51 protein-coding genes and 1 pseudogene (1 of these 52 only partly in view) are annotated in these 56387 nt (G+C 71.0%); 18 read left to right on the top strand and 34 right to left on the bottom strand.

The features are described from left to right. Positions 1-350 precede the first annotated feature (350 nt). A pseudogene (locus AB4039_RS07265) lies at positions 351-437 on the top strand (NAD-dependent epimerase/dehydratase family protein); the annotation flags it as partial. 259 nt (positions 438-696) lie between these two features. Here the strand turns inward: AB4039_RS07265 and AB4039_RS07260 are convergent. The 3 genes from AB4039_RS07260 to AB4039_RS07250 form a co-directional block, all read right to left on the bottom strand. After that, the gene (locus AB4039_RS07260; RefSeq protein ID WP_442270307.1) at positions 697-2400 is read right to left on the bottom strand and encodes a SulP family inorganic anion transporter; all 1704 of its coding nucleotides are present in this window, start codon (positions 2398-2400) and stop codon (positions 697-699) included. A gap of 90 nt (positions 2401-2490) precedes the next feature. Then, positions 2491-2961, bottom strand: coding sequence for a pyridoxamine 5'-phosphate oxidase family protein (locus AB4039_RS07255; RefSeq protein WP_266836931.1), 471 nt, complete (start codon positions 2959-2961; stop codon positions 2491-2493). A gap of 59 nt (positions 2962-3020) precedes the next feature. Next, entirely contained in the window at positions 3021-3260 is a 240-nt protein-coding gene (locus AB4039_RS07250) for an SHOCT domain-containing protein (RefSeq protein WP_442270306.1), read from the bottom strand. Between the two features lie 220 nt (positions 3261-3480). Between AB4039_RS07250 and AB4039_RS07245 the strand changes: the two genes are divergently transcribed. The 3 genes from AB4039_RS07245 (at position 3481) to AB4039_RS07235 (ending at position 5396) form a co-directional block, all read left to right on the top strand. Beyond that, positions 3481-3945, top strand: coding sequence for a cyclic nucleotide-binding domain-containing protein (locus AB4039_RS07245; protein WP_266836935.1), 465 nt, complete (start codon positions 3481-3483; stop codon positions 3943-3945). A 26-nt stretch (positions 3946-3971) separates the two neighbouring features. Continuing rightward, the gene (locus AB4039_RS07240) at positions 3972-4610 is read left to right on the top strand and encodes a CBS domain-containing protein (RefSeq protein ID WP_266836937.1); all 639 of its coding nucleotides are present in this window, start codon (positions 3972-3974) and stop codon (positions 4608-4610) included. 90 nt (positions 4611-4700) lie between these two features. After that, positions 4701-5396, top strand: coding sequence for a response regulator transcription factor (locus tag AB4039_RS07235; RefSeq protein ID WP_266836939.1), 696 nt, complete (start codon positions 4701-4703; stop codon positions 5394-5396). Between the two features lie 18 nt (positions 5397-5414). On the opposite strand, the gene AB4039_RS07230 is transcribed toward AB4039_RS07235, so the two are convergent. The 4 genes from AB4039_RS07230 to AB4039_RS07215 form a co-directional block, all read right to left on the bottom strand. Next, positions 5415-7145: a GAF domain-containing protein gene (locus AB4039_RS07230; protein WP_442270305.1), complete on the bottom strand. Its 1731-nt coding sequence runs from the start codon at positions 7143-7145 to the stop codon at positions 5415-5417. Between the two features lie 79 nt (positions 7146-7224). After that, complete coding sequence (locus tag AB4039_RS07225; protein WP_442270304.1) at positions 7225-10068, bottom strand: HAD-IC family P-type ATPase; 2844 nt, start codon at positions 10066-10068, stop codon at positions 7225-7227. Between the two features lie 8 nt (positions 10069-10076). Next, the gene (locus AB4039_RS07220) at positions 10077-10940 is read right to left on the bottom strand and encodes a universal stress protein (RefSeq protein WP_442270303.1); all 864 of its coding nucleotides are present in this window, start codon (positions 10938-10940) and stop codon (positions 10077-10079) included. Continuing rightward, entirely contained in the window at positions 10937-11845 is a 909-nt protein-coding gene (locus AB4039_RS07215) for a universal stress protein (protein WP_442270302.1), read from the bottom strand. The genes AB4039_RS07220 and AB4039_RS07215 overlap by 4 nt, the downstream gene beginning before the upstream one ends. A 253-nt stretch (positions 11846-12098) precedes the next feature. On the opposite strand from AB4039_RS07215, the gene AB4039_RS07210 reads away from it, so the two are divergent. The 6 genes from AB4039_RS07210 to AB4039_RS07185 all read left to right on the top strand — a co-directional run bounded on the left by AB4039_RS07210 (position 12099) and on the right by AB4039_RS07185 (position 16974). Further along, on the top strand, positions 12099-12764 hold the full coding sequence (locus AB4039_RS07210) for a CBS domain-containing protein (protein ID WP_442270301.1): 666 nt from the start codon (positions 12099-12101) through the stop codon (positions 12762-12764). A 33-nt stretch (positions 12765-12797) separates the two neighbouring features. Next, entirely contained in the window at positions 12798-13667 is an 870-nt protein-coding gene (locus AB4039_RS07205; RefSeq protein WP_266836950.1) for a universal stress protein, read from the top strand. Between the two features lie 95 nt (positions 13668-13762). Next, positions 13763-14365 (top strand): CBS domain-containing protein, encoded by a 603-nt coding sequence (locus AB4039_RS07200; RefSeq protein ID WP_442270300.1) that lies wholly within the window; start codon positions 13763-13765, stop codon positions 14363-14365. A gap of 13 nt (positions 14366-14378) precedes the next feature. Next, complete coding sequence (locus AB4039_RS07195) at positions 14379-14975, top strand: CBS domain-containing protein (protein WP_266836954.1); 597 nt, start codon at positions 14379-14381, stop codon at positions 14973-14975. A 101-nt stretch (positions 14976-15076) separates the two neighbouring features. After that, positions 15077-15955, top strand: a complete 879-nt coding sequence (locus tag AB4039_RS07190) for a universal stress protein (protein ID WP_266836956.1) — start codon at positions 15077-15079, stop codon at positions 15953-15955. 26 nt (positions 15956-15981) lie between these two features. Continuing rightward, on the top strand, positions 15982-16974 hold the full coding sequence (locus AB4039_RS07185) for an Acg family FMN-binding oxidoreductase (protein ID WP_442270299.1): 993 nt from the start codon (positions 15982-15984) through the stop codon (positions 16972-16974). Positions 16975-16997: 23 nt separating this feature from the next. Here the strand turns inward: AB4039_RS07185 and ppk2 are convergent, their stop codons facing one another. Beyond that, positions 16998-17792, bottom strand: a complete 795-nt coding sequence (gene ppk2 / locus AB4039_RS07180; RefSeq protein WP_442270298.1) for a polyphosphate kinase 2 — start codon at positions 17790-17792, stop codon at positions 16998-17000. Positions 17793-18067: 275 nt separating this feature from the next. On the opposite strand from ppk2, the gene AB4039_RS07175 reads away from it, so the two are divergent. Beyond that, complete coding sequence (locus AB4039_RS07175; protein WP_442270315.1) at positions 18068-19750, top strand: GAF domain-containing protein; 1683 nt, start codon at positions 18068-18070, stop codon at positions 19748-19750. A 14-nt stretch (positions 19751-19764) separates the two neighbouring features. Here AB4039_RS07175 and AB4039_RS07170 read toward each other — a convergent pair whose 3' ends face one another. Beyond that, on the bottom strand, positions 19765-20262 hold the full coding sequence (locus AB4039_RS07170) for a pyridoxamine 5'-phosphate oxidase family protein (RefSeq protein ID WP_266836960.1): 498 nt from the start codon (positions 20260-20262) through the stop codon (positions 19765-19767). A 411-nt stretch (positions 20263-20673) separates the two neighbouring features. Here AB4039_RS07170 and AB4039_RS07165 point away from each other — a divergent pair, with 411 nt between their 5' ends. Then, positions 20674-21381: a response regulator transcription factor gene (locus AB4039_RS07165; protein ID WP_266836962.1), complete on the top strand. Its 708-nt coding sequence runs from the start codon at positions 20674-20676 to the stop codon at positions 21379-21381. Positions 21382-21439: 58 nt separating this feature from the next. Here the strand turns inward: AB4039_RS07165 and AB4039_RS07160 are convergent, their stop codons facing one another. Then, the gene (locus tag AB4039_RS07160) at positions 21440-22315 is read right to left on the bottom strand and encodes a universal stress protein (RefSeq protein WP_266836964.1); all 876 of its coding nucleotides are present in this window, start codon (positions 22313-22315) and stop codon (positions 21440-21442) included. Between the two features lie 235 nt (positions 22316-22550). On the opposite strand from AB4039_RS07160, the gene AB4039_RS07155 reads away from it, so the two are divergent. After that, positions 22551-24911, top strand: a complete 2361-nt coding sequence (locus AB4039_RS07155; protein WP_266836966.1) for a phosphoketolase family protein — start codon at positions 22551-22553, stop codon at positions 24909-24911. 690 nt (positions 24912-25601) lie between these two features. Here AB4039_RS07155 and AB4039_RS07150 read toward each other — a convergent pair. The 14 genes from AB4039_RS07150 to AB4039_RS07085 all read right to left on the bottom strand — a co-directional run bounded on the left by AB4039_RS07150 (position 25602) and on the right by AB4039_RS07085 (position 38123). Beyond that, positions 25602-25913 carry a hypothetical protein gene (locus tag AB4039_RS07150; RefSeq protein ID WP_442270297.1) on the bottom strand — a complete coding sequence of 104 codons (312 nt, stop codon included), beginning with the start codon at positions 25911-25913 and terminating at the stop codon, positions 25602-25604. Beyond that, complete coding sequence (locus tag AB4039_RS07145; protein WP_442270296.1) at positions 25886-26434, bottom strand: hypothetical protein; 549 nt, start codon at positions 26432-26434, stop codon at positions 25886-25888. Before AB4039_RS07145 ends, AB4039_RS07150 begins: the two co-directional genes overlap by 28 nt. Further along, a complete protein-coding gene (locus AB4039_RS07140) occupies positions 26431-27348 on the bottom strand; it encodes an ABC transporter ATP-binding protein (protein WP_442270295.1) in 918 nt (305 codons plus the stop codon). Before AB4039_RS07140 ends, AB4039_RS07145 begins: the two co-directional genes overlap by 4 nt. A 37-nt stretch (positions 27349-27385) precedes the next feature. Beyond that, positions 27386-27670, bottom strand: a complete 285-nt coding sequence (locus tag AB4039_RS07135; RefSeq protein WP_442270294.1) for a dsRBD fold-containing protein — start codon at positions 27668-27670, stop codon at positions 27386-27388. 18 nt (positions 27671-27688) lie between these two features. Further along, a complete protein-coding gene (locus tag AB4039_RS07130) occupies positions 27689-30361 on the bottom strand; it encodes a cation-translocating P-type ATPase (RefSeq protein ID WP_442270293.1) in 2673 nt (890 codons plus the stop codon). Further along, positions 30354-30950, bottom strand: coding sequence for an Rv1733c family protein (locus AB4039_RS07125; RefSeq protein ID WP_442270292.1), 597 nt, complete (start codon positions 30948-30950; stop codon positions 30354-30356). The genes AB4039_RS07130 and AB4039_RS07125 overlap by 8 nt, the downstream gene beginning before the upstream one ends. A gap of 38 nt (positions 30951-30988) precedes the next feature. Next, on the bottom strand, positions 30989-31486 hold the full coding sequence (locus AB4039_RS07120) for a flavodoxin domain-containing protein (protein ID WP_030963120.1): 498 nt from the start codon (positions 31484-31486) through the stop codon (positions 30989-30991). A 43-nt stretch (positions 31487-31529) separates the two neighbouring features. Then, on the bottom strand, positions 31530-32051 hold the full coding sequence (locus AB4039_RS07115; protein ID WP_442270291.1) for a putative PEP-binding protein: 522 nt from the start codon (positions 32049-32051) through the stop codon (positions 31530-31532). A 14-nt stretch (positions 32052-32065) separates the two neighbouring features. After that, positions 32066-32401, bottom strand: coding sequence for a hypothetical protein (locus AB4039_RS07110; protein WP_442270290.1), 336 nt, complete (start codon positions 32399-32401; stop codon positions 32066-32068). A 268-nt stretch (positions 32402-32669) separates the two neighbouring features. Next, a complete protein-coding gene (locus AB4039_RS07105; protein ID WP_266635177.1) occupies positions 32670-33119 on the bottom strand; it encodes a universal stress protein in 450 nt (149 codons plus the stop codon). A gap of 84 nt (positions 33120-33203) precedes the next feature. Then, complete coding sequence (locus tag AB4039_RS07100) at positions 33204-35603, bottom strand: glycoside hydrolase family 65 protein (protein ID WP_442270289.1); 2400 nt, start codon at positions 35601-35603, stop codon at positions 33204-33206. Beyond that, positions 35600-36358, bottom strand: coding sequence for an HAD-IA family hydrolase (locus AB4039_RS07095; protein ID WP_266836985.1), 759 nt, complete (start codon positions 36356-36358; stop codon positions 35600-35602). Before AB4039_RS07095 ends, AB4039_RS07100 begins: the two co-directional genes overlap by 4 nt. Next, complete coding sequence (locus AB4039_RS07090; RefSeq protein WP_266836987.1) at positions 36355-37041, bottom strand: pyridoxamine 5'-phosphate oxidase family protein; 687 nt, start codon at positions 37039-37041, stop codon at positions 36355-36357. The genes AB4039_RS07095 and AB4039_RS07090 overlap by 4 nt, the downstream gene beginning before the upstream one ends. A gap of 5 nt (positions 37042-37046) precedes the next feature. Further along, on the bottom strand, positions 37047-38123 hold the full coding sequence (locus AB4039_RS07085; protein WP_266836989.1) for a zinc-dependent alcohol dehydrogenase family protein: 1077 nt from the start codon (positions 38121-38123) through the stop codon (positions 37047-37049). Positions 38124-38394: 271 nt separating this feature from the next. On the opposite strand from AB4039_RS07085, the gene AB4039_RS07080 reads away from it, so the two are divergent. Genes AB4039_RS07080 through AB4039_RS07070 form a run of 3 tightly spaced genes read left to right on the top strand, consistent with a single transcriptional unit; the run spans position 38395 to position 40725 of the window. Continuing rightward, a complete protein-coding gene (locus AB4039_RS07080) occupies positions 38395-39594 on the top strand; it encodes an MBL fold metallo-hydrolase RNA specificity domain-containing protein (protein WP_442270288.1) in 1200 nt (399 codons plus the stop codon). After that, positions 39591-40061, top strand: a complete 471-nt coding sequence (locus AB4039_RS07075) for a cyclic nucleotide-binding domain-containing protein (protein WP_442270287.1) — start codon at positions 39591-39593, stop codon at positions 40059-40061. Before AB4039_RS07080 ends, AB4039_RS07075 begins: the two co-directional genes overlap by 4 nt. Before the next feature lie 10 nt (positions 40062-40071). After that, entirely contained in the window at positions 40072-40725 is a 654-nt protein-coding gene (locus tag AB4039_RS07070) for a CBS domain-containing protein (protein ID WP_266836997.1), read from the top strand. Between the two features lie 86 nt (positions 40726-40811). Here AB4039_RS07070 and AB4039_RS07065 read toward each other — a convergent pair whose 3' ends face one another. From AB4039_RS07065 to AB4039_RS07035, 7 genes are all read right to left on the bottom strand, one after another. Next, entirely contained in the window at positions 40812-42440 is a 1629-nt protein-coding gene (locus tag AB4039_RS07065; RefSeq protein ID WP_442270286.1) for a DUF6119 family protein, read from the bottom strand. Between the two features lie 391 nt (positions 42441-42831). Then, positions 42832-44022 (bottom strand): acyl-CoA dehydrogenase family protein, encoded by a 1191-nt coding sequence (locus AB4039_RS07060; protein ID WP_266837001.1) that lies wholly within the window; start codon positions 44020-44022, stop codon positions 42832-42834. Positions 44023-44174: 152 nt separating this feature from the next. Further along, positions 44175-45872, bottom strand: coding sequence for a serine/threonine protein kinase (locus tag AB4039_RS07055; RefSeq protein WP_266837003.1), 1698 nt, complete (start codon positions 45870-45872; stop codon positions 44175-44177). A gap of 115 nt (positions 45873-45987) precedes the next feature. Next, positions 45988-47790 (bottom strand): Ig-like domain-containing protein, encoded by a 1803-nt coding sequence (locus AB4039_RS07050; RefSeq protein WP_442270314.1) that lies wholly within the window; start codon positions 47788-47790, stop codon positions 45988-45990. Positions 47791-47893: 103 nt separating this feature from the next. After that, the gene (locus AB4039_RS07045; protein WP_442270285.1) at positions 47894-48973 is read right to left on the bottom strand and encodes a hypothetical protein; all 1080 of its coding nucleotides are present in this window, start codon (positions 48971-48973) and stop codon (positions 47894-47896) included. A gap of 946 nt (positions 48974-49919) precedes the next feature. Further along, entirely contained in the window at positions 49920-50765 is an 846-nt protein-coding gene (locus AB4039_RS07040) for a class II fructose-bisphosphate aldolase (RefSeq protein WP_442270284.1), read from the bottom strand. Next, a complete protein-coding gene (locus AB4039_RS07035; RefSeq protein WP_442270283.1) occupies positions 50762-51667 on the bottom strand; it encodes an SIS domain-containing protein in 906 nt (301 codons plus the stop codon). Before AB4039_RS07035 ends, AB4039_RS07040 begins: the two co-directional genes overlap by 4 nt. A 143-nt stretch (positions 51668-51810) precedes the next feature. Here AB4039_RS07035 and AB4039_RS07030 point away from each other — a divergent pair, with 143 nt between their 5' ends. After that, a complete protein-coding gene (locus AB4039_RS07030; protein WP_266837011.1) occupies positions 51811-52590 on the top strand; it encodes a DeoR/GlpR family DNA-binding transcription regulator in 780 nt (259 codons plus the stop codon). Between the two features lie 36 nt (positions 52591-52626). Here AB4039_RS07030 and AB4039_RS07025 read toward each other — a convergent pair whose 3' ends face one another. The 3 genes from AB4039_RS07025 to tdh all read right to left on the bottom strand — a co-directional run bounded on the left by AB4039_RS07025 (position 52627) and on the right by tdh (position 56072). Further along, positions 52627-53541: a LysR family transcriptional regulator gene (locus tag AB4039_RS07025; RefSeq protein ID WP_266837013.1), complete on the bottom strand. Its 915-nt coding sequence runs from the start codon at positions 53539-53541 to the stop codon at positions 52627-52629. A gap of 12 nt (positions 53542-53553) precedes the next feature. Further along, entirely contained in the window at positions 53554-54756 is a 1203-nt protein-coding gene (locus AB4039_RS07020; protein WP_266837015.1) for a glycine C-acetyltransferase, read from the bottom strand. A gap of 287 nt (positions 54757-55043) precedes the next feature. Continuing rightward, a complete protein-coding gene (gene tdh / locus AB4039_RS07015; protein WP_266837017.1) occupies positions 55044-56072 on the bottom strand; it encodes an L-threonine 3-dehydrogenase in 1029 nt (342 codons plus the stop codon). A 230-nt stretch (positions 56073-56302) separates the two neighbouring features. Between tdh and AB4039_RS07010 the strand changes: the two genes are divergently transcribed. After that, positions 56303-56387: the start of an alpha/beta hydrolase fold domain-containing protein gene (locus AB4039_RS07010; protein ID WP_442270282.1), read on the top strand. Its footprint extends 830 nt past the window's final position; 85 of the gene's 915 nt are visible here — the first part of the coding sequence; the start codon lies at positions 56303-56305; its stop codon lies off the right edge, out of view.

Raw genomic sequence — 56387 nt, 5'->3', positions numbered from 1 at the left:
CAGGGCCGGTCGGGTCACCGACAGCGATCAGGGGCGCGTCGCTGCACGGGGACCCGGACTCGATGTCCCTGCATCGGACCCGGTCGGGCCATTGGAGCCGGCCAGCGAGCTCGCCGACATGGGAGTGACCACCCGCGCGCAAGACCACCCTGCCGAACGCCGGGTCGTGACCGCTGTCTTCGCTGCCTGAGGTGGGCGGCATCCACCGGGTGATCAGCTCGAAGGGCCAGATCGGCCGATCAGAAAACTCAGTGACCAGCGGACTCGGTCGATCAGCGAGCCGTTTCATGCACGGCCCACATAGCGTCGCATATACCATATTGCGTAGCGATCTCGATGAAAGGCACGTCATGAAGATCGCAGTCATCGGCGGCACCGGACTGATCGGTTCGCAGGTCGTCAAGAACCTGAACGCCGCCGGACATGAGGCCGTACCCCTTACGGCAGCGGCGCGCGAGGCCCGCGAGGAGCTCGGCCGTCGGCACCCCGATGTTTACAAACTCATCCGCAACCTTCTCGAACCACGTCTGACGCGGTATGGGCGGCTGCGGCTACGGAGCGCTCAAGACAGACAGCAGGTGCGCGTCGAAGTCATGCTGGCCCTCCTGGAACTGGACAGGACCGCAGCTCCACCGAGGCAGCTCCGACACTGATCCTCCCGTCTTCGGCGCCCGGCTCCTCGGTCATGAGACCTGCTCAGAGGGCTGGATCATGGCCCATGACGCGTTGCCAGTCCCGATAGGCGGCAACGGCTGTGGGGAGCGTGGGGAAGATGCGCTCCGGGCCGATCTTCGCTGTCATGCCGTAGGCGTCGAGGGGGCGACGCAGGTCCTGCTTGACGCGGGCGAGGGCGAAGACGATGCCCCGTTGGGTGAGTTCGGAGCGCAGGGCCTCGACGGCGTCGAGGGCGGTGATGTCGACCTCGACGTTGGCTTCGGTGTTCAGGACGAACCAGTGCACAGGTTCGTCCTGGACCGCCACCGAGGCCAGTGCCCGGCGGCGGAAGTCCTCGGCGTTGGCGAAGAACAGCGGTGAGTCGTAGCGGTAGATGAGGAGGCCGGGAATGGTGCGCGCGCTCGGATAATCGTCGATGTCGTGCATGCCGGCCAGGCCCGGGACGATTCCCTCGACGGCGTCGTGGGGTCGGGCGACCCGTGTGAGGAGTTCGGCGACGGACAGCGCCACGGCGAGGAGCACGCCGTACAGGATGCCGAGGACGAGGACGCCGAGTCCGCAGCCGAGGGCGAGTAGGAACTCGCGGCTTCGGAAGGCTGCCAGCCTGCGGAATTCGCTCACCTCGACGAGGCGCAGGGCGGCATAGACGACGATGGCGCCGAGGGCGGCGGAGGGGGTGTGGGCGAGCACCGGGCCGAGGAAGAGGAGGACGCCGGCCACGCAGGCGGCGCCGGCGAGGGAGTACACCTGGGTACGGGCTGCCGAGGAGTCTGCGAGGGCGGTGCGGCTGGCGCTGCTGCTGACCGGGAAGCCGTGCAGGACTCCGGCGCCGAGGTTCGCCGCGCCAAGGGCCAGCAGCTCGCGGTTGGCGTCCAGGCGGTGCGGGTCGTCGTGCCGGGCGAAGGCGCGTGCGGTCAGGACGACGTCGGTGTAGCCGACCAGCAGAACGCCGAGAGCCGGGAGCACCAGGTCGGCGAGGTCGGTCAGCCGGGGCAGGGCGAAACCCGGCAAGCCGGACGGCACCGCGCCGATGACGTCGACCCCCTGGTCCTCGTCCAGTGCGAAGACCGTCACTACCGCCGTGGCGAGAAGGAGGACAACGAGCGGTTCGGGCAGAGCGCGCCACAGCAGCGGCAGGGTGAACAGCAGGAACAGGCAGCCCGCGGCCATGACGGTCGTGGGCCGGTGCAGGTCGCCGATGTGGCGGAGGAACGAGAAGAGCTGGGGGAAGAACCCCGATCCGCTGCCGCTGGTCCCGGTGAGGCGGGGCAGCTGATCCACGATCATGATGAAGGCGACACCGGCCAGGTAGCCGACGAGCACGGGCCTGGAGAGAAGGTCGGCCAGGAAGCCGAGCTGGATGGCCCACGCGACCAAACAGAGCAGGCCGACGACGAGGGCCAGGGCTGCCGCAAGCGCCGCGTAGCGCGTGGGGTCGCCGGCCGCGAGTGGCCCGACGGCCACGGCGGTCATGAGTGCGGTGGTCGACTCCGGTCCAACGGACAGCAGGCGTGAGGTGCCGCTCAGGGCGTAGAGGACCATGGCCGGCAGGACGGCCCACAGGCCGACGACCGGAGGCAGACCTGCCACGCCCGCGTAGGCCATGACCTGAGGCACCAGGTAGGCGGCGACCGTGATGCCGGCCAGGACGTCGCCACGTAGCCAGGTTTTCCGGTACCCACGGAAGGCGGGCGGGATCGCAGTGCTCCGTCCGTGCTTCGGCATGGCACCTCCGGGACTCCATGCGGGCCTGTGCCTCACCATGGTGCCGGGCGGAGGGCTGCAAGGAGGTGAAGCGCGCGAGTGGGCCGACCTCTACGGGCTGCCCTCACGCAGGCGGAAGCCGGTGATCAGGTCGGGCCTGATCCGGATGGCGCCCGATGTGGTGCCCTCGACCCACGGCTGCAGGAGGTGCGCGTAGCGCTCGATCTCGCTGGGGGCGGTGACTGCGGTGGCGTAGCCGGTGGCGACCACGCTCCACCCCAGGTGCGCGCCTTGATCGATGACGTCGGCTTCGTACGCGACGACTACACCCGCATCTGCCTGAGCCGCGAGCAAGGCTCCCAGCGTCGAGCCGTCCTGGACCCGGACGATGATGTCGCCTGCGTCGAGAAGGTGGTTGACGGGGCGCACCGCGGGCAGCGCATGACGGGTGAACACGATCCGGCCCAGTTCGACCGTGCCCAGCAGCCGCAGCGCCTCGTCAGCTCTGAGCTCTTCCATCTGCCGTCTCGGCATGCTGACGGAAGGCGAGCTGGTGGCCGTACCGGCCGGGTCGCTCTTCATCGTGGGCATCCTCGGTCAAGCGGGGCGGGACGCCGGTGCCCTTGCCCGCTGTTGGCTTCTCAAAGGGGCGTGGACCCAGGGGCGTGGCTTCGCAGCACCGCAAGCCGCCGGCTGTATTCCTCGTCGTCGATCTCGCCTCTGGCGAATCGTTCCGCGAGAAGCCTCTCGGCCCCCCTGTCGGAGGCTGCGTACGGCGCGGGTGTTGTGCGCCCGTCCGCACCATCTCGCCTGAGAGCGCGGATCACGAGGACGGTCGCTGCGACGATCAGGGTCCAGACGATCAGCGTGGTGAGGGACATGGCGAACCATCCCCAAGCCCCCATGCCATGGCCATTCCAGTACATCGCGCACCTGCCAGGTGGACGGGCCGACGGCCGCGAGCCGGCCATCTGCTGCCAGGATCTCCGGCTGCGCCGTCCTCGGCATGGGCCGGTCGGCCCATAGACGGGACCGGAGGGCCCATGCCCGGGACCGGCGGGAACGCCAAGACTGAAGACGGACTCGAACAGGAGGCCGTTCATGAGCACCCCTTCACCCGCCCGTATCTCCGAGGCGTTGCCCGCCGACTGCCGCTCCCGTCTGATGGAACTGGCCCGAGAGGTCAATTTCGACGAGGGGGCCCATCTCTTTCGCGAGGGTGGCCACGCCGATCGGTTCTGGATCGTCCGGTCCGGAACCGTGACCTTGGACGTCCATGTGCCTGGGCGGCGCGCCGCCGTCATCGAGAGCCTCGGCGCCGGCCAGTTGGTCGGCTGCTCGTGGCTCTTCAAGCCGTACTCCTGGCGTCTGAGCGCCGAGGCGATGACACCTGTCCGCGCGTATGAGTTCGACGCGGAGCGCGTGCGGGCGCTGATGGACTCCGACGCCGCCTTCGGCTCTGCCCTGGGCCACTGGGTCGGTCAGGTCCTCGCCAACCGGCTGCAGGCCGCCCGAGTGCGCCTTCTCGACCTGTACGCGCCCTATGGCAGCGGCAGCTTCCTCTGATCGTCCGTACGCCGAAGGAGCCGGTCATGCCCGCATCCCGCTACACGGTCAGCGACGTCATGACGCACACCGCCGTCGCCATCGGCCGCGAGGCGTCCTACAAGGAGATCGTCGAGCTAATGCACCAGTGGAAGGTCAGCGCGGTCCCGGTCCTGGAAGGCGAGGGCCGGGTCGTCGGCGTGGTCTCCGAGGCGGACCTGCTGCCGAAGGAGGAGTTCCGGCGGACGGACCCCGCGCTGCCCGAGCAGCTGGAGGAAGCGTCCAAGGCCGGCGCGGTGCTGGCCGAGGAGCTCATGTCGAGCCCGGCGATCACCGTGCACCCCGACGCGCCCGTCGCAGAAGCCGCCCGGATCATGGCCCGCAAGCACGTCAAGCGCCTGCCCGTGGTGAACGCGCTCGACATGCTGGAGGGTGTGGTGAGCCGCAGCGACCTCCTCAAGGTGTTCCTGCGGCCCGACGAGGAGCTCGAGGAGGAGATCCGCCAGACCGTGCTCACCGAGCTGGCACCCGGCGTGACCTTGGACTTCGCCGTGCAGGACGGCGTCGTCACTCTACGCGGCCCGCTGCGGGACCGGGCCCTGGTCCCCCTGCTCGCACGGGCGATCCGCGCGGTCGAGGGCGTCGTGGACGTCCGGATGGAGCTGGAAGGCAGCAGCGCTGCCTAGCGAGCCTTCTCGTCAGCCACGGGTGCATCGTGCGTCTTCCTGACACAATGCGGATGGAAGCGCACCTCACGGACCTAGCCAGGGGCGATCATGTCCGAGGATCCGAACACGTCCGCCGGGGCGCCGATCAAGGTGTTCCTCCTCGATGACCACGAGGTGGTCCGGCGCGGGCTGCGAGACCTCTTGGACGCAGAGCCGGACATCACCGTCGTGGGCGAAGCCGGCACGGCCGACCAGGCGCTCGCCCGCGGGCCGGCGCTCCGTCCGGACGTCGCCGTACTCGACGTACGGCTACCCGACAGCGACGGCATCACAGTCTGCCGCGAGCTGCGCTCGCGCATGCCGAGCCTGGCCTGTCTTATGCTGACCTCGTTCGACGACGAGGACGCCCTCCTGGACGCGATCATGGCAGGGGCTTCCGGATACGTCCTGAAGCAGATCAAGGGTTCCGATCTGGTCTCGGCCGTACGCACCGTCGCCACCGGCCAGTCCATGCTGGACCCTGCGACCACCGCCCGCCTGATGCACTCCCTGCGCGACCCGGAGTCGGCGAAGGCACCGGATGACGCCCGTCTGGCGGCTCTGTCCGAACGGGAGCGGGCCGTCCTGGAGCTCATCGGCGAGGGCCTCACCAACCGGCAGATCGCCAAACAGCTCTACCTGTCGGAGAAGACTGTCAAGAACCACATCTCACGGCTCCTGGGGAAGCTCGGAGTGGAGCGGCGGGTCCAAGCGGCCGTGATCGCCGCCCAAGTCCACGAGCACGACGCCGGGACGGCGAAGTAGCAGGAACACCGGCGACGGTCAGCGCGGTGGCGGGACCAGAGGTACCTGCCACTCCAGGCGAGTGCCCCGCTCCCCATCGCGCAGCGCTGCGGCCTCCATCTGGCCGCTGAGCCTTTCGGCGCGCTCTGCCAGGTTCCGCAGTCCGCTGCGCCGACCGCCTGCGGGCAGGCCGACGCCGTTATCGGTCACGATGACCGTCAGGTTCCCGTCGGCCGCGACGATCGAGACCTCCGCCCGCGTCGCCTCGGCATGGCGGGCCACGTTGGCGAGAGCTTCCCCGACCACGGCTAGGGCCTCGTCCGCGACGGCCGACGGTACGTCGGTGTCGATCAGCCCCTCCACCCGCAGGGCCGGGGCGAATCCGAGGGCCTCCGAGGCCTCGTCCAGGGCTCGGGCCAGGCGGGAGCGCATCTTGGACGACTCGCCGGGGGCCTCGTGGTCGCGGAGTCCAAAGATGGTCGATCGGATGATCTTGATGGTGGCGTCGAGATCGTCCACGGCACGCGCGAGGCGTTCGGACGCCTGGGGATGGTCGACGAAGCGCTGGGCACTCTGGAGGGTCATGCCAGTGGCGAAGAGGCGCTGGATGGCCAGGTCGTGCAGGTCGCGGGCGATTCGGTCGTGGTCCTCCAGCAGGCTCATCTGCTCGGCGTCGTGGCGGCGGTCGGCAAGCTCTAGTGCAAGGGCGGCCTGGCCCGCGAAACCCGGAAGTGCAGCGACCTCCGTGGTGGCGAATACGGGGCGGCCGTGCCGACGGGCGAGCATCAGGACGCCTCTGAGCGTTTCCTTCGTGCCAACGGTGACGGCCACGGCCGGGCCGAAGCCAGTCCACCGCTCGGGTTGCACGGTGACGCGCTCGTCGGTCGCCATGTCGGGGACCATGATGAGCCCGTTGCGGGCAAGTACGGCCTCGGCGAGAGTCCCCTGGGTGCTGGGCAGGACGATCCCGCGGTGCGCCTCGGCTCCCTCCCCCAGGGCGAGGGAGCCTCGCAGTTCACCGCCGGACCCGAGCAGGTAGAAGACGCCCATGTCCGCGCCGGTGATGTCCTTGGCCCGCTCCAGCATGCCCTCGAGGACCTCGTCCTCTGGCGCTCCGGAAAGCAGGGCGCTGGTGATGTCGGAGCTGGCCTCCAGCCAGCGCTCCCGCAGCCGGACCTCCTCGAAGAGCCGGGCATTTTCGATGGCGATGCCGGCCGCGACAGCGAGGGTGGACAGGACCGCCTCGTCCTCGGCGTCGAACTCGGCGCCGCCGCGCTTCTCGGTCAGATAGAGGTTTCCGAAGACCTCCTCACGAATGCGGATCGGGACACCGAGGAAGGAGTGCATCGGCGGGTGGTGGTCCGGGAACCCGTACGAGGCCGGGTGCTCGGACAGCTCCGACAGCCGTAGCGGCTCGGGGTGGCGGATCAGCTCACCGAGGATGCCGTGGCCGGAGGGCAGGTCTCCGATCTGTGCGTGGAGGTCGTCGCTGAGGCCGACGGGAAGGAACTCGGCCAGCCTCTTGTCGTCTCCGATGACGCCGAGCGCCCCGTATTCGGCATCCACGAGTACCACGGCAGCCTCGACGATCCCGCGCAGCACCTGTGGCAGGTCGAGTTCCCGGCCCACGGACATGACGGCCTCGAGCAGACCATTCAGCCGGTCCCGCGTGCCTCTGACCTCGTCGATCCGTACCTGCAGCTCATCCAGCAGTTCGTCGAGCCGCAGTCGAGGAACACCGCTCCGGGTGGGCTGTTCCCCTGCACCCATGCCCACCTCCGGCCGGAAGTGATGGCTATATGGCCATCACTTCCACGGTATCTCCGGCCGGAGGACCCGGCCCTCCCACTCAGCGGGAGGCTATTGCCCCGTTCGGCCTTTCCCCGTGCCGCGGCGTACCGGTTTCGTCGTGCAGATGCCGGACGTGGGCGTCCGGGCCGGGGAAGAACACGCTGGTACGCCCTGTGTCCGACCAGCGCACGTCGTACGGCGGGGTGCCGTCCTCGTGATGCAGGGCGATGACTTCTCCGTCCCGGCCCGGCGTTCCGACGGTGGGGCCGCCCACGACGATCTGGTCGCCGACCTCGGCGTGGATCCCGTGCCTGTGGGCAAGCGGATTCGCGTTCATGTTCATGCCTTTCTGTGAAATGCGCCTCTCAGGAGCCGGGCGGCGACGAATGCCGCGAGCGCTGCCGCGGTGGCGATCCCGGTGCCGGCCCAACCCACCGGCTGGGTGTCCAGCAGCGACCGCAGAGCGGGAACGTGCAAGGCGGCCATCGCAAAGAGGGCGGAAGCCGCCACGGAGGCGGGGAGGAAGAGGTTCTGGGTGGTGAGCAACCGGGCCCGCAGCCCCAGGGCCACGCCCAGCTGGGCCCCAAGCAGAGACAGGAAGAGCACGCTCTGCCAGGGCAGGCCCATGGAACGCGCGCCGATGCCGGCGATCAAGCTGAACGCTGTCACGGCTGCGACGTTGCCACACGCCTGCGGCCAGGATGTGCTGTCCGGGCGGCCTGGGCGGGCGCCGCATGGCCTCCGGCGCGGCCGGTTCGGCGCCCATGGCCACGCCGGTCAGGCCGTGGGTGAGGAGGTTGATCCACAGGATCTGCCCCGCCCGAAGAGGGAGGGCGAGGCCGAGCAGGGGACCGGCCAGCATCACGAGGATCTCGGCGGTTCCGCCGGCCATGGCGTAGACGAGGAAGCGCCGGATGTTGTCGTAGACGCGGCGGCCTTCCTCGACGGCCGTGACCACGGTGGAGAGCTCGTCGTCCGTGAGGACGAGGTCGGCGGCCTGGCGGGCCACCTCGGTGCCGCGCGCGCCCATGGCGACGCCGATGTCGGCCTGGCGGAGGGCGGGGCCGTCGTTGACGCCGTCCCCGGTCATGGCGGTCACGGCGCCGCGGGCACGCCAGGCGTGGACGATGTCCAGCTTCTGCTGTGGGTCGGTACGGGCGAAGACCCGGACCGCGGTCAGGTCGGTGTCCGGTGCGGCGGCCAGCTCGGGTCCGGTAAGGACCGCGTCGGCCGGACCGTCCTCAACGAGGCCGATGCGTACGGCTATGGCGTGGGCCGTCGCGGGGTGGTCGCCGGTGATCAAGACCGGGGTGATGCCGGCGGCGCGGCAGGCGGCCAAGGTGGCTGCGGCGGTCGCTTTCGGCGGATCGCTGATGGCGATCAGCCCAAGAAGGCTCAGTCCGTGTTCCGCTTCGGCGGCGGGCAGGCTCCACTGGAGCCGTTCGGCGCCTGCCACCGCCAGGACCCTGAATCCGTGCGCAGCCAGCTCGGCGGCCTGCCGGCGGGCTTGGTGCAGGACGTCGGGCGGCTCGGCGAGCACCGTGGAAGCCAGGACGGTCTCCGGCGCGCCCTTGAGACAGACCAGGACGTTGCCGTCGGGCAGGTGGTGGAGGGTGGTCATCCGTTTACGCATGCTGTCGAAGGGGGCTTCTCCGATCCGAGGACAGGCGCGGTGCAGCTCGGCGGGGTCGGGGCAGCCGGCCTTGGCAGCGGCTGCCAGCAGTGCGGCCTCCATGGGATCGCCCACGGCCGTCCACGCGTCGGAGCCGCTCTGGGGCGGTTTCAGACTCGCGTCGTTGCACAGGGCTGCCGTGGTGAGCAGTTCCTGCAGCGGGCGGAGCTGCTCGGGGGTCAGGGAGCGTCCGGAACGGGTCAGGGCTCCGCGGGGTTCGTATCCGCTGCCGGACACGTCTGCGGCTCCGGACGGCGTCCACACGTGCTGGACGACCATGCGGCCCTCGGTGAGGGTGCCGGTCTTGTCCGTGGCCAGCACGCTCACCGAGCCCAGCGTCTCGACCGCCGGCAAACGTCGGATCAGGGCGCCCCGGGCCGCCATGCGGCGGGCCCCGAGGGCGAGGGCGAGGGTGACCACGGCGGGCAGGGACTCGGGCACCGCGGCGACGGCCAGGCTGATGGCCGTGACCGCCATCGTGCTCACGCCGAGGCCGCGTACGAGGCCCAAGGCGAAGAACAGCACGCACAGGGCGAGGGTGGCGGCGGCCAGGACGCGGCCGAGAGAGGCGAGGCGGCGCTGGAGCGGGGTCGGCTCGTGGTCCCCGTCGAGGAGCGCCGCGATCCGGCCGAGGGCACTGGCGGATCCTGTGGCCGTGGCGGTCGCGACACCCCGCCCGCGCACCACGACGGTGCCGGCGCTGACCGTGCCACCCGTGCTCTTGGCGACGGGTTCCGATTCGCCGGTGAGCATCGACTCGTCCAGCAGGAGAGCGGATGCCTCGGTGATATCGGCGTCTGCGGCGACGATGTCTCCCTCGCCCAACTGCAGGCTGTCCCCCGGCACCACGAGCGCTGCCGACAGGTCGTGGGCGCCGCCGTCCCGCAGTACCCGGGCGTGCGGGGCCGAGAGAGCGGAGAGCGCGGCAACCGCGCGGTCCGCCCGGACCTCCTGGGTGACGCCCACGGTCGTGTTGAAAACGACCACCAAGCCGATGACGACAGCATCCGGATGATCCCCGATCGCGATGGTCAGCAGTGCGGCACCGAGCAGCACCATGATCAGCGGATCACGCAGCTGCGCCAGCACCCGGCGGCGGAGGGGCGTGGGTCGCGGAGGAGCCACCTCATCGCGTCCGTAGCGGGCCAGTCGGCGTTCGGCCTCGGCCTGTGTCAGCCCCGCCGGGGCTGAGGAGCCGACGGACGGCATTTCGAGCGCGCTGCTGGTCATGGCCCGGTTCATCCCGTGGGGGCGGTGATCACCGGGCAGTGCGCACGGTGCAGGAGGCCGTGGACGACGGACCCGATCCGCATRCCGGTGTATCCGCCGCGGCCGCGGCGGCCCACGACGACGGCCAGGGCGTGCTCGGCGGCCCGGGCAAGTTCCTCGACGGGGTGGCCAGTGAGGACCTCGTGCGTCACATGCACGTCCGGATACTTCTCGGACAGGCCGGCGGTGGCCTCGGAAAGCAGAGTGCGCTGGGCGTGCAGCGCCACCTCCTCGTCGTCCAGCATGACGAGCGGCGGCTGCCACACGCAGACGACCCGCAGCGCTGCCCCTCGAAGGTCGGCCTCGTCGAAGGCGAAGGTCAGCGCGGCCGTGGCGGACGCACTGCCGTCGATCCCCGCGACGACGTAGGGCGGCTGCTGGCTGATGTGCTCGGCGTCGCCCACCACGACGACCGGGCAATGGGCCTGGGCGGTGATGGGGACAACGAGCGAGCCGGCGCTGAAGAACTCGGCGGTTCGGCTCAGGTGCCGGGACCCGAGGACGATCATGCGGGCTTCTCGCGCTGCGCCGCCCAGGACGGGAGCAGGGAAGCCGCCGAGCAGATCGCCGGTGACGCTCACCTCTGGGTGGCGGTCACGTACCCAATTGCACGCTTGTTCGAGTCTGTCGGATCCGGCCTGCCTCAGGGCCGTCTGGCCGGGGGTGTCATCGACGTGATGGGTGTCGTGCTGGGGCGGTACCGCGAGCACGAGGCGCAGCGAGAGCCGGCGACGTTGCGCCTCGTCGGCGGCCCAGGCCAGGGCAAGGTGCCAGTCCCTGACGGGGTCGATGCCCACGACGATGTCATGGCTTCCTGCGGGGTGGACGGTCATGACTGGCTCCCGAAGTCGCTGCCGGTCCGGGGGATGAGGAGGACGGGGCAGTGAGCGTGATGCAGCAGGCTGTGCGTGGCCTTGCCCAGGTTGGGGGCGAGTCCGAGGGGCCCTGGGGCCCGCCGGCCGCCCATGACGAGCAGTTCGGCGTGACGGGACGCCTCGACCAGGACACCGGCCACGGAGATGCTCTTCTCCGCATCGGCCTGCACCTCCAGGTCGGGGAACTCGCCACGGACCACGTCCGTGACGGCCCGCAAGCTCTCTGCGTGGCCGCTGGCGATCTCGTCGACGCCGTCGAGCATGCTGACCACCTCACCGACGGACTGGAGCACGTTCCACGCATGCAACAGCCGAAGGGAGGCCTTGTGCAGTTCGGCTTCCTCGGCGGCGTACCGGGCGACCAGAAGGTCGTGCTCATCGCGGATCGCCGCGAGAACCGTGCCGCTCTCCTCGGCCCCGTCAACGCCGCGGACGACGATGAGGGGGGTCATGGCGATGGCCGCGGTACCCAGCCCGACCGAGCCGAGCATGAGGGAGTTGAATCCGCCCAGACCTCGGTTGCCCACCACGACCGTGCCGTGCAGTCCGCCGGCCCGGTGGAGGCTGTCGACGGCGCTCGCGCGGCTGAACTCGGTGGTCACCGTCAGCCCGGGGTACTCGGCCGACACAGCCTTCGCCGTGCCGTCCAGGAGCTCCCGCCCGTTGACGCGGACCCGCTCGATGGTCTCCGCCGACAGGTACAAGGCCCGGCCGTCGGTGTCGGCGCCGTAGACGATGTGCAGGGGACGGTCACGGCGTACAGCCTCTTTGGCTGCCCAAAGGGCAGCGACGCGCGCCGACTCCGAGCCGTCCACGCCGACGGTGACCGAGCTGGTGTTCGGGGTGCGGAATGTGCTTTCCACAATTCCTCCCAATCGAGAAGCCGATGAGGGACACCACTCACACTGGTACCGTCCCCGCTTCGGCGAGAGGGCCGCCCGGGGCCGCCGACGGGACCAAAGGTCCCCATCGTCGTCGACTGGGCAGCTCGGGCCCTTGCGGGCCCGTGGACGGGACCGTTCGGCCCTCGATCGCAGGCGGTCGTCGGCGGATGGTGGGGGACACACCCCACACCGGACACCAGCCTCGCGTGACACGGCGGAGCAGGAGGGCCTCATGAAGCACATCAAGGTGGCGGACCTGATGACCGACGAGGTCGTATCGGTTGCGCCGGGCACCGCCTTCAGGGACGTCGCGAAGCTCCTCGCCCAGTACGACATCTCCGGAGTCCCCGTCCTGGACGACGAGGACCGAGTGGTGGGCGTCGTATCGCAGACGGACCTGCTGGCCCGCACGGTGCCGAGGCCACAGCCCGCAGAGCAGGGCATTACAGCGACCGGGCCGCCCACAGCGGGCGTGGTCATGTCCGCGCCCGCAATCACCGTCCACGCCGAAGAGACAGTGGCTGACGTCGCCCGGCTGATGACCCGCCGCGGCATTGAACGCCTCCCCGTCGTGGACGTGGAAGACCGGCTCGTCGGCATTGTCACCCGCCGGGACCTGCTCTGCATGTTCCTGCGGCCGGACTCCGAGATACGCCGACGTATCACCGATGAGGTCCTCACGGAGGTGCTCGATGTGCCGGCCGGTGACGTCGACGTCCACGTGGTGGACGGCATCGTCACCCTGGAGGGCCATGTCGAGCGCCGGAGTCAGCTCGCCGCACTCCTCGGCCTCATCGAACGGCTCGACGGGGTCGTCGCCGTGGCATCACGCGTCAACGCCCGCACCGACGACACAGCAACCCACGCGGACCATGCCCGGCACGCAATGCCGTGGTGATGAGCGCCGGACCGTACGAAGGGAATCGCAGCCATGAAGAACCATGTGACCGTCGGAGTCGACGGCTCCCCGGAGAGCCGGGCAGCAGCACGCTGGGCCGCGCACGAGGCCGTCCTGCGGCAAGTGCCGCTACGGCTCGTGCACGCCGTCGACTGGCCACTGGACCCGGCGTTCCCCGGCCTGGGCCGCCAGGATGTGGACCGCTGGGCGGACCAGGCCCTGACCGAAGCCACGCAGGAGCTGCACGGGCGCCACCCGCACCTGGAGATCACGACCCGCTGCCTGACAGCACGGCCGGCCGCCGCCCTCGCGGCCGAAGCCGCCGACGCCGGGCTGCTGGTTCTGGGATCGCGCGGCCTGGGCGGCCTGGTCGGCTTCATCGTCGGCTCGGTGGCCATGTCCACCGTAGTCGCGACCGACACCCCGGTCGTCCTCGTTCGCGTCGCCGAAGACCCGGACGGCCCGGGCAACGGCTTCGGCGCCGAGGTCGTCGTGGGGGTCGACATCCACGAAGCGTGCGATCGGGTACTCACCTTCGCCTTCGAAGAGGCAGCCCGGCGCAACTGCCCACTGCGGGCCGTACACGGCTGGAAGATGCCGGCCGCCTACAGCTATGTCCCCTTCTTCGACCCGGACAACGAACGGGACATCGACAGGAGCGTCGCACACATGGTGGACGACATGCTGCTCCCCTGGCAGCACAAGTTCCCCGACGTGAACGTCAGCCAGAATGTGTTCATGGGATCCACGGGCGAGCATCTCGTCCGGGCCTCGCATGGAGCGGGACTCGTCGTCGTGGGACGCCATGTGCGCCGCTCCGCCCTCGGGGCGCACCTGGGCTCGGTCGCTCACGCGGTCCTGCACCACGCAGCGGTCCCCGTGGCCGTCATCGCCCACGACTGAAAGAGCGGTACCTGTGGCCGGACCGCCTCAGAGCACCGGGCGGGTCGCCCTCCACACCAGCACGAGGACCGGCCGTCCCATCAAGGAGGAAGGCCATGAAGCACCTGCGCACCGTCGATGACGTCATGACACACGCCGTGATCTCTGTCGATCAAGGAACCGCGTTCAAGGACATCGTGGAAACGTTGCGGATGTGGAACGTCAGCGCGCTCCCCGTCCTCGCCCAGGACGAACAGGTGGTCGGCGTCGTCTCCGAAGCCGACCTGCTGCTCAAGCCCCAAGACACCGACACGGCCCACGACACCACCGCCGAGAAGCTGATGACCCGCCCGGCCGTGACCGTCACGAAGGACGCCACCATCCCCAGCGCCGCGCGCCTGATGGCCCGCGGGCACCTCAAGCGCCTTCCCGTGGTCGACGGCGACGGCCGCCTCGTCGGTGTCGTCAGCCGCGGCGACCTGCTCAAGGTCTTCTTGCGCCCGGACGAAGACATCGGCGCCGAGATCCGCGAACTGATCGCGTACCAGCTGATCCCGCACGGTTCCGCCGAAGTGCACGTCCACGTCGCCAACGGCATCACCTACCTCAACGGATCGCTGCCGGACCCGGCGATGGAAGATGTCGTCGTACGCGCTGCCGGCACCGTACCGGGCGTCGTCGACGTCAAGGCTGACTTCACCGTCCCCCTCTCCGCATGAGGGCACGGCCGCCATGAGGCACCGCAGTGTCGCGGACCTGATGACGCACACCGCCGTCACCGTTCGGCGAACGACCACGTTCAAGGAGATCGCCCGGCTCCTGAAAGAGTTCGACATCACCGCCATGCCCGTGATCGACGAAACCGGGCACCCGGTCGGCGTCGTCTCCGAAGCCGACCTTCTCCGCCGGCGCCCCGCCGGAGGTGCCGCGACAGCCGAGGAGCTGATGACGAGCCCGGCCGTCACAGCCTGCCCCGAGTGGAGCGTAGTCCGCGCGGCCCGCGTCATGCAGCGGCACCGGGTCAAGCGGCTACCGGTCGTCGACGTCGAAGGCCGCGTGGTCGGCGTCCTCAGCCGCAGCGATCTGATCCAGCTCTTCCTCCGCCGCGACCACGCGATACAGGAAGAAATTCTCGAGGACGTCCTCACCCGGACTCTCCACCTGGCTCCTTCGGCGATCACCGTCGAAGTCGACGACGGCCTGGTGACGCTCAGCGGCACCGTGCCGCAGCCCGGACTGCTGCCCGTGGTGGTCCGTCTCTGCCAGAGCGTCGACGGGGTCGTCGACGTCGACAGCAGACTCACCTGCGCCGCAACGGAACGGGGCTGAGCAGGGCCGGTCGGTCCCCGGTTGGGCCGCTCGGTCCTTCCCAGAGGCCCCGTAAGCGGAAGAGTCTGGAAGCAGCGACAACCCGACCCGGGAGGAACACCATGTCGAACCGGATCACGGTAGGTCTGGACGGATCAGGCGCCGGCAGCGCCGCAGCCGACTGGGCCGCCAATGAGGCCGACCTGCGCGGCGTGGCTCTGGAACTCGTCCACGCAGAGGACTGGGCACAGTACGGGCCCTTCGCCGCTCCCCTCCCCGAACCGCGTCCTCAATGGGCAGAGGACCTCCTTTCACTCACGCGGGACCGGCTACTGCGCGATCACGGCACGCTCGACATCAGCACCCGCGGCACGAGCGGACTCGCGGCCTCCAAGGTCCTCTCCTCGTCCGCAGCTGATGCGGACCTGCTCGTCCTCGGCTCTCGTGGTCTCGGCGCCGTCGCAGGGTTCATCGTGGGCTCGACCGCCTCGGTGACCATCCCGGAGACCGAGACGCCCGTCGTCCTCGTGCGCTCCATGGACGGCCAAGACCGACCGCCCGGGCACGCGGACGATGCCGGGCCGGTGGTGCTCGGAGTGGACCTGCGCAGCAACTGCGACCGGCTCTTCGCCTTCGCCTGCGAGGAAGCGGACCGGCGGGCCTGCCCGCTCGTCGTCGTACACGGGTGGTCGCTCCCGCCGGTCTTCTCCTACGCTCCCGCCCTCGATCCCGGCGTCGCGAGGGAGATGGCCGACGGACTCGAGGCCACGCTCCGTGGACTGCTGAGTCCCTGGGAGCAGAAATACCCGCGACTCGCCGTCGACGCACGCGTCGTCATCGGCCAGCCCGCCATCCAGATCCTGGACGCGGCGTCCGGCGCGGCACTCGTCGTGGTCGGCCGGCGTATCCGCCGTCCGGCACTCGGCGCCCGCATCGGCCCCATCACCCACGCGGTGATGCACCATGCCACCTCACCTGTCGCCATCGTGGCGCACGACTGAGGCTGCGCACAGACAGGAGCAGTCCAGTGACCACTACATACCTTGACCCCGACACCGTAATCCAGCTCGTCAGCGACGCCGTCACCGCCCCGTCCATGCACAACGCCCAGCCGTGGAAGTTCGTGTTCCATGCCGGCAGCGGTGCCCTCGCTCTGTACGGCGATCCGGACCGCGCCATGCCCCGAACCGACCCCAATCACCGTGGCCTCCAACTCGGTTGCGCTGCGGCACTGTTCAACCTTCGCGTGTCCGCGGCCTCGATCGGCCTCCCGGTCCGCGTGCGGCTCTTGCCCGACAACGCCGAACCGTGGCTGCTCGCGACGGTGACCATCGACGAAGCTGCGGGCACGGACCGCGAGCTGGCCTCCCTGCACGACGCAGTCCGGCGTCGGCACACCAGCCGGTACCCCTTCRGCGAGGAGCCAGTGCCGACCCCACTGCTGGACGGGCTGTGGGCCGCGGCCCACTTGGAGGGCTGCCGGCTCACAGTCCCGGACACCTGGCACATCGACACCGTGCTCGGGCTGGTACGGGACGCAGAACACCGCGAGGAGATCGATCCGCTCGCCCGGGCGGAGACCAAGGCCTGGACCTCCCGCACTCAGAGCGCTACAGGCACACGCCGCGACGGCATCCCCACCGCCGCATTCGGACCCAAGGCTTCCGGCGGCCCCACCCCCGTGCGCGACTTCGGTTGGGCCAACCCGATACCAGATCGCGGCTGGGCCGTGTTCGAGAAGCGGCCGCAGCTGGCTCTGCTCAGCACCCCGGGGGACACGAGGCTCGACTGGCTGCGGGCCGGCCAGGCGATGGAACGCATCCTTCTCCAGGCCACTGCCGACGGCCTTGCCACCTCGATGACGTCCCATCCCCTGGAATGGCCGGAGCTGCGGTGGACGGTGCGAGACCCGGTCGCGGCCATGGGACACGTGCAGATGGTCTTCCGCCTCGGCTACGGCCCCGCAGGCCCCGACACGCCCCGCCGCCCGTTGACCGAGGTACTGGAAATCCGGGAGTAGGCACCACCGGCATCTACCGCGGGTCAGTCCTTCCCGAGGGTGGCCGCGTGGTCGGGTACGGCGGTCTGCAGCTCCTTGGACGGACGCTCGTAGCCCATGGACGGCGGCCTCGGCGGCAAGGCCAGCGACGGCGGGGCCACGTCCGCGTAGGGAACCGAAGACAGCAAGTGGGCCATCATGTTGAGCCGCACGCTGCGCTTGTCGTCGCTCTCGACCACGTACCACGGGGCATCAGCCGTATCCGTGTGGACCAGCATCTCGTCCTTGGCCCTCGAGTACGCCTCCCAGCGGGTGAGGGACTCCAGATCCATCGGGGAGAGTTTCCACCGGCGCAGCGGGTCATCCGCGCGGCGCCGGAACCGCTCCTCCTGCACCGCGTCGCTGACGGAGAACCAGTACTTGCGGACCAGGATCCCGTCCTCGATCAGCATCCGCTCGAAAACCGGGCACTGGCGCAGGAAGCGCTGGTGCTCGACGGGCGTGCAGAAGCCCATGACGTGCTCCACTCCGGCGCGGTTGTACCAGCTGCGGTCGAAGAGGACGATCTCGCCGGCGGCGGGCAGATGCTCGACGTACCGCTGGAAGTACCACTGGGTACGCTCCCGCTCCGTCGGCGTGGGCAGCGCCGCGATGCGTGCGACGCGGGGATTGAGGTGTTCTGCGACGCGCTTGATCGTGCCCCCCTTGCCCGCGGCGTCCCGCCCCTCGAAGACGACGACCAGGCGGGCGCCTTCCGCGCGAGTCCACTCCTGGAGCTTGACCAGCTCCGTCTGGAGCCGCAGCAGTTCTCTCTCGTAGACCGCCTTCTTGAGGCTCATCGCTGCCGCACCGTCCCTCTCGCCGTCCAGTGATGCGAGCAAGTCGGTCACGGCACGCGCCCGCGCGCAAGGATGCCTCGCGCGTCGCACAGGTGTGTCGAGGCGCTGGCCCGGACTTCACCGACAGCTCTCACCGGGCGCCCCCTTCCCAGTCCGTATCGACCGCAGTGGAGGCCCCCTCGGGTCCGGCCTCGCCGATACGCTGGCTCCGAACGGGGCGGGCAGTGAAGGGGAATCACGTGAGTGTGGGGGATCCGTTGACGCAAGTGCCCCGGATGCGGCTGGACGAGCTGCTCGACGAGCTCCAAGTACGCATCGACGCCGTGCGCGGCACCCGGGACCGGGTGCACAGCCTCCTGGAGGCCGTCGTCTCGGTGGGCCGGGAGCTGGATCTGGCCCAGGTGCTGCGGCGGATCGTGGAGGCCGCGGCCCTGCTGGTGGACGCCGACTACGGGGCGCTCGGGGTCATCGGTCCCGACGGCCGCACTCTGTCGCAGTTCCTGACCGTGGGGCTCGACGAGGAGGCCATCGCCGAAATCGGTCCCCTGCCGGCCGGTCACGGCCTGCTCGGAGAGGTCATCCACCACCCGATGCCCTTGCGCCTCACCGATCTCGGCGCCCACTCCTCGTCGTACGGGTTTCCGCCGCACCACCCGCCCATGCGTACCTTCCTCGGCGTACCGATCCGGGTGCGGGAGCAAGTGTTCGGCAATCTCTATCTGACCGACAAGCGGGGCGGAGTCGATTTCGACACCGAGGACGAGACGGTGATCTCCACCCTCTCGGTGGCGGCGGGTGTGGCGATCGACAACGCCCGGCTCTACGAGGGGTCGCAGCGTCAGCAGCGGTGGCTGAAGGCCAACGCGGAGATCACCGAGAGCCTGCTGTCGGGCAGTTCCCGTCCGGCGGTGCTGGAGCTCATCGCCCTGCGGGCCCAGGAGATCACGGGGGCTCGGATCGCGGACATCTCCATGCCGGTTCCCGGTGTCGAGGGGCTGTTCGTGGAGTTCGCGGCCGGTGCGGACAGCAAAGCCAGGCAGGGACTCGTCGTCCCCTTCACGGAAACCCTCTCGGGGACCGCGCACCGGACCGGGCAACCCGTCACGGTCGTTCACGCCTCGGACGACGACCGCTACCCGGCCGATTCCCAGATCCAGGGCGGGCTGGGTCCCGCCGTCGCGGTCCCGCTGGGCACCGCCGGCGGAGAGAGCAGGGGCGTACTCCTGCTCGCGCGCCCGGCCGGCGATCCCGTCTTCGGCGAGAACGAGCTCGAGCCGCTCGTCGCCTTCGCGGGTCAGGCGGCCATCGCCCTGGAGCTGGCGGAGCGGCGACGTGACGCCGAGCAGATAGCACTGCTGGAGGAACGCGACCGGATCGCACGGGACCTGCACGACCTGGCCATCCAGCGGCTCTTCGCCACCGGAATGACCCTCCAGAGCGCCGCACGGCTCATCGAGCACGAAGGGGCCGCCGAACGCGTCAGCCGCGCGGTCGACGACCTGGACGAAACCATCAAGATCATCCGCTCGACGATCTTCGGTCTCCGCACCAAGGACCGTGAGAGCGGACCGGGTTTGCGGGCCCGCGCGGCCCGGGCCGTCGGCGAAGCGGCCACCACCCTCGGCCATCCGCCCCGCCTGAGCATGGAGGGCCTGCTGGACACGGACGTCCCGTCCGAGGTCGCCGACCACGTCATGGCGGCGCTGGGCGAGCTCCTGAGCAACGCCGCGCGCCACTCGGGGGCGACCAGGGTCGCCGTGGCCCTCAAGGCCGAGCCGGGCGAGATCGTGCTGACGGTCTCCGACAACGGCAGGGGCATCCCGGCACAGGGCCGCCGGAGCGGTCTGGGCAACCTCGACGACCGGGCGCGGGGCCTGGGCGGGTCCTTTACCGTGGACACCCCCGACGAGCGGGGCAGCCGGCTCGTCTGGCGGGCGTCGCTCCCCACCGGGAGCTGACGGCCCCGACGCGATCACCCCAGGCCGGCCGACTCCGACCGCGTCCGCTCCGCCTCCAGCCGGAATCCGGTGACGAGGTCGGGGCGGATCCGCAGGGCTCGTGTCATGGGGTGTCCCACCCAGGGACGCAGCAGGGAAGCGAACCGGGCCGCCTCATCGGCGTCGGTCACCGGGCACGCGTAGCCGGTGACGACGACGCTCCAGCCGAGGTGGGTGACGGGATCGATGGCGTCCGCTTCGTAGGCCACCACCACGCCGGGGACATCGGCCGGTGCTACGAGGGAGGCGAGCGCCCCGTCGTCGTGGATCCGCACGATGATGTCCTCGCCCTCGACGAGGTGGTTGACCGGGCGGACTGCCGGTAGAGCCTGCTGTGTGAAGACGATGCGGCCCAGGGACACTGTCGCCACCAGTCTGAGCGCCTCTGCCCTGTCGAGCTCCCGCATGCGCCGTGTGGCCGTCATAGCGCCGTTCTGACCATCGGTGCGCCGTATGCCGCCGTCCTCGTCCATGCTGCGCACCTTCATTCGGTATCGATCGGTCCTTGCGGCGTCCAGGCCACCAGCCTCCCCCGCGATCACCACGAGAACCAGGGCCGAACGGTCCCGACCGGGGACCGGTTGCGGCTACCGCCCTGATCAGGCCACCGCGATCAAGGTGGTCGTCATGGAACCTCCACGCTGAGTGCGGCTCCGCAATCGAGCCGCGCCTTTCCCCGTGCGACACCAGCTCACTGGCATCAGGCCGGTCCCGGGAAGGTCCACATGCCCCCTGCGGAGGGCCGAAGGTCCCTTTCCCATGGCGCTCACCCCGCGCGGAAGAAGGTGGATGAGGGCCTATCGGCCCTGTCCGTTCGGCCCGTTCGGCAGGCAGGATGCTGGAGTTCGGGCACCCCGGACGAAACCCGGCGAAGGAGTTGCGTCATGACCGACAGCGGTGCCCCCTCTCCGACCAACACGCCGATCACGGTCTTCCTCCTCGACGACCACGAAGTCGTGCGCCGCGGGGTGCACGATCTGCTGGACGCGGAGCCCGACCTGAACGTGGTCGGTGAGGCGGGCACGGCGGAACAGGCCCTGATCCACATCCCCGCACTACGACCCCAGGTGGCGATCCTCGACGTACGGCTCCAGGATGGCGACGGCGTGAGCGTGTGCCGCGAGTTGCGCTCGCGGATGCCCGAGCTGGCCTGCCTGATGCTCACCTCGTTCGACGACGAGGAGGCCCTGCTGGACGCGGTGATGGCGGGCGCCTCCGGTTACGTGCTGAAGCAGATCACCGGAAGCGACCTGGTCGCCGCCGTCCGCACGGTCGCGGCCGGCCAGTCCATGCTCGATCCCGGAGCCACGGCCCGGCTGATGGCCCGCATGCGCGGTGACGTGCCCAAGGAGAAGCAGGTCCCGGGTCTGCCCGGCTTCACCGACCGGGAGAAGGAGGTTCTCGTCATGATCAGCGAGGGGCTCACCAACCGGGAGATCGGCCAGCGGCTGTACCTCGCCGAGAAGACCGTCAAGAACATCATCTCGCGCTTGTTCATCAAGCTGGGGGTGGAGCGTCGCGTCCAGGCAGCGGTGATCGCCAGTCGCACGCTGATCCCGCCGAGCCAGCACCCCGCCCCGTCCGCCGAATAGTGGCAGACCGGGCACGCCGTACAGTCGGGTGCCCGGCCTCCCTCCTGCCCCGGGCTGGTCAGGCGTGCGGTACCACGGCGACAGGACAGACCGCGTGGTGCAGGACGGCATGGGCCACGGACCCGATGTGCGCCCCCATCGCCGATTCGCGGACCCGGCGGCCGACGACGAGCAGCTGCGCGTCCGAGGCCGCGGTCAGCAGCACGTGGCCGCCACTGCCCTGCTCCACGTGCGTGACGACTTCGACCTCCGGGTACTTCAGCCGCCACGGCTCCAGCGCCTGCTCCAGGGCGGCCTTCTCGAACGGCTCCAGGCCACCGAACTGGTCGGCGATCCACATCGACCCGGGGCTGTACCCGTAGACCGGGGGCAGGCTCCAGGCGCGGACCGCGCGGAGCGGTACCTTCCTCGCCGCGGCGGCCTCGAAGGCGACGCGCAGTACCTCGGCGGACTCCTCCGCGCCGCCCTGCTGCCCGACGACGACCTCACCCTCCTCCGGCACGGCCACCGGCCTGCCGTGCGCGGAGCGTACGGAGACGACGGGGCACCCGGCGGCGGCGATCACCTGTCGGCCGTAGGAGCCCATCAGGAAGCCGACCAGGGCTCCGTGCCCGCGAGTGCCGATCACCAGCAACTCCGCGTCCTTGGCGACGCGCAGCAGGGCCGGCACGGGCGCGTCGGAGAGCACGTCCGCGGTGAGGGCCAGCTCCGGGTACCGGTGGGTGAGCTCGCCCTCGACTTCCTTCAGGACGGCGTCGGCGCGGTGGGCTTCGGTGTCGCGGTCCTGGACGATCGGGGCTGAGAGCGGCTGCCACAGCCAGGCATGGACCACGTGCAGGGGGAGGTCACGCCGTACGGCTTCCCGCGCCGCCCAGTCCGCCGCGGCCCGGCTCTGAGGGGATCCGTCCACTCCGACAACCAGGGTGCGCTTCACGAGTCTGTCCTCCGTACCGATGCCGGGGCATCGAGGTCGGTCGTCAGGGGAGCGGCGCCGGCCGGGGGACCGGCACCGCTGACCTCACTCTCCCGGCTGGGCGCCGTGGCACAAAGGGGCCGACGGTCCCTTCCCCAGGGCCGGTCCTCCCCTCGCGGCGCCGACTCGGGGAGGGCAGTGTGGGGGCATCGGCTCAGTCGACGAACGTCCCGGACCGTCGCACTCAGGAGCGGGCATGACCTCATACCCCATCTCGGAGCTCGACGCGCACTGGCGCGCCTCCAACTATCTGGCCGTCGGCCAGATCTACCTCATGGACAACCCCCTGCTCACCGAGCCGCTGAGGCCCGAGCACATCAAGCCGCGACTGCTCGGACACTGGGGCACCTCCCCCGGTCTGAACCTCGTCCACACCCACCTCAACCGGATGATCAAGTACCGGTCGCTGGACGCCCTGTGCGTCTGGGGCCCGGGCCACGGCGGTCCCGCTGTCCTAGCCAATTCCTGGCTGGAGGGCACGTACACCGAGACCTACCCAGGTATCACACGGGACGCGGTCGGCATGGCTGCGCTGTTCCGGCAGTTCTCCTTCCCCGGCGGCGTGCCGAGCCATGTGGCCCCCGAGACGCCCGGCTCCATCCACGAAGGCGGCGAGCTCGGGTACGCCCTGGCCCACGCCTACGGAGCCGCCTTCGACCACCCCGGCCTGCTGGTCGCCTGCGTCATCGGGGACGGCGAGGCCGAGACGGGGCCGCTGGCCGCGTCCTGGCACTCGAACAAGTTCCTCGACCCGGTCCACGACGGCGCGGTCCTGCCGATCCTGCACCTGAATGGCTACAAGATCGCCAACCCGACCGTGCTGGCCCGGATCCCCGAGGACGAGCTCGACGCGCTGCTGCGCGGCTACGGGCACGACCCGCTGTACGTGACTGGCAGCGACCCCGCCCAGGTGCATCACGCCATGGCCCGCGCCATGGACCACGCCCTGGACCGCATCGCGCTCATCCAGCAGGAAGCCCGAACCGCGGGCACCGGCACGCAACGCGAGCGGGCACGCTGGCCGATGATCGTCCTGCGCACCCCGAAGGGCTGGACCGGCCCCGCGACCGTCGACGGTGACCCGGTCGAGGGCACGTGGCGGGCTCACCAGGTCCCGCTCGCCGGAGTACGCGAGAACCCGGCCCACCTCCGGCAGTTGGAGGACTGGCTGCGCTCGTACCGGCCGCAGGAGCTCTTCGACGCGAACGGGTGCCCCACCGAGCAGGTCCTCGCCTGCGTCCCGCAGGGCGAGCGCCGCCTGGGCGCCGTCCCGTACGCGAACGGCGGCCGCCTGTTGCGGCCCCTTCCGCTGCCCGCCCTCGACACCTACGCCGTCCCCGTCGACAAGCGAGGCAGCAGCCTGCACGAACCGACCCGCGTCCTCGGACACTTCCTGACCCTGATCATGCGCGACACGGCCGAGCGGCGGGACTTCAGGGTCGTCGGACCGGACGAGACCGCCTCCAATCGGCTGGACGACTTGTACGACGCCACCGGCAAGGCCTGGCAAGGCATGACGGAGGCGACGGACCGCAATCTGTCCCGCGACGGCCGGGTCATGGAGATCCTGTCCGAACACGTCTGCCAGGGATGGCTGGAGGGCTACCTCCTCACCGGCCGCCACGGACTCTTCTCCACCTACGAAGCCTTCGCGCACATCGTCGACTCCATGGTCGGCCAGCACATCAAGTGGCTGAAGACCTCGCGCGAGTTGTCCTGGCGGGCACCGATCGCCTCCCTCAACTACCTGCTCACCTCGCACGTCTGGCGCCAGGACAACAACGGCTTCTCCCACCAGGACCCCGGCTTCGTCGACCACGTCCTCAACAAGAGCCCCGAGGTCGTAAGGGTCTACCTGCCGCCGGACGCCAACGCCCTCCTCGCCGTGGCCGATCACGCCCTGCGCAGCCGCGACCAGGTCAACGTCATCGTCGCCGGCAAGCAGCCCTGCTTCGACTGGCTGCCGCTGGAGGAGGCCCGCATCCACGTGACGCGCGGCGCCGGCATCTGGGAGTGGGCGGGCACCGACCACGGCTCCCGCGAACCGGACGTCGTACTCGCCTGCGCCGGCGACGTACCCACCATGGAGGTGCTGGCCGCAGCGGCCCTGCTCCGCGAGCACCTTCCCTCACTGGCCGTCCGCGTCGTCAACGTCATCGACATCGCCCGGCTCATGCCCCACGAAGAACACTCCCACGGCATGACGGACACCGAGTACGACGCCCTCTTCACCACCGACCGGCCCGTGATCTTCGCCTACCACGGCTACCCGTGGCTCATCCACCGCCTCGCCTATCGCCGCACCGGCCACCCGAACCTGCACGTGCGCGGCTACAAGGAGTCCGGCACCACGACCACACCCTTCGACATGGTCGTGCGCAACGACATGGACCGGTACCGGCTCGTGATGGACGTCATCGACCGCGTCCCGGGCCTCGCCGGCCGAGCCGAGGGGCTGCGCCAGGCCGTGGCCGACCAGCGCATCCGCCACCACGAATGGATTCGCGAGCACGGCACCGACCTCCCGGAGGTCGCGGACTGGTCCTGGCCGTATTGAGCCCGACGCCGGACTCGGCGCCGTGTGGCCCGTCCGGAAATCGGCCGATTTCGTGGCCGCCGGCGCGAATGTAGACGCCCGTCGGCCTGCACCCCGGAGCCCGGCGCCGCCACACCGGTTCCTCTTCACCCACAGTGGCCCGCCCCAGCTGCGGTGCGGTGCCCCGGCCGGCCGAACTTCACGCGCAGACGGCGGGCCCGGGCGGCCAGGCTGAGCGGCTGCTGGCCGCGGCCGCCCGTTCCGCGCAGAGCCGCAAGGGGCTGGCAGTCGCGCCCGGGGCCCCGGACCGGGCGACCAGCACCACGTGGTCGTGGTGCAGTCCGCATGTCCGCCGCGGGCGAGGGTCACGAGCTGCCCTCCTTGCACGGCGTGCTACGCCGCCGCCCACACACGAGCCCCCGTTCAGCGACGAGCCCGTGTCCGCCCCGCTGCTCAACGGCTGGGGGCGGCAGCCCGCCTCGACGCTGCCGACTGACCGTACCTGGGGCCTGGCACATCGAGGCCGTCGTAGCCCGCGTCACTACAGACGGTTGGCGACCTTCATAACCTCCCAGCCCCCGGAACGGCCGGAGCTGCGGTGGACGGTCCGGGATCCGGTTGAGGTGACGGGCCCTACAAATGGGTGTGCGCCTCGGCTACGGGCCCCGCGGCCCAAAACCGACGTTCTGGAGGTGCGGGAGTAGACACCGCTCACGGCGCGAGGTCTCGGTGCTGCAGCACCAGATGAGCGCAAACCAAACCCAGTACTCCGGTACCCACCAGAATGCCGGGCTGGGGCCAGAGCACTGCGCCTTGTGCCAGGGCGTCGCCCGGGGCGTAGTAATGGAACGGGCTCAGGAACCTCAGTGATGCTGCGGGCGACCAGGCCAGGGCGATGAAGTTGACGGCGAAACCGACGGCCCCGATCGCGATGGTGGCGCCGACCACCTGAGCCCGCCGTCGTCCCGCCGCCGATACGGCCATCGCCGGCCCGATCAGGCACAGGGCGAAGCCGAAGCCCATGACCCCGGCGGCGAACACACACCCCCCCCCCCCCCGAGCGGCACCGCACGGTGGATGTCCGGGGACAGCGCCACCCCCACCGCGACCGTGAGGGTCGCTGCCAGGTTCAGGGCCAGCGCCGCGAGCACCAGCGCGGCGGTCCGCTCCGTCAGAAGCCGGGTACGGCTGACGGGACGCACCATGACGAGTTCCACCGTCCCGGATTCCACGTCCGCGGCCACGGCGGCCGCAGCGAGCGACCCGATCGCGGTGAGTTGCATGGCGATCCAGAACGGGTGGGTGAGGCCGGCCCCCAGCAGGCCGGGGTAGCTGGCGATCGACACGTCGCCGCTGGATCCGCTGAAGGCCCGGTAGGCCGAGGGCGGTCCCTTCCCACCCGCGGAGAAGAGCTGACCCGGAGGAATCGCGTTGGCGACCACCACGATGAGCGCCTCGAAGACGACCATCCCGACGATCAGGGCGACCAGCATCCGGCGCCGCCGATACAGGGCGAGCCACAACAGCGGCCACTGCCGTCTCACGGCTCCTCCCCCACGGCCCCGTCGCGGTACAGGTCCATGAAGGCCTCGTCCAGCCCGGCTTCTTCCACCGTGACGTCGGCCACCGGCAGGCCGAGCAGTGTGCGCAGAGCGCCCTCCACTTCACTTGGCGGTACGAGCAGCTCCACCTGGTCCCCCTGCCAGCGCGGGACCCAACGTTCTGAGCCGCCCAATGGCCGTGGCCCCTGCCCGTCCGCGAAGGACAGTCTGATCCGCCGGGCACGGGCCTCGCGCAGGCCGGCCACGGTCTGGACCGTGACCAGCCGTCCGTCCCGGATGATCGCCACCCGCCCGCACGTGCGCTGCACCTCCGGCAGGATGTGGCTGGAGAGCAGAACGGTCCGTCCGGCGGCGGACGCCTCCCCCAGGAGCGCGAAGAACGTCTCCTGGACCAACGGGTCGAGGCCCTCGGTCGGTTCGTCGAGCACCACCAGGTGCGGGTCGTGCTGCATCGCCTGCACCAGCCCGAGCTTCTGCTTCATGCCCCGCGAGTATCCCCCGACGGGGCGGGCGAGGATCGCGGGCGTCAGCCCCAGCCGATCGCACAGCTCGCCGCGGCGGGGCACGGGTGCTCCCTGAAGTGCGGACAGCAGATCGAGGGTTTCCGCTCCGGAGAGTTCCGGGTACAGGCGCAGTTCGCCCGGCAGATACCCCAGCTGCGGGGCCACCCGGCCGTGATCGGCGATCGGGTCCAGCCCGAGGACCCTCACGCGTCCCTCACCGGGCCGGAGCAGGCCGGTCAGGCACCGCAGCGTGGTCGTCTTCCCCGCGCCGTTCGGCCCGAGGAAGCCGAACACCTCGCCTGGTCGCACCGTGAGGCTCAGTCGGTCGACGCCCACCACCGGCCCGTACCTCTTGGTCAGCCCGGTCAGCTCGATCGCCGGCCCGTCATCCATGCGTCCAGTCTGAGCCTGCTGATGGTGGCCCGCCCGCTCACCCAGGGTCGTAGGCCGTGAGGGGGGCGTGCTGTGGTGCGGCCCCCGCTGCGGCCATGTCGCCGTAGGCGGTGCGCTTGAGCTGTTCCGCCAGGTTCTCCAGCGCTCGGGCGGTCGCGAGTTCGTCGCCGATCTCGGGCACGTCCTTGTCCGTGGGGTTGCATCGCGCGGTGCCGTGGCCGGTGAGGTGGGTGGTGCCGGTGTCGAGTTCGACGCGGACCTTGGTCGTGTGCTCTTCCTCGAAGAGGTAGACGCGGGTCTTCCATTCGCTCGTGTGCGACATGGTGTGCCTCCGATCGGTTCAGGCGTGGTGGTGGCGTCGGACCCAGCGCCGGACCTCGTCGGTTCCCCAGACGAGCGGTGGGAAGACCGAGATGAGAAGGATGACGTCCAGCGGGAGGGCGGCGGTACCGAAGAGGTTCTGGAGCGGCGGCGCGTAGACGAGCGCTGCGGTGAAGACGAGTTCGAAGGCGATGCCGGCCAGGAGCAGCGGGTTGCTGAAGAAGCCGATGTCGCGCAGGGCGGCGTGGTCGGTGCGGGCGGCGATGGCTGTACCGACCTGGCAGGTGACGATGCCCGCGAAGGTGGCGGTGGTCGCGGTGAGGTAGGCGTGGTGCAGGGGGGTTCCGGGTCCGGTGGGGTCGCCGGGATGCCAGCCCGCGCGCCACAGGACGTAGAAGAAGGCGGTCATGACGAGGGCTGCGGAGATGGCGCCGAGCCAGCCCCAGCTGCGTACGAGCATGTCTTTGTTGATCACGCTTTGGGAACTGGGGCGGGGCGGTCGGGACATGATTCCCGGCTCGGCGCGCTCCCGGCCGAGAGCGAGGGCCGGAAGGGTCTCGGTTCCCAGGTCGATGGCGAGGATCTGCAGGACGGTCAGCGGCAGCGGTACGGCCCCGGCTGAGAGGGCGAACACAAGGAAGGGCACGACCTCAGGGGTGAGGTGGGCGAAGATGTAGACGATGAACTTGCGGACGTTGTCGTAGACGCGGCGGCCGGACTCGATGGCCGTGACGATGGTGGCGAAGTTGTCGTCGGTCAAGACCATCGTCGACGCCTCGCGGGCGACATCGGTGCCGGAGAGTCCCATGGCGACGCCGATGTGGGCACGGTGCAGGGCCGGAGCGTCGTTCACGCCGTCGCCGGTCATGGCCACGATCTGACCGTGCGCCCGGAGGGCATCGGCCACTTTCAGTTTGGTCTCGGGCGAGGAGCGGGCGAAGACGATCTCCGTGCCGTCCAGGCGCAGGAGGTGGTCGAGCTCGTGGTCGTCGATCGTCTCGGACTGGGCGACCACATGTAGGTTCGTCGTACCGATACCGACGGCGCGGGCCACGGCGGCGGCGGTGGCACCGTTGTCGCCGGTGACGATGTGGACGGTCAGACCCGCCTCGTGGCAGCGCCCGACCGCATCGGCGACCTCGGGGCGCGGCGGGTCGTACAGGCCGACCAGTCCGAGCAGGTGCAGGTCCTTCTCGACGTCCTGCCGCTGCGTCGGTGCCGTTGTGCCGGGCGGCAGTTCGCGCACCGCGACGGCCAGCACGCGCATGCCGTCCGAAGCCAGGGTTTCGGCGGCAGCCTTAGCTTGCGCAGTCAGCTCTCCTTCCGCCAATAGCTCCAGGACGCTCTCCGGGGCGCCCTTGACGATCACGCCGAGGCTGTCGTGGTCGTCAGTGCGGAACACCACCGACATGCGGCGCAGGCGCGGGTCGAAGCGGAAGCAGGCGCGGCGATGGGTGTCCCGGTCGGCCGGATCCATGGGCGCAGCGTGCTGTGAAGCTCCCTCCACCAGCGCGATCTCGGTCGGGTCACCGCGCAGCCCGCCGTCGCTCTCGCGAGTGACGGTCGTACACAGGGCGGCGGCGCGGACCAGCTCGGCGGTCTCCGAACCGCTCGGCGTCTCGTGCGGTGGTGTCCAGGTGGAGTGCAGGCGCATCTGGTTGCGGGTGAGGGTGCCGGTCTTGTCAGTACAGATGACATTGGTGGAGCCGAGGGTCTCCACGGCGCTCAGCCGTTTGATCACCGCGCCTTGGCGGGCGAGAACGCGTACGCCGACGGCGAGCGCCAGGGTGATGGTGGGCAGCAGCCCTTCCGGCACGTTGGCCACGAGCAGGCCGATCGCGAACATCAGCGAGTCGGTGAGTGGCAGCCCCACTGCGACGCCCAGCACCAGGAAGACGACTCCCATGGCGACCGCGGCCGCGGCGATCAGCCAGGCGACCTTCTTGACCTGAGTCTCCAGTGGGCTCGGTTCGCGGCGGGTGCGCTGGCTGAGGGCGGCGATCCGGCCGAGTTCGGTGTGGTCTCCGGTGGCGAAGACGATCGCCTGCGCTTGCCCCTCGGTGGCGGTGGTGCCACTGAAGACGAGGTTGGGCTCCTGCAGCAGCGAGATGCCTTCCAGAGCCGGGCCGGCAACACGTTCGACGGGGGTGGACTCGCCCGTGAGCATGGAGAGGTCCGCCTCGATTCCCCCCTCGGTCAGGCGGGCGTCGGCGGGTACCCGGTCGCCCTCGTCAAGGGCGATGAGGTCGCCGGGGACCAGGTCCCGGGCCGGGACGTGCTGTGGCTGTCCGTCGCGGATCACCTTGGCCTGGGCGGGAAGGTAGCTGGCCAGGGTCTCGGCAGCCCTCTCGGCCTGCCGCTCCTGCACGAGGGCGAATCCGGCGTTGACGAGAACGACCGCGACGATCGCCCAGCCGAGCACCTCGATGGCGGCGATGAAGGCCAGGGCCGCCGCGGCCCACAGCAGCAGAGCCAGTGGGTGGACCAGTTGCCGCAGGAGTTCCCTCAGGACGCTCGTCCGGGTGGTGCGGCGGACCTCGTTCGGTCCGTAGACGGCCAGTCGGCGTACCGCCTCCCGGCTCGACAGGCCCAGGGGGCCGGTGTGCAGCTCGCGGCGGAGCAGGGGCAGGGGTTCGAGAGGGTCCGGCGCGGCGTCCGGAGTGAGGTCCGGGCCGGCAGCGGTCTTACTCATCGCCGGCTCCCTGTCCGGGGCGCAGGCGGCCTGACCAGAGGGGCTCGATGCCCGCCCACTCGGATTCCCAGGCCCGTGCGCTGCGCGCGTCTACGATGCGAAGGCGGACGGCGCCGAGGGCGCCGCCGGCGAGCACGATCCCGGCCAGTGTTCCGGTGCCGATGCCTACCGCGTTCAGAGCGATGTCGGCCTGGCTGGGCGGAGCGGCAGCCGCACTGCCGTTGTCGTCGACCCACACCCGGACCGTGTCACCGTTCCGGGTTCCTGCCGGAACGGGGATGGTTTCCGTGTGCGGGCGCTGCGAGGGGTAATGCCACGTGGCGGTCGCGACGGTTACGGGCCGACTGCTCGGCTGGTCTCCCGCTCGGTAGCCGGTCTCGCCGATCGTGGTGGCCGCTACGTTGTGTCGATGGCGCGCGATGTCCTCGGCGGTGCGCTGGCCGTCCGTCCAAGCGGCTCGCCCAAGGGCGAAGCCGGTGACGACTGCCAGCAGGCAGGTCAGCGCGAAGGCGGCACGCAAACGGGTCCGGGCGCGGTCGGCATCACGCCTGAGCGGGTTGGCCCCCGTCGCTGTCGTCCGGTGGTGCATGGCACGCCTCCGTGCTGGTGCGAGCCGGGGCCGTCCCTTCAGGCGGCGAGCTCGGCGCTGATGTGGTGGGCCCACTTCTGGATCCGCTCGGGGTTGCGGAAGTCTCCGCCCTTGCCCTGGCGGGTCAGTGCCTTGGCGAGGAAGCCTGGGGTGTGGGCCGTGATGCTGCCGCCGAAGGTCATGTGCTCGCGTGCTCCGACCAGCTGCATCTCCCGGGCGACGGCGGAGACCGGGGGGATGTCGTGTTCCTCGGCGGAGCGGTCGAGCGGGCCGCTGCTGAACATCCACACCGGGCGGTGCCGCAGGGAGTCGGCGTTGCGTTCGGCGCAGTGCTTGGCCTTGCTGCTCCAGTGGCCGGCGTAGAGGGAGCCGCCGAGGACGACGGCGTCGTATGCGCGGACGTCGTGGACGTCGTCGGCGGGCAGGACGACGGCGTCGAGACCGTCCTCGCGGAGGGTCTTTCCGATCTGCTCGGCGATGCCTGCGGTGGCACCGTGCTTGGTGCCGTAGGCGACCAGGACTCGCTTGGTACTCATGGCGGGTGCTCCTTGGTTCCATGGTGCGTTGCTGACGCCACTGTCACGCGGTCGACGGCTGCTCCGCTTGGGCCGGACGGATCCCTACGGGGACCATTCTGTCCTCCCCATAGCGCCGCTCCTCGGCGACGGCGACGTGCTGCTTGACGGCGGCGAAGCTGTCGGAGGCAACCGAGATCGAGTCGATGCCTGCATGGACGAGGAAGGCGGCGTAGGCCGGGTCGTCGCTGGGCCGCTGTCCGCACAGGCCCACCGGACGTCCCAGGGCCTGGACCCGTGGGAGGAGGATCCGGATGAGGTCGGTGACGGCCGGGTTGTTCTCGTCGAAGACGTGGGCGAGGGCTTCGGAGTCACGGTCGACTCCGAGGGTGAGCCGGGTGAGGTCGTTGCTGCCGATGGAGAATCCGTCGAAGCGTTCGGCGAAGTCCTGGGCGAGGAGGATGTTGGCGGGGATCTCGGCCATCACGTAGACCTTGAGGCCGTTCTCGCCGCGCCGGAGTCCTTCGGCCGCCATCACCTCCAGGACCTTGTCGGCCTCTTCCAGGGTGCGGCAGAACGGAATCATGACGATGACGTTGGTCAGGCCCGTCTCAGGCGATGCCGTACGCCGAGGCGGTCGGTGACGTACCGGCCGCGGTCGAGGTAGCCCTCGGTGAGCTGGTCGACGGCGCAGCGGTCGGCGTCCCCGGCGTTCTGGGTGCAGGAGGCCATGGGGTGGATCTTGACCTGGTGCGCGACGATGAACTCCAGGCGGGCCAGGCCCACCCCGTCCGCGGGCAGCCGCACCCGGGTGCGAGTGGCGGGCAGGGCGGCCAGGTCCGTCTCGGTCTCCTCGTGCGGGAGGCGGCCCGCGTAGACCTTGCCCCGGCTGCCCTGGGTGCACGAGACGGTAACGGCGGCGCCGTCACGCGGCACTGCGCTGGCGGCCCCGGTGCCGACGACCGCCGGTACCGCCTTCGCTCGCTGCGTTCCACGACGCCAATGGGGGGTCCACCCGATTTGGGGAGCTCTTCGTCGATCCCCGGGGACGGGAATCGGCTCACCGGCAGGCGCCTCCAGGTGCTTGCGGCAGGCCCATCTCACCGGGCTGGCACACACGGCACAGGCGCGGCCGTCGGGGTGTGCGCCGGGCTCAAGAAGTCACACCACAGCCAGCAGCCGCGGCTCACGCTCTACACCTGGCCTATTCGGCGGGGGTGTCCGCCCGGACGATGGTGATCGGGCACGGCGCGTGGAGCGCCGCCTGCTGGCTCACCGAACCGAGCAGCGCTCGGCTGAAGCCGCCGCGGCCGCGGCTGCCCACGACCAGCATGTCCGCACCCTCTGCCGCATCCACCAAGACGTCGACCGGATTGCCGCGCACCAGGCGCTGGTGCACGGAGGCGGCGCCGTCCTCACCGAGAACCGTGCGGACCTCCTCAACCAGACGCCGTTCGGCCTCTTCCTCGTCGAACGTGGCGTCGACCGCCGGGGCGGACCACGACGCGGCACCGGGCAGGTCCCACGCAGCGACTGCCTCCACTCGCCCGCCCACCAGCCCTGCGTACCGGACCGCCCAGCGCAGCGCGGCCTGGGACGAAGGCGATCCGTCTACGCCCACCACGATCCGCGGAGCCTCATGCTGCCTGTCCATCCCGTTCACCCTTCCAACGGCTGATACATCCACAGTGTGCGCATCGGGAACGGCCCGCCACGCGAGCATGCGGTGGTTGCCCTGTCAGCCCTTGGGGAGCAGGAACCACCGCTCCTGGCTTGCGGCAATACGTTCCTGCCTGTCGCCGGGCAGAACCAAGGGCACCGGGCCCAGGGGCGACGAGGGGACACTGATGCCGAGCCGGCCGGGACGGAACCGGATACGGATGTCCCGGTGCCCCAGGTAGGAGATCGAGAACGAGGAACCGGGCACTTCGGAGAGGGGCACCGGGTCGATGTGCAGGCCGTCGCCGTGGGGCTCGAGCCCGACGATGCCGCGCTCGACGAGGTCGATGGTGCCTCCCATGGCGCCGAGGTGGATCCCTTCACCGGTGGTACCGCCCTGGACGTCGGTGATGTCACTGAGCAGGGCTTCCTGGCAGTAGCGCCAAGCGTCCGGCCCCTGCTCCCGGGCGAGGATCCAGCCGTGGACGAGGCTGCTGAGCGTGGAACCGTGGCAGGTGCGCCGCAGGTAGTAGTCCACCGTACTGCGCCAGAGGCCGTCGTCGAGGCGATGCCCGAGCCGAAGGAACGTTTGTTCGAGTTCTGCGGGGCGGAAGAGGTAGCCGAGCATGAGGGTGTCGGCCTGCTTGGACGCCTGGTAGCGGTTGGGCGTTTCGCCTTCGGCTTCCAGGATGCGGTCCAGGCGGCGGATGTCGTGGTAGCGGGCGCGGTAGCCGTCCCAGTCAAGCTCGGCGAGATCCCCATACCCGTGGAACTGGCTGATCACGTCGCGATGGAACGGCACGTACAGGCGGCGCGAGACGTCCTCCCAGACGGCGAGGTCGTCGGGGCCGATGCCCAGTTGCGTGAGGAGCTCGGCGCGTCGGGCCGCCGGGAGCTCCCCATACAGGTCGAGGGCCCGGGCGAGCACCCACGCCGCGGTGACGTTGGTGTAGGCGTTGTCGTCGATGCCGGGAGCGGTGGCATCTGGGTAGGCATCGTGATACTCGTCCGGTCCGACGACGCCGCGGATCCGGTAGCGGCCGAGGCCGGCGTCCCACGTCGCCGCGTCCGCCCAGAAGCGGGCTATGTGCAGGAGGAGTTCGGCGCCCGGGCCGTGCATGAATCCGGCGTCACCGGTGGCCTGCCCGTACTGCCACACGTTCCAGGCGATGGCCGACCCTACGTGGTGCTGGAGGTGCGAGTGGTCCGGCAGCCAGCGGCCGGAGCGCGGATTGAGGTGCAGCCGCTGCGTCTCCTCGGCGCCGGAACTGCCGCTCTGCCAGGGGAACATGGCTCCCTTCGCGCCCGCCCGGCGGGCGGCCTCCCGGGCCGCGGGGAGCCGTCGGTGCCGGTACATCAACAGGGCGCGGGCGGTCTCGGGGAGGTGGAGGGCGAGGTAGGGCTGGACGAACAGCTCGTCCCAGAAGACGTGGCCCCGGTACGCCTCGCCGTGAAGACCGCGGGCAGGGACGCCGACGTCGAGCTCCGCAGTGTGCGGAGAGAGGGTCTGCAGGACGTGGAAGGCGTGCAGCCGCAGAATCTTGCCGGTCTCGCCGGGGACCTTCAACTCTCCTTCGCTCCAAAGGCGTTGCCAGGATGCCCGGTGGGAGGCCAGCAGGGTGGGGAAGTCCGGGGCATGTGTGGCGTAGTCGATGCTCCGCCGCAGCGGATCGGCCGAGGGACGGTCGAGCGAGGTGCACAGGGCGGCGGTCTTTACGACGACGACCGTGGCGGCCCGCTTGATCGGCAAGACGAATGTCTGCGTGGCGGTGGTGGCTGTGCATGCCCGGCCCACCGGTGCCACAGGACGTGCTGATGTCCGGACTGCGAGCCCGATCCGTACTCGGGAGGTGGTCGTGGTGCAGGACAGCCAGGCGGTGCCCTCCGCCTCCACTCCGGCCCGGTGCTCGACGAGATGCCGCCCGGCCAGGGCGCGGTAGCGCTCGACTCCCGCGTTGGTGACGTCTCCGTCGAGCACGGACTCGATCTCGATCATGCCGCTCCAGCCGTACGCTCTGAACACCGTGTTCTGCGCGGCCAGGTTCGGGTCGCCCATGTGGACGAGGCGGATGTGGGTGACGCCCAAGCGGCGGCCTTCGGCGTCGTGGAAGAGCATGCGGCGGGTGAGCGTGCCGGCGTGCAGGTCCAGCGACACGTGGCTGTGGCGCAGGGTCGGGTGGTCGGGTGTGAGCCAGTCGCCGGCCGGTGCGCCCTCGGGCAGGCAGCGGTATCTCAGGGCGGTCCAGTCCGCCAGCCGGACCATGTCCTCGTTGGAGACGGTTCGTCCGCCGATGGTGGATTCGAGCCGGTTGTAGCAGCCGGCGAGGTAAGTGCCCGGGTAGTGGACGTCGTCGGCGACGCTTTCGGGGGCTGAACCGCGGGTGGCGAAGCGGCCGTTGCCCAGGGTGCACAGGGACTCTACCAGCCGCTCGGTTTTGGGGTCGTAGCGAGGGTACTCCCAGCGCCAGACGCTGGTCACGCGCGTTCGCCTTCGAGTGCGGCGGGCAGCCCGCCGAGGTCCGGGAGGACGAGGTGAGCACCATGTGCGCGCAGGGCGTCCCTCATGCGCGGGTCGTCTTCGCGGTTGAGTCCAACCACGAGGCGGAAACGGCCTCGGTGTCCGGCTTCGACGCCGGCGAGTGCATCCTCCACCACGGCGGTGTGTGCGGGAGTCACGCCGAGGCGGCCGGCAGCTTCGAGGAAGAGGGCAGGGTCGGGTTTGCCTGGCAGGGCGAGTGCGGCCGCGTCCTGGCCGTCCACCAAGGCGTCGAAGTAATTGAGGAGATCTGCGGATTCCAGGAGCGAGCGGGCGTGCCGGGAGGCCGAGACGGCTGCGCACAGGATCGCCTTCTCCCGCAGTTCCCGGAGCGCGGGCCGCACGTCGTCGAAGACACGGACGCCTTCGGTCCGCAGCATCGTGGAGAAGGCTTCCTCCTTGCGGGCGGCGACCGCGTGGACGGTGGCGCACCCTGGCGGATCCTCCGAGCTTCCGGGCGGAAGGTCGATGTGCCGGGCAGTCAGGAATGCGCGCACGCCATCGAGGCGGGAGCGGCCGTCGACCAGGTCCCGGTACTCGCGGACCGCGTCGAACGGGCGCGGTCGTGCACCGGCGCGCGATGGCTGCCACTCGGGGAGGCAGCCATCGAAGGTCTCCTTCCAGGCAGCCGCATGGCGGTCCGCCGTAGCGAGGAGCACTCCGTCGGTGTCGAAGACGACCGCGCGTAGGTCGTTCATGAGTCGTGCACCACGCGACGGCCGGTGATGCGAGCGGGGGTGAGCTTCATCCAGTGGGTGCGCGGGCCGCCGGCCCAGGGCTCGGAGCGGGCCGTGGTGTTGAGGTGTTGAATTTCGTGCTGGTCCGTGACGGCTGCCAGTTCGCCCACCACCAGCACGCTCCAACCAGTGGCGGTCACGTCGTCGATGTTGTCGATCTCGAAGGCGACCTCGGTTCCGGCGGCCCTGGCCGTGACGGCTTCCGCGGAGGTGCGGAAAGCGATGTCGGGTCCTGCGATCAGGTAGTTGACGGGGAGGACGGCGGGGCCGTCGGGGGTGAAGATGGCGATGCGGCCCACGCCGTGCGTGTTCAGCAGGCGCCGGCATTCGGGCTCGTCCAGCGGTACGAGGGTACTGTCGCGCCGGGCGGTGGATCGGCCGGCGACTCGATGGGCGCTGGCGCCGGTCAGGTCGTCGACGGTGAGGCCGAGGGCATCAGCGACGCGAGCGAGGGTGCCAATAGCGGGAGCGGCGGCGTGCTCCTCCAAGTACGCGATGTAGTTACCATCCGCTCCGCACCGCTGGCCCAGTTCCTCGCGGCTAAGACCGAGGGCTTCACGGCGGGCCGCCAGGCGACGGCCCAGGTCGGTGCGTCCGGTCATCTCGCCGGACGACTGCTCCGGGGATCGCGGGATGCTCTTCACGGCGATCACTGCTCCTGGGGCGGTACGGCGACGGTGTCGTGCTGCGGTCCGCCGAGCACGACCTTGAGGGCGCCGGTCTCGCCGGCGCGGGAGAAGACGTCGTACGCCTCTTCCATCTGGTCCAGCTCGAACCGGTGCGTGACCATCGCGGTGCCGGGCAGGCGGCCAGCGGCCATCATGCGCAGCAGCATGGGAGTCGAGTGGGTGTCGACGAGGCCGGTGGTGATGGTGACATCCTTGATCCACAGGTCTTCGAGGTGGAGGACGGCGGGCTTGCCGTGCACGCCGATGTTGGCGACCCGGCCGCCCGGGCGGACCATGCGGGTGCACATCTCGAAGGCTTCGGGCACGCCGACGGCCTCGATGACGACATCCGCGCCGAGCCCGTCTGTGAGGTCCCCCACCAGCTGCTCCGGCTCCTCCTGCGCGCTGACGGTCGCATCGGCCCCGAGGTCCCGCGCAGCTGCCAGGCGGGAAGCCGCGAGGTCGACGGCGAGGATCCGGGACGGGCTGTATAGCTGTGCCGTGGCGATGGCGGCCAGGCCGATGGGGCCGGCGCCGACCACGACGACCGTGTCGCCTGGGCGCACGTTGCCGTTGAGGACACCCACCTCGTACGAGGTCGGGAAGATGTCCGCGAGCAGGACCGCTTCGTGGCTCGCCAGGGCGCTGGGAAGGGGATGGACGGAGAGGTCGGCGAAGGGAACGCGGACGTACTCGGCCTGGGTGCCGTCGATGGTGTGGCCCAGGACCCAGCCGCCTCCTCCGCGGCACTGGCCGTAGTGCCCTTCACGGCAGAAGCGGCAGCGGCCGCACGCGGAGATGCAGGAGATCAGGACGCGGTCACCGGGGCGGACGCTGCGGACATCGCCGCCGGTCTCGACGACGGTCCCCACGGCCTCGTGGCCCAGGATCCGTCCGGGTGTCACCTCGGGGACGTCGCCCTTGATGATGTGCAGGTCGGTGCCGCAGATGGTGACGGCGTCGACCCGGACGATGGCGTCGGCGGCGTCCTTGATCGAGGGGTCCGGGACGTCCTGCCAGGAGGTCTGTCCGGGCCCGTGGAAGACGAGTGCCTTCATGGCGCGGCCTTCTCTCTGTGTGCTGTGCGGGAGGGGGTCACCGTCAGGCTGTGCCTGTGTCCCTCTGTCCCGCTTGGGCCGGTCGGCCCCTACCCGGGACCGGTCGGTCCCCAGCGGAGAGGGCGTTCCGGTGCGACGGTGGAGACAGAGAGGAGTGCTGCTGCCATGTCCCAGTCAGCCCCGTCCCCGTCTCCTGCTTCCGCCCGCCCGGCCCTGCTGAGGTTCCTCGGCGGGGTGCGGACGGTCACCGGCAGCAAGTTCCTGGTCGAGAGTGCTCCGTGACAGCGCCCGCCTCCAGATGGAGGCCGCCGAGCACGCCAACCAGCACGGTTGGTCCAAGCACCGGCCCGCCAAGCCGCTCTACGACGATGACGACATCGACCAAACGGTGAAGTTCTTCGACCCGGTACCGGTGGGCAGTGAGGTCGAGATCATGGCTGGCACGAAGCTGATGCTGCACCACGGGGGTCGCATCCTCGGCTCCGCCTGGGCACACCTGACGCTGGAGGACGGCCATACCCTCGCCGTCAGCGGTGACCTCGGCCGCCCCGGCCACCCGCTCCTTCTGCCACCCGAACCGTTCTCCGGCGCCGATGTCCTGCTGATGGAGTCGACGTACGGCAACCGTCACCATGACCAGGAGAGCGCGAAGCGCGAATTCGCCTCGGTGATCACGCGCGCACTGTCCCGTGGCGGGACGGTCGTCATCCCGGCCTTCGCGATCGACCGCACCGAGGTCGTCCTGCACGAGCTGGCCACCCTGCGCAGCGACGGCACCCTGCCCCGCCACGTACCCGTCTACGTCGACAGCCCCATGGCCCTGGCCGCACTGGACGTCTACCGCGACGCCGTACGAGCCCACTCGCCCGAGCTGCGCCCCGACATCCTCGCCCGCGGCGAGGCGGCGATCAGCCCGGAGCCCTTCCTGGCCGCCCGCACCGTCCAGGAATCGATCGACATCAACAGCACCACCGGACCAGCGATCATCGTCTCGTCCGCCGGGATGGCCACCGGCGGCCGCGTGCTGCACCACCTCCACCGGCTCCTGCCGGACCCGCGCAACGCCGTGGTCATCGTCGGCTTCGCAGCCGCCGGCACCCGCTCCCGCGACCTCGTGGACGGCGCCCGCACGCTCAAGGTGTTCGGCGAATACGTCCCCGTCCGCGCCGAGGTCGCCGACGTCCCGCACTTCTCCGCGCACGCCGACGCCGACCAGATCATCGACTGGCTGCGCTCCGCTCCGCCACCGCACACCACCTACCTGGTCCACGGCGAAGAGACCGCCGCCGAGACCCTCCGGAACCGGATCGACCATGAGCTGGGATGGACGGCCGTCGTACCCAAATCCGGGGAGGCCGTCCTGGTCCGCCGACCCGGGCCGGACGGCCCCGGCGGTGTGCACCGCGCGGCCCTCCCGGGCACGGTGGGCCACCGAGCAGGGTGGATGCGAAGGGTTGGAGGCACTCCATGAGCACCATGCACAGCATCCTCGAAGCGATGGCACCGGAAGCCCGCGAAACCCTGCTCGCCCACTCCCACCAGGTGACATTCCCGGCCGGCACCCGCATCTTCAAGGAGCACCAGCGGGCCGAGGAGTTCTGGATCATTCAGCGCGGCACCGTGGACCTCGACACCCACGTCCCCGGCCACAAGAACGTGGTCGTCGACACCCTCGGCTACGGCGAGCTCCTCGGCTGGTCCTGGATGTTCCCGCCCTACAGCTGGCACCTCGGCGCCACCGCCCCCCACGAGGTGCGCGCCCTGGAGTTCGACGCCGCGGCCGTACGGGAGCTGTGCAACGAGGACTCGGCCGTCGGCCGGTCCGTCTCCACCGCGGTGGCCGCCGTCATCGCCGACCGGCTCGACTCCGCCCGGACCCGCCTCCTCGACCTGTTCGCCCCTCACGGCAGCGGCACCCCGCTCGCCTACGCACGCTGAGGACCCCGCCATGACCTCCACCCCGTACACCGTCGCCGATGTCATGACCACCAAGGTCATCGCCGTCACCCCCTCGACCGGCTTCAAGGACATCGCCACCGCGATGGAGCGGTGGAAGGTGACCGCCCTACCCGTCATCGAGGGCGAGGGCCGCGTCGTCGGCGTGGTCTCCGAGGCCGATCTCCTACCCAAGGAGGAGTTCCACGAGCACCGCCCGGGCCTGATCGAACAGATGCGCCGCCTCGGTGACACCGCCAAGGCCGGCTCCACCCGCGCCGAGAACATGATGACCACCCCGGCCGTCACGATCCGTCCCGACGCCACCCTGCCTCAGGCAGCCCGCCTCATGGCCGACCGGCACATCAAGCGCCTCCCGGTCGTCGACGCCGACGGCACGCTCAAGGGCATCGTCAGCCGCGCCGACCTCCTCAAGGTCTTCCTCCGCACCGACGAAGAACTCGCCACCGAGATTCGCCGCACCGTCGTCGAACGCCTCTTCCCCCTCTCCCACGAAGGCGTCAAGGTCACCGTGGCCCAAGGGAGCGCCACGCTGACCGGCCAGGTCCGCGACGGCAAACTGATCCCCCTGGCCGAACGCCTCACCCACTCCGTCGAGGGCATAGTCGACGTCCACTGCCGACTGGATGCACCGGCCGAGGCCTGAAGTCCGACCGCGGAGCCGTGCCGGGGCGATGCCGCGCAGAGCCCGTGCCAACGAGGAGCGCGGCGACGCAATCAGCAAGCACTGAGTCAGCGCCGGATGGCGATGACCTCGACGTCCGCATTCATGGCGCGTAGCCTCCGCACCGCTTGTAGCAGCGAGACTTGAGCGAAGGCGAAGAGCGAGTCCACGGCAATATCCTCGCCGTCCTTCAGCAGGATGCCGAAGACCACGCGGAGCGTGCCAAAGTCTTGGATAAGGCGGTGGTTTGGACTGTGGGCGGCTACCTGCTTGAGGAACTTGGCTCGTACCTCCGCATCGCTCCGCAAGGTCTCCACAGCGACCACGCCTTGAGCGAAGAGGTGGTTGAGGGGGGCGGTACTCGCCGTGGCCTTCTTGACGCAGATCAGCTGGCTGTCAGGGCCCAAGACGTCGCAGATCTCCAATCCCCCACCCTTGAATTTGCTGGTGCGGACATTCTTCTTGTCGAAGAGGAGGTATCCGTCCTGCTCTGCTGCCCGGTGGTTGAACCAATCTTCATCGTGGGAATCTTGACCGTCTGAGTTGAGCGGTCCCCTCGTCCAGCAGGGCAACGTGACGGTCCGCGGTGCCGCGAAGAGGCTGGTGAGCTCCTCTTCGAGGGTTTCGATGAAACCGGCCCCCACCTCGAACCATTTGCCGTTGCCGTAGAACAGCCGGTCGGGGTTGGCCTGTATGTCAGCTATCAGCCATTCCTTGCCATTGGTGGCGACACCTGCGGGGGTTTGGCAGTCGTCGTCGCTGAACATGGTCACCCGGACGTCAGCGAGTGCCTTGAGTCGCTCGCCTGGCGGCTTGTCCTTCACGAAGGCAAGCAGGTGCCTCAGTTCGAGCTCGCTGGTTTCGATCACCTGGGCTCCGCGTCTGATGCGGAACGCCTGGGCCGAGCTGTGGCTTTCCTGACAGGCGTCGGGAACTCCGGTCGTCAGGCGGGGACTGTCCGGGTCTGCGAGGAGGCCCTCAAGGATCTTCTGGGCTTCGACAGCCTTGCGGCTGCCGTTGTTGAGGGTATGTACCCTGCTGACGAATCGCAGCTGGGGTAGTGGATCGGGCCTTGCACAGACGTCCTCGATCGTCCGCAGGTCGCTGAGGAACTCCTCCAGGCTGGTGGCAAGGGGGAGCTTAATGGTGGCCTGGGAGCATTCGACGCGTACTCGACGTATCCGGCCCGATTCCAATGAGGTCAGCGCCAGCCCACTGACGGTGCCACATATGCGGCGGACGACAGCGCCGAAGCGGTCCAAGCCGAAATCGTCGATGCGTTCGCCGCGCGAGACCGAGTACTCGTCGACCCTGCCACGGCCGTCCATAATCTGGTTGCGGACCTTGATGACTCCGGCGTCGTCGAGGCAGCGGGTTGCGAATTCCAGACCGAACTCGTCGTCGCGGTAGTAGGGGTCCAGCATGTGGTGCCCCACTCCGTAACTCAGCGCGTAGACCCCACGGGCCGTACGCATGATGACTAGGCCGGCTGCAGCGCGATTCCTCTCGTTGACGTTGAGGCCGGTGATGGACTCGAGGGTGTYGCACCAGTCAGCGCGCTCACGAGGCACTCCTCCCGTCATCAGCAGTCCCTCGATGCCTTCACGGGTGAAGTTCCGGGCCTCATAGTCGGCACCGTCAAGGTACCTGTCACGCACGAACTCGCTCAGCTCCCCGGGATGACCTTCGGTCTTCAACCGGTGGAGCGTGGACTTACGGGTGGCGGGTCGGGATCTGCGTGTATTGCCCAAGGTGACCTCCACGCACTTGCAACGCAGGACCTACCAAGAAAGCAGACAGGAGGTGTCCCCGCCACTGAACTGACCACGTGAGTTTCACTCGGGGGCCGGTTGCGCAAAGGTGCCCGTAGAGTCGGCAAGTCCGTCCAACGCTGCTGCCCCAGATCCAGCAAAGCCCTGTCCGACGCCAGGCACCAGCCGCACGCACCCCTTCCCCGGATGGCGACCGTTCTGACGCGCGCCGGGACCGTACGCACGCCAGCTATCCGGCTCAACGAAAGGGTTCGCACGCACGTCCGGTGACAACAACGTCTGTTATGTGCCAACTAACGTTGTGAGTCACACGGGGTCAGCGGCGGACGCGGGGCATGCCCAGGCCGATCCAGGCGATGATCTCGCGCTGGATCTCGTTGTTCCCACCGCCGAAGGTGAAGATCACCGCGCTGCGGTAGCCGCGCTCCAGTTCGCCGTGCAGGACCGCGCCCGCGGAGCCGTCCTTGAGGGAGCCGGCCGCGCCGACCACCTCCATGAGCCAGGCGTACGCGTCCCGGCGCGCCTCGGAGCCGTAGACCTTGACGGCGGAGGCGTCCTGCGGGGTGAGGGTGCCGGACTGGACCGCGTTCACCATCTGCCAGTTGAGCAGTTTCATCGCGTCGAGGCGGGCGTGGGTGCGGGCGAGCCTGCCGCGGACCCAGGTCAGGTCGATGACGCGACGGCCGTCGGCCAGCTTGGTCGCGGCGGCCCAGCGCTGGACGTCGTGCAGGGCGCGGATGGCCATGGTGCCGTGGGCGGCGAGGGTGACGCGTTCGTGGTTGAGCTGGTTGGTGATCAGCCGCCAGCCCTTGTTCTCCTGACCCACGCGGCGGTTCGCGGGGACGCGGATGTCCTCGTAGTGGCTGGCGGTGGTGTCGTGTGAGGCCAGGGTGTTGATGAGGGTGCAGGAGTAGCCGGGGTCGGAGGTCGGCACGAGGAGCATGGTGATGCCCTTGTGCGCGGGGGCGTCCGGGTCGGTGCGGACGGCGAGCCAGACCCAGTCGGCGGTGTCGCCGTTGGTGGTCCAGATCTTCTGGCCGTTCACCACGTAGGTGCCGGTCTCCTCGTCGCCCTCGCGGACGGCCCTGCACTTGAGGGCGGCGAGGTCGGTGCCCGCGTCGGGCTCGCTGTAGCCGATGGCGAAGTCGATCTCGCCGGCGAGGATCCTGGGGAGGAAGTACGCCTTCTGCTCGTCGGTGCCGAACTGCATGAGGGTGGGACCGACGGTGTTCAGAGCCATCAGCGGCAGCGGGACGACGGCCTGCGCGGCCTCGTCGAAGAAGATGAACTGGTCCATGGGCGACATGCCGCGCCCGCCGTACTCCTTCGGCCAGCCGACCCCGAGCCAGCCGTCGGCGCCGAGACGGCGGATGGTCTCCCGGTAGAAGCGCTTCTGCGCGGCCGGGTCCTCGTAGCGGGCGTAGACGTCCTGCGGCACGAGCTCGGCGAAGTAGGCACGCAGCTCGGTGCGCAACTGCTGCTGCTCAGACGTGTATTCGAGGTGCACGGCCCCTCCGGGAGTCTCGCGGTCCAGCCGGTCGGTGTGGTGGCGGCGGCCAGGGTAGAACCCGTTGCAGTAATCCGGAAGGGGTGGTGATGGACCGTCAGGAATGCCGTTGGGCCGGGGAGTCCGGTACGGAACTCCCCGGCCCCCAGCGGCTAACAGGCGGGGGACGAGCCCTTCTGTCCCTTGAGGTCGCGGTTGTACAGCCACCCCGTGGCGTTCGTGCCGTCCACGCGCACGAACGTCCACTGGTTGCCGAACGAGTTGACGATGTAGCACTGGTACCAGAGCTTCGTGCCGTCCTTGACCAGACTGCCCTGCGAGCACTGCTGGTACGGCGCGGCCAGCAGGTGGTGGTCGCCGGAGATGTAGCCGTAGGTGCCCGGCGCCGGGTCCCTGTGGGTCCAGCCGGCGCAGCCCGTCGGTACGGGGCTGGGCTTGGCCGGGGCGGGCGAGGAGCCCTTCGCGGAGGGCGACGGCGAGCCGGCCTTCTTCGAGGCGCTCGCGGACGGCTTCGCCGTGGGTCCGGAGCCGGAGGGCGAGGGGGCCGGGGTCGGCGCGCCCGACTGCCCGCCGGCGACCGGGGAGCCACCGGGCGCCGGGGTCGGAGCCACCGCCTGCGCCCGGTCTTCGCCGTCGCTGCCGCCCGAGGTCACGGCGTAGGTGACCCCGCCGGCGGCGAGTACGGCGACGACCGCCACGGCCATCGCGGCGCGGCCGCGGCGCCGCGCCCGGTCCACGGCCGCCGAGCCGGAATGGCTGACCGTGAACGGCTGACCGGGCGGCGGTCCCTGCGGCGGGAAGCCGGGCTGGGGAGTGGGGGCGTAGGGGTGCGGAAACGATACGCCGCCGGCGTCGAAACCGGCCGGGGGCGGGGGCCCGAAGCCGGGAACGGGCGCGGGGGCGGGCGCCGGAGCCGGCCCGAACGCCGACTGCGCTCCGGGGATCGGGGGGAACGCGGCGGGCGCCGCCTCGGGGGCCGCGCCGCCGCCCGCCGCCACCTGCTCCAGCATCGCGCGCGCCTGGTCGGCGGTGGGCCGGCGCTCCGGCTCCTTCGCCATCAGCGCCCGCAGCACCGGAGTGAGCGGCCCCGCGCGCCGGGGCTCGGGCAGCGGGTCGCCGACGATCGCGGCCAGCGTGGACCACACCGAGGTGCGGCGGAACGGCGAGACGCCCTCCACCGCCGCGTACAGGGTCATCCCGAGCGACCATATGTCGGAGGCCGGGCCGGGTTCCCTGCCCTGCGCGCGCTCCGGCGGCAGGTAGTCGAGCGAGCCGACCAGCTCACCGCTGCGGGTCAGCTTCGCCACGGCGTCGTCGCCGGAGGACTCCATGGTGGCGATGCCGAAGTCCGTGAGGACGACCCGGCCGCCGCGCTCCAGCAGCACGTTGCCCGGCTTCACGTCCCGGTGCAGGACGCCCGCGCGGTGCGCGGCGTCGAGCGCGTCCATCAGCTTGGCGCCGATCGCGGCGGCCTCGTGCGGGTCGAGCGCGCCGCGCCGCGTCACCACCTCGTCGAGCGAGGGGCCGTCGACGAGTTCCATGACGATGACCGGCAGACCCTGCTCGTGCGTCACGTCGTGCACGGTCACGACGCCGCCGTGCCGGATACGGGCGGCGGCCTGCGCCTCGCGCTCCATCCGGGTGCGCAGGTCGGCCAGTTCGGCGTCGCTGGAGTCGGTGTAGGCCCGCAGGACCTTGACGGCGACCTCGCGGGCGAGCAGCTCGTCGACGGCACGGGCGACCACGCCCATGCCGCCGCGGCCGACCACGGAGGTCACCCGGTAGCGTCCCCCGAGCACCTTTCCGATCAGGTCCCCGTCGTTCGCTTCCCCCGCTTGGCCCGCTGGCACCCCATGCTCCGTTCCACGACCGGTCGCCGTCTCGACTCTCTGACGGGGCACAAGCGTAGATGCACCATCCACGGACGGACCGGGCGGCTGCCACCCGCCCCGCGGCAGAGACGGCCTAGCCGTCCTGGCGGCACTGCCCGGTGCGCGGGCCGGTGACGGTGTTCTGCGACTGGAGGAGGGTCGGCGCGTTGCCCTCGCAACGCAGCGGGCCGGTGACGCGGTTGGACCGGAAGGCGGGCGCGGGGTCCACGGACGCCGTGCCCGGGCCGCTGTTGCCGGTGATCCGGACCGGTCCGGTGACCGTGTCGGCCGAGGCTTCGAGGCCGCCGGTGTTCGCGTCGAGGGTCAGCGGACCCCGGACGGTGTTGCCGGCGCAGGCCGTCGCCTCACGGTCGGAACCGATGAGCACCAGGCCGGTGGCCCCCTCCACGGAGACCGGGCCGGTGAGCGCGGACCGGCAGAGGGTGGCGGCGGTGGCGCCCTGGACCGACACCGGTCCGGTGATCGTCGCGTCCGAAGCGGCCAGGGCCCCGCCGGGGCGTACGGTCAGCGGGTCGGTCTGGCTGCCGCCGGCCGCGATGCACAGGGCTTCGCCCGGGGCCACGGTCAGCGGGCCGACGTGCGCGGTGGTGAGGCAGGGGCCGCTGAACCCGACGGTGACCTCGGTGGGCGCCGCCGTCCCGCCCGGGGTGAAGGCCGTGTCGCCGCCGTAGCGTGCGGTGATGGCGTGCGCGGAGGGCTGGAGGGTGCCGGTACGGATGCTCGCGCGACCGCCGTCGAGCGTGGCGGTGCCCAGCGGGGTCGGCCCGTCGAAGAACGTGACCTCCCCGCCGGGGGTTCCGGCGTCCGGGTCGGCCGGGTCGACGGTCGCGGTGAGGGTGACCGGCCGCCCGAACAGCGGGGTCACCGTGTCCGCGGTCACCGTGACCGAGGCTCCGTACCGGAAGGAGACGACCGCCTTGCCGTTGCCGTGGTGGACGCCCCCGGTGAGGGTTGCGCCGATGGCCGTCGGGGCCGCGAAGCCGCTGCCCCCGCCGCCGCCGGCCCCGTAGAGTTCCCCGGGCCTGCCGCCGCCGGAGCCGCCGCCACCGGCGAAGTAGCCGCCGCCACCGCCACCCCCGCCGTTGCCGCCGCCACCGCCGTTGCCGCCGGAGCCACCGCTTCCGGGGTTGGGCCGGCTGGTGTACTGGTCGATGTCGCTGCCCGCGGCGCCGGGTGCCCCGACCGCGGAGTTGCGGCTTCCGCCCACCCCGTGGGCGGACTGGGTTCCGCCGCCGCCCGCGAGGCCGGACCCGTCGGGGCCGCCGCCCTGGCCGCCGGGCTCCCCTTCGGGCCCGCCGCCGTCGCCGCCGTGCAGCAGCGGCCCGCCGTTGCCCGCGCCACCGCCGCCGCCTGCCACCAGGATCCGGTCGGCGGGGCCGAAGGCCCCCGTACGCAGGTCGCTGGCGCCGCCGCCGGAACCGCCGCCGCCGTGGGCGCCGCCGCCGCCGGAGCCGTGGCCGGTGCCGCCGGGGCGGGCGAACTCGCCGTGCCTGGAGGTGCCGGAGCTCCCGACTCCGCCGATGGTGATCTGGAGGGCCTGGCCCGCCACGACCGGCAGTTCTGCGCGGGTTTCGCCGCCCAGTCCGCCGGGTGCCCCGGCGTTCGGGGGGCTGGGGAGGACGAAGCCGGCCGCGCTGCCGCCCTCGGCGCCGAAGAGGTCGACCGTCACCGCGGTCACCCCGGCCGGGACGGTGAAGGTGTCCGTGCCGACGGCGGTGTAGGTGCAGGTGGGCGACGCGGCGGTGAAGGCGCCGCCGGCGCCGCAGGGGGTGACGGCGCCCGGCGCCGCAGGTTCGGCCGTCGCGGGCAGCGGCGCCATCACGGCGGCCAGCAGGCCTGCGGCTCCTGCCACCTTCAGGATCTTCGATCGGTACATGCTCAACTCGGTTCCAGACGACGGTACTCGGGAGATGGGACGTGCGGGGCCCCAGCCGGGGCGCGACCGTGGCCCCGGCTGCGGCAACCGTGCTGCGGGTGGATCAGACGCCGTCGTCGGCGCACAGCGCCCATGCGTCGGAGTAGGTGCCCGGGGAGCTGCCTCCCCCGGTGTGGGTGGTCGCCGACCAGTACGAGGCCGTGGTGGTCCCGTCCGCGACCGGGTTGCCGCCGGAGTCGCTGGGGTAGCTGCCGTTGAGGTGGTCGCCCGGGGAACCGGGCCCGGTGAAGTTCGTGGTCGTGACGCCGCCTCCGCTGATCGCGGCGCCGCCGCCGATCAGCTTTCCGTCCCCGCCCGCGCAGCCGACCGTCACGGTCTGGCCCGCGGTCGCGGCGGTGGGGCCGCTCACCTCGCTGTGGCGGACCTTCACGGTCGCGCCACTGATGTTGATGTTGTTGCCGCTGCAGATGGCGTACGCGTACGTGGTGTTGTCGGTGTTGCCGCCGCCGCCGTTCCAGCCGACGCCGCTCCAGGAGTCGGGGTTGGTCTCACCGTCGGCCGCGGCCTTCTGACCGTAGCCGTGGGCGGAGTTGTTGAAGGTGGGGAAACTCGCGATGGGCTTGAGGCTGCCGATGACGGCGGGGGTGATGCGGGCTCCGCCGCCGAGCAGGCGGGTGTTGGCCGGGCAGGTCGCGGTGACGAGCCCGACGGTCGAGCTGGTGGTGGGTCCTGCCAGCTTGTTCATCACCACCTGGGTGTGGCTGATCAGGCTGCTGCTGAAGCACATGGCGTACGGGGTGCTGGAGAAGGAGGCGTTGACCGCGCCGCCGCTGCCGCCGATGCCGAGCCAGTGGGTCACGTCGGTGCCCACCACGCCCGTGGAGCCGGTGTACTCGGTGCTTCCGTCGGGGCTCGGCGAAGTGCCGTTGATCTTGTTGCCGTTGGAGGACGACCCGGTGCCGATGGCCTGGTTGATGCCGCCGCCGGAGACCAGGCCGCTCGCACACGCGGCGTCGGTGGAGATCTCGGAGAAGGCGGCGGCCGGCCCTGACGTGGCGCCGGGTGTCTTCACCGTCGCGCCGGCCGTATTGGCGTAGGCGGTGCCGGGGACCGCCAGGGCCAGCAGGGCGGCCACGGTCAGCGCCTTGCCCGCGACGGGACGTCGCAGAAGGAACTTTCGCACGGTTTCTCCCTTTCGGAGAGGAGTCTCGGGCGGCCGGGGCCGCACGTGAGCAGCACCGTTCCCCGGACTGGGTCCGGCTCGGCGCTGGGAGGGTGTGATCGGGTGGTCTGCACGGCGGAGCGGCGGCGTGGACCGGTGTCGCACACCTGCGACAGGGCGGGGCAGGCCAGATCGTGGCCTGTCCACCGCCCGTCCGGAGCGCGATGCACTTGCGGAATGTAGCAGCCGCATATGGACGCAAGTAAGGCTGGATCCTCGCTTTTTCCTGGCACATGCGGTACTGGCGAGTAGGCTGTGGGCGGCGCGTCCGGCCGGAGCAGGGACGGTTCAGACCCCCGACGACCACCGCAGAGGTGCCGGGCCCGGCGTCCGTGCGGGCGATGTTCCCGAGGCCGACGGCCGGCGGCTCGGTGAGGGCGGCCGGGGCCAGGTCCAGGGAGTCCGGCACCAGCGCCTGTCCGGGGCCGGGTACGGGGTCCGGGTGCTCACCCACGGAGAAGCGGCCGGCCACCAGGGCCGCCGCTCTCCACACACCTCTCCCTTGCGGGCGATGGCCTGCTCGGGGGAGCGGAGCAGGGCTCCCGTGAAGCGCTCGCCGTTGCGGGCGGCCCGGTCGAGGCCGGCCCGGCGGGCGTCGGGGGTTCCGGTGAGCCGGGGCACGACCCGCTCGGCGAACAGCTCCCGGGAGGGCGGGGTCTCGGTCGGGCCGGTGGTAGGGGGGCGAGGAACACCCCGAAGGCGGACGGGAGGTACGGCTGGGGCCTGCGCGGGTGTCCCTTCGGACGGTGCGGGCGTTCGGGCGGCGGGTGGCCGTCGACGGATGAAACACCGCCCGCGCCGCACCTTCAACGGCGGCGGCCCGGTCCTCCCGCTGAGCGGGACGTCCGGGCCGCCCTCCCGCCGCGTCCTTCCGGGATCCGGGATCCGCGCTCCCCCGGCCGTCGGATCAGGGGCGTCGGTCCAGGGCGCCGATCATGGCAGCGGCCGTCGCCGCCATCGCCGTCCGGGCCGCGGTGAGGTAGGGGCGGGGGTCCGCCGGGGTGAGGTGGGTGCGGATGGCCTCGGTCATGGCCACGTTGAGGGCGGTGCCGATGTTGACCTTGCGGATCCCGCCGGCGACGGCGGCCGCGAGCTCCGCGTCGGGGAGGCCGGAGGAGCCGTGCAGGACGAGCGGGACGTCCACCGTCTTGGCGAGCCGCGCCAGCAGGGCGTGGTCGAGGACCGCGGTCCGGCTGGTCATGGCATGGCTGCTGCCGATGGCCACGGCCAGGGCGTCCACCCCGGAGTCGGCGACGAACCGGCGCGCCTCGTCCGGGTCGGTACGGGCGCCCGGCGCGTGCGGGTCCAGGGGGGCGGCGCCGTTCTTGCCGCCGACCTCGCCCAGCTCGGCCTCGATCCAGAGGCCGTTGGCGTGGGCCCAGTCGGCGGCGGAGCGGGTGGCCTCCAGGTTCTCGGCGTAGGGCAGGTGCGCGGCGTCGTACATCACCGATCCGAAGCCGGCGTCCGCGGCCTGGCGCAGCAGGTCCGGGCTCTTGACGTGGTCGAGGTGGAGCCCGATCGGCACCCCGGCGGCCTCGGCACACGCGGCGGCGGCGCGGGCGATGGGCAGCAGGGCTCCGTCGCGGAACTTCACCGCGTTCTCGCTGAGTTGCAGGATGACGGGCAGGCCGGTGCGCTCGGCACCCTCGACCACGGCCTCGGCGTGCTCCAGCGTGATGATGTTGAAGGCCGCGACGGCACGGCCGGCCGCGGCCGCTTCGGCGACGAGGTGTCCGGCGGGGGCGAGGGTCATCGGACCGCCCCCTCTCCGGTGGCGGTGAGGATGACCGAGCGGGTGAGGTTGCGGGGTGCGTCCGGGTCCAGCTGCCGGTGGGCGGCCACGGCGACGGCCAGCCGGTGCACGCGCACCAGTTCGGCGAGCGGGTCGAGCGCGCCGTCGATCCATGCGGCGCCGGTCCCGAGGACCTGCTCGGCGATCCCGTCGGGGGTCCCGCCCAGCGACCAGGTCACGGAGCCGGGCCCGGTGACGCTGACCGGGCCGTGCCGGTACTCCATCGCCGGGTAGGCCTCCGCCCAGGACAGGGAGGCCTCGCGCATCTTGAGGGCGGCCTCGTTGGCCAGTCCGACGCTCCAGCCCCGGCCGAGGAAGGTGAACTGGCCCCGGCCCTCCAGCCCCGCGGGCAGCGGTTCGGCGAGCGCGACGCGGGCGTCGGCGACCACGGCCGGGGTGTGCGCGCCGACGTGGGCGCGCAGCAGGGTGAGGGCGGTGGTGGCGAACCGGGTCTGGACGACGGAACGTTCGTCGGCGAAGTCCAGCACGACGAGGTCGTTCGCCAGGGTCGTCACCGGCGTGTCGGGGTCGCCGATGACGGCGGTGGTCGCGACCCCCGCCTCCCGCAGGCCGGCCAGCAGGTCGAGGACCTCGGTGGTGGTCCCGGACCGGGTGAGCGCCACGACCCGGTCGTAGCGGCGGTGGTGGGGGAACTCCGAGGCGGGGAAGGCGTCGGTCTCGCCCTGTCCGGCGTCCTCGCGCAGGGCGGCGGCTGCCTGGGCCATGAAGTACGAGGTGCCGCACCCGACGATCGCGGTACGCTCCCCCGGCTTCGGCAGCACCGCCCGGTGGGCCGGGGCCAGTTCGGCGGCCCGTTCCCAGCTTTCGGGCTGCGTGGCCAACTCGTACGCGACGTGACTCATGCGGGCTCCCTGCGCGTTGGGTGCGTGTTCCTGCAAGGTATCGGGCCATTTCGCGCAACTTCAAGCATCTACGGGGTGGCGGCCTGGGTTAATCTCGACGGCGGGGCCGGAGCGAGGCCCGGGGAACGCACGGGAGGGGCGCCATGACCCGCAAGGAACGCTGGCAGACGCTGCTGGATCTGCTGGTGGAACGGGGCGGGCTGGAGGTGGAGCCGGCCGCCGAGGCCCTCGGCGTGTCCGCCGCGACGATCCGGCGCGACCTCGACCGGCTCGCCGAGCAGCAACTGCTGGTCCGCACGCGCGGCGGGGCGGTCCCGCACGGGGTCTCGTACGAACTGCCCCTGCGCTACCGCACGTCCCGGCGGGCCGCGGAGAAGCTGCGGATCAGCGAGGCGGTGGCGGCGCTGATCGCACCGGGCGAGGTCGTCGGCCTCACGGGAGGCACCACGACCACGGAGGTGGCCCGCGCCCTGGCGGCCCGCGCGGACCTGGCCACGGGCTCCCCCGCGCTGACGGTGGTGACCAACGCCCTGAACATCGCGGGCGAGCTGGTGATCCGCCCCCAGTTCAAGATCGTCCTGACGGGCGGGGTGGCCCGCCCCCAGTCGTACGAGCTGACGGGCCCGCTGGCGCAGCAGGTCCTCGGCCAGCTCTCGATGGACACGGCCGTCCTCGGCGTGGACGCCTTCGACCCGGCGGACGGCGCGGCGACCCGGCACGAGGACGAGGCGGCGATGAACCGCCTGCTGTGCGAACGCGCCCGCCGGGTCGTCATCGCCGCCGACTCCAGCAAGCTCGGCGTCCGGGCCTTCGCCCGCATCTGCGCCACCTCGGAAGTGGACGTCCTGGTGACGGACACGGGCCTGCCCCCGGAGGTCGCGACCGGCTTCGCGACGGCGGGGGTGGAGGTGGTCCGGGTGTGAGGGGGCGGGGCCGGCCATCCGGCCCCGCCCGCCGTCTCAGTGCGCCGGGACCCGTTCCGCCTCGCGGGACAGGGCCGCCAGGACCGGGGCGATCAGGGGGTGGGACTCGGCGCCGCGGCGGGTGGCGGCGAAGACGCGGCGAGTGGCGGCCGGGCCCGTCACCGGGCGGACGCGGACCTCCTTGAGGTCCATGCCCCGCAGCGCGGAACGCGGCACCAGGGCCACCCCGGCCCCCGCGCCCACCAGGGCGGTCACGGCCCGGAAGTCGTCGGAGGAGTGCGCGAAGCGGGGCTGGAAGCCCGCCAGTTCGCAGGCCAGCAGGGTGACGTCGTGGCAGGGGTTGCCGGGGTACTGGCCCACCCAGTCCGCGTCGGAGAGGTCCGCCAGGGCCACGGCGGGGAGGTCGGCGAGCGGGTGCCCCGAGGGCAGGACCGCGTCGAAGGGTTCCGCGTAGAGCGGGAGCACCGACAGGCGGGCGTCGTCGGCGCCCGGACCGCCGCGGTACTCGACGGCCAGGGCCACGTCGGCCTCCCCGTCGAGCAGCATCGGCAGGCTCTGGTCGCCCTCCGCGTCCCGGACCCGCAGGCGGATGCCCGGGTGTTCCAGCGCCAGCCGGGAGATGGCCGGGGCCAGCACCTCGGCGATGCCGGTCGCGAAGGCGGCGACCGTGACCTCGCCCGCCGATCCGCCCGCGTAGGCGGCGAGTTCGGCCTCGGCGCGCTCCAACTGGGCCATGACCTCGTGGGTGTGGCCCAGCAGGATCTCCCCGGCCGCGGTGAGCCGTACGCCCCGGCCGCTGCGGGTCAGCAGCGCGTGGCCGGTCTCCTGCTCCAGCGCGGCGAGCTGCTGGGACACGGCGGAGGGGGTGAGGTACAGCGCTGCGGCCGCGGCGGTCACCGTACGGTGGTCCGCCACGGCCCGCAGGATGCGCAGCCGGCGGGGGTCGATCACCCCTCCATTGTCTCAGCCGGCGGACGTGCGCAGCGCCGCGCGGGCGTCGACGAAGGCGGCCACCGCGCGCTCCACGTCGGCCGTGGAGTGGGCCGCCGAGAGCTGGACGCGGATGCGTGCGGCGCCCATCGGCACGACCGGGTAGGAGAAGCCGATCACGTACACACCGCGCTCCAGCAGCAGCTCGGCCATCTTCGCGGCCTCGGCGGCGTCACCGATCATGACGGGGGCGATGGCGTGGTCGCCGGGCAGGATCTCGAAGCCCGCCTCGGTCATCTTCGCGCGGAAGAGGGCGGTGTTGGCCGCGAGGCGCTCGCGCAGGTCGCCGGCGGACTCCAGCAGGTCGAGGACCTTGAGGGAGGCGGCCGCGATGACCGGGGCGAGGGAGTTGGAGAAGAGGTACGGGCGCGAGCGCTGGCGCAGCAGCTCGACGATCTCGGTGCGGGCCGCGACGTAGCCGCCGGAGGCGCCGCCCAGGGCCTTGCCGAGGGTGCCGGTGATGATGTCGACGCGGTCCATGACCCCGTGCAGTTCGGGGGTGCCCCGGCCGCTGGGGCCGACGAAGCCGACGGCGTGCGAGTCGTCGACCATGACCATGGCGTCGTAGCGGTCGGCGAGGTCGCAGATCTCGGCGAGGGGGGCGACGTAGCCGTCCATGGAGAACACGCCGTCGGTGACGATCAGGCGGCGGCGGGCGTCCTGCGCGTCCTTGAGCCGGGCTTCCAGCTCCGCCAGGTCGCGGTTCGCGTAGCGGTAGCGGCGGGCCTTGGAGAGGCGGATGCCGTCGATGATCGAGGCGTGGTTGAGGGCGTCGGAGATCACCGCGTCCTCGGCGCCGAGCAGGGTCTCGAAGACGCCGCCGTTGGCGTCGAAGCAGGAGGAGTAGAGGATCGTGTCCTCCTGGCCGAGGAAGGACGAGAGCCGCGCCTCCAGCTCCTTGTGCACCTCCTGGGTGCCGCAGATGAAGCGGACGGAGGCCATGCCGTAGCCCCAGCGGTCCAGGGCCTCCTTCGCGGCGGTGACGACCTCGGGGTGGTCGGCCAGCCCGAGGTAGTTGTTGGCGCAGAAGTTGAGGACCTCGCCGGGGGCGCCGCCCGCGGTGACGGCGACGGCGGCGTTCTGCGGGGTGCCGATGACGCGCTCGGGCTTGTGCAGGCCCGCGGCGCGGATCTCGTCGAGGGTGGTGCGGAGGTCTTCGCGGACGGACTCGAACATGACTTCGGTGTCTCCTTGTGCGGTAGGCCGGGCGCCGCCCGGCGGGAGCGGAGCCGGGGCGGGCGGACGAAGGGGGCCGGGCCCCGCGGAGGGGGGAGGGTGTGCGGGGCCCGGCGGAGGGAGATGGTCTTGTGGTGGCCCGGACCGGCCGGGACGCGGCCGCCCCGACCGCCGGAGCGGCTCCGGAGGGGGTGCCCCGGGGCGGGCCGGGCGGGGCCGGCGGGGGCGTGCCCCCGCCCGGTACCCGCTCGTCCGCGCACCCGCGCGCACCCGCTCCCGGCGCGGGATCAGGCCGTCCAGTCCAGGATGATCTTCCCGCTCCGCGCGGTCGACGCCTCGTCGAAGGCCGCCTCGAAGTCGCGGTGCGAGTAGCGGCCGGTGATGACCGGGGACAGGTCGAGCCCGCCCTCCAGCAGCACGGTCATCGCGTACCAGGTCTCGAACATCTCGCGGCCGTAGATCCCCTTGATGGTGATCATCGAGGTGACGACCTTCGCCCAGTCCACCGGGAACTCCTGGGCCGGCAGGCCGAGCATGGCGATCCGGCCGCCGTGCGTCATGTTGTCGATCATGTCGCGCATGGCCTCGGCGCGGCCGGACATCTCCAGGCCGACGTCGAAGCCCTCGCGCAGGCCCAGCCGCGCCTGCGCGTCGGCGATGGAGGTCTCGGCGACGTTCACCGCGAGGGTGGCGCCGGCCTTGCGGGCGATCTCCAGCCGCTCGGGGCTGACGTCGGTGATCACCACGTTGCGCGCGCCGGCGTGCTTCGCCACGGCCGCCGCCATGATCCCGATGGGGCCGGCACCGGTGATCAGGACGTCCTCGCCGACGAGCGGGAAGGACAGTGCGGTGTGCACGGCGTTGCCGAAGGGGTCGAAGATGGCCGCCACGTCCAGGTTCACGGTGGTGCGGTGCACCCACACGTTCTGCGCGGGCAGCACCACGTACTCGGCGAAGGCTCCGTCGCGTCCGACGCCCAGCCCGACGGTGCTGCGGCACAGGTGGCGGCGGCCGGCCAGGCAGTTGCGGCACCTGCCGCAGACGAGGTGGCCCTCGCCGCTGACCAGTGCGCCGATCTCGATGTCGCGGACGTCCGCGCCGAGCGCCGCGACCTCGCCGACGAACTCGTGGCCGAGGACCAGCGGGGTCTTGACGGCTCCCTGCGCCCAGCCGTCCCAGGCACGGATGTGCAGGTCGGTCCCGCAGATGCCGGTGCGCAGCACCTTGATCAGCACGTCTCCGGGGCCGTACTCCGGCTCGGGGACGTCCATGAGCCACAGCCCGGGCTCGGCCTTGTGCTTGACGAGTGCCTTCATGGGGGTGGCTCCAGGGGCATTGCGGAAGGGGACGCCGGGTGCGCTGGTGCGCGGGTGGCGTGGGTGACTGGCACCAATGTGCCGATCGGCGTAGTGATCAGTCCATCGAGACTTTCTTAAGCGGGTCGACAGCGCAGCTTCACGCCTATGCTCCTCAGGTGATGGGGGACGGGGGCCGGGGCATGATCCGGTGGACGGTCCCGGTCCGGGGAAAAGGGGAGGTGAGGGGCGTGCCGAGTCTGCGCAGCAGGGCGCTTTCGGCCGCACTGGTCGCGACGGGGCGGCGAAGACGGTCCGCGACGGCGGAAGCGGTCC

The sequence above is a fragment of the Streptomyces sp. M-16 genome (assembly GCF_052114405.1).
Lineage (GTDB): Bacteria > Actinomycetota > Actinomycetes > Streptomycetales > Streptomycetaceae > Streptomyces.
This window is presented reverse-complemented; position numbering and strand designations above follow the sequence as displayed.

What these genes read in the sequence shown, in the direction of transcription:
- AB4039_RS07260 (WP_442270307.1), bottom strand. Translation starts at nt 2,400, where the DNA reads ATGCCGAAGCACGGACGGAGCACTGCGATCCCGCCCGCCTTCCGTGGG.
- AB4039_RS07035 (WP_442270283.1), bottom strand. Translation starts at nt 51,667, where the DNA reads ATGAGTCACGTCGCGTACGAGTTGGCCACGCAGCCCGAAAGCTGGGAA.
- AB4039_RS07040 (WP_442270284.1), bottom strand. Translation starts at nt 50,765, where the DNA reads ATGACCCTCGCCCCCGCCGGACACCTCGTCGCCGAAGCGGCCGCGGCC.
- AB4039_RS07125 (WP_442270292.1), bottom strand. Translation starts at nt 30,950, where the DNA reads ATGCACCACCGGACGACAGCGACGGGGGCCAACCCGCTCAGGCGTGAT.
- AB4039_RS07250 (WP_442270306.1), bottom strand. Translation starts at nt 3,260, where the DNA reads ATGTCCCTCACCACGCTGATCGTCTGGACCCTGATCGTCGCAGCGACC.
- AB4039_RS07155 (WP_266836966.1), top strand. Translation starts at nt 22,551, where the DNA reads ATGACCTCATACCCCATCTCGGAGCTCGACGCGCACTGGCGCGCCTCC.
- AB4039_RS07190 (WP_266836956.1), top strand. Translation starts at nt 15,077, where the DNA reads ATGTCGAACCGGATCACGGTAGGTCTGGACGGATCAGGCGCCGGCAGC.
- AB4039_RS07135 (WP_442270294.1), bottom strand. Translation starts at nt 27,670, where the DNA reads ATGTCGCACACGAGCGAATGGAAGACCCGCGTCTACCTCTTCGAGGAA.
- AB4039_RS07205 (WP_266836950.1), top strand. Translation starts at nt 12,798, where the DNA reads ATGAAGAACCATGTGACCGTCGGAGTCGACGGCTCCCCGGAGAGCCGG.
- ppk2 (WP_442270298.1), bottom strand. Translation starts at nt 17,792, where the DNA reads ATGAGCCTCAAGAAGGCGGTCTACGAGAGAGAACTGCTGCGGCTCCAG.
- AB4039_RS07235 (WP_266836939.1), top strand. Translation starts at nt 4,701, where the DNA reads ATGTCCGAGGATCCGAACACGTCCGCCGGGGCGCCGATCAAGGTGTTC.
- AB4039_RS07255 (WP_266836931.1), bottom strand. Translation starts at nt 2,961, where the DNA reads ATGAAGAGCGACCCGGCCGGTACGGCCACCAGCTCGCCTTCCGTCAGC.
- AB4039_RS07175 (WP_442270315.1), top strand. Translation starts at nt 18,068, where the DNA reads ATGCGGCTGGACGAGCTGCTCGACGAGCTCCAAGTACGCATCGACGCC.
- AB4039_RS07230 (WP_442270305.1), bottom strand. Translation starts at nt 7,145, where the DNA reads ATGGGTGCAGGGGAACAGCCCACCCGGAGCGGTGTTCCTCGACTGCGG.
- AB4039_RS07120 (WP_030963120.1), bottom strand. Translation starts at nt 31,486, where the DNA reads ATGAGTACCAAGCGAGTCCTGGTCGCCTACGGCACCAAGCACGGTGCC.
- AB4039_RS07030 (WP_266837011.1), top strand. Translation starts at nt 51,811, where the DNA reads ATGACCCGCAAGGAACGCTGGCAGACGCTGCTGGATCTGCTGGTGGAA.
- AB4039_RS07130 (WP_442270293.1), bottom strand. Translation starts at nt 30,361, where the DNA reads ATGAGTAAGACCGCTGCCGGCCCGGACCTCACTCCGGACGCCGCGCCG.
- AB4039_RS07150 (WP_442270297.1), bottom strand. Translation starts at nt 25,913, where the DNA reads ATGGGCTTCGGCTTCGCCCTGTGCCTGATCGGGCCGGCGATGGCCGTA.
- AB4039_RS07020 (WP_266837015.1), bottom strand. Translation starts at nt 54,756, where the DNA reads ATGTTCGAGTCCGTCCGCGAAGACCTCCGCACCACCCTCGACGAGATC.
- AB4039_RS07195 (WP_266836954.1), top strand. Translation starts at nt 14,379, where the DNA reads ATGAGGCACCGCAGTGTCGCGGACCTGATGACGCACACCGCCGTCACC.
- tdh (WP_266837017.1), bottom strand. Translation starts at nt 56,072, where the DNA reads ATGAAGGCACTCGTCAAGCACAAGGCCGAGCCCGGGCTGTGGCTCATG.
- AB4039_RS07095 (WP_266836985.1), bottom strand. Translation starts at nt 36,358, where the DNA reads ATGAACGACCTACGCGCGGTCGTCTTCGACACCGACGGAGTGCTCCTC.
- AB4039_RS07225 (WP_442270304.1), bottom strand. Translation starts at nt 10,068, where the DNA reads ATGACCAGCAGCGCGCTCGAAATGCCGTCCGTCGGCTCCTCAGCCCCG.
- AB4039_RS07115 (WP_442270291.1), bottom strand. Translation starts at nt 32,051, where the DNA reads ATGATTCCGTTCTGCCGCACCCTGGAAGAGGCCGACAAGGTCCTGGAG.
- AB4039_RS07075 (WP_442270287.1), top strand. Translation starts at nt 39,591, where the DNA reads ATGAGCACCATGCACAGCATCCTCGAAGCGATGGCACCGGAAGCCCGC.
- AB4039_RS07200 (WP_442270300.1), top strand. Translation starts at nt 13,763, where the DNA reads ATGAAGCACCTGCGCACCGTCGATGACGTCATGACACACGCCGTGATC.
- AB4039_RS07105 (WP_266635177.1), bottom strand. Translation starts at nt 33,119, where the DNA reads ATGGACAGGCAGCATGAGGCTCCGCGGATCGTGGTGGGCGTAGACGGA.
- AB4039_RS07085 (WP_266836989.1), bottom strand. Translation starts at nt 38,123, where the DNA reads ATGAAGGCACTCGTCTTCCACGGGCCCGGACAGACCTCCTGGCAGGAC.
- AB4039_RS07050 (WP_442270314.1), bottom strand. Translation starts at nt 47,790, where the DNA reads ATGTACCGATCGAAGATCCTGAAGGTGGCAGGAGCCGCAGGCCTGCTG.
- AB4039_RS07070 (WP_266836997.1), top strand. Translation starts at nt 40,072, where the DNA reads ATGACCTCCACCCCGTACACCGTCGCCGATGTCATGACCACCAAGGTC.
- AB4039_RS07240 (WP_266836937.1), top strand. Translation starts at nt 3,972, where the DNA reads ATGCCCGCATCCCGCTACACGGTCAGCGACGTCATGACGCACACCGCC.
- AB4039_RS07245 (WP_266836935.1), top strand. Translation starts at nt 3,481, where the DNA reads ATGAGCACCCCTTCACCCGCCCGTATCTCCGAGGCGTTGCCCGCCGAC.
- AB4039_RS07170 (WP_266836960.1), bottom strand. Translation starts at nt 20,262, where the DNA reads ATGGACGAGGACGGCGGCATACGGCGCACCGATGGTCAGAACGGCGCT.
- AB4039_RS07210 (WP_442270301.1), top strand. Translation starts at nt 12,099, where the DNA reads ATGAAGCACATCAAGGTGGCGGACCTGATGACCGACGAGGTCGTATCG.
- AB4039_RS07140 (WP_442270295.1), bottom strand. Translation starts at nt 27,348, where the DNA reads ATGGATGACGGGCCGGCGATCGAGCTGACCGGGCTGACCAAGAGGTAC.
- AB4039_RS07165 (WP_266836962.1), top strand. Translation starts at nt 20,674, where the DNA reads ATGACCGACAGCGGTGCCCCCTCTCCGACCAACACGCCGATCACGGTC.